Annotated in this window: 51 protein-coding genes, 4 tRNA genes and 2 pseudogenes (1 of these 57 only partly in view); 26 read left to right on the top strand and 31 right to left on the bottom strand. The window is 62.0% G+C overall.

All coding sequences use genetic code 11. The features are described 5' to 3' along the window. Positions 1-1,760: PQQ-binding-like beta-propeller repeat protein (locus tag Q4G24_RS02680; RefSeq protein ID WP_303364964.1), on the top strand; the 1,760-nt coding region annotated here is incomplete at its 5' end. Positions 1,761-2,126: 366 nt separating this feature from the next. Here the strand turns inward: Q4G24_RS02680 and Q4G24_RS02685 are convergent. Both Q4G24_RS02685 and Q4G24_RS02690 read right to left on the bottom strand, forming a co-directional pair. Next, the gene (locus tag Q4G24_RS02685; protein WP_368660920.1) at positions 2,127-2,789 is read right to left on the bottom strand and encodes a GntR family transcriptional regulator; all 663 of its coding nucleotides are present in this window, start codon (positions 2,787-2,789) and stop codon (positions 2,127-2,129) included. A gap of 246 nt (positions 2,790-3,035) precedes the next feature. Beyond that, positions 3,036-3,602, bottom strand: a pseudogene (locus Q4G24_RS02690) (type IV secretory system conjugative DNA transfer family protein); the annotation flags it as partial. A 248-nt stretch (positions 3,603-3,850) separates the two neighbouring features. Between Q4G24_RS02690 and Q4G24_RS02695 the strand changes: the two are divergent. Beyond that, positions 3,851-5,023: a Fic family protein gene (locus Q4G24_RS02695; RefSeq protein ID WP_303364965.1), complete on the top strand. Its 1,173-nt coding sequence runs from the start codon at positions 3,851-3,853 to the stop codon at positions 5,021-5,023. 14 nt (positions 5,024-5,037) lie between these two features. Here Q4G24_RS02695 and Q4G24_RS02700 read toward each other — a convergent pair whose 3' ends face one another. Next, positions 5,038-5,832: a DUF3363 domain-containing protein gene (locus Q4G24_RS02700; RefSeq protein WP_303364966.1), complete on the bottom strand. Its 795-nt coding sequence runs from the start codon at positions 5,830-5,832 to the stop codon at positions 5,038-5,040. A gap of 152 nt (positions 5,833-5,984) precedes the next feature. Between Q4G24_RS02700 and Q4G24_RS16610 the strand changes: the two are divergent. Next, positions 5,985-6,200, top strand: a pseudogene (locus Q4G24_RS16610) (cupin domain-containing protein); the annotation flags it as partial. Positions 6,201-6,382: 182 nt separating this feature from the next. Here Q4G24_RS16610 and Q4G24_RS02705 read toward each other — a convergent pair. From Q4G24_RS02705 to coaBC, 10 genes are all read right to left on the bottom strand, one after another. Continuing rightward, positions 6,383-6,459: transfer RNA gene (locus tag Q4G24_RS02705), tRNA-Arg, on the bottom strand. Positions 6,460-6,513: 54 nt separating this feature from the next. Beyond that, positions 6,514-7,722 (bottom strand): cysteine desulfurase, encoded by a 1,209-nt coding sequence (locus tag Q4G24_RS02710; protein WP_303364967.1) that lies wholly within the window; start codon positions 7,720-7,722, stop codon positions 6,514-6,516. Then, the gene (locus Q4G24_RS02715) at positions 7,722-8,318 is read right to left on the bottom strand and encodes a YIP1 family protein (protein ID WP_303364968.1); all 597 of its coding nucleotides are present in this window, start codon (positions 8,316-8,318) and stop codon (positions 7,722-7,724) included. The genes Q4G24_RS02710 and Q4G24_RS02715 overlap by 1 nt, the downstream gene beginning before the upstream one ends. Further along, positions 8,315-8,827, bottom strand: coding sequence for a hypothetical protein (locus Q4G24_RS02720; protein WP_303364969.1), 513 nt, complete (start codon positions 8,825-8,827; stop codon positions 8,315-8,317). The genes Q4G24_RS02715 and Q4G24_RS02720 overlap by 4 nt, the downstream gene beginning before the upstream one ends. Beyond that, complete coding sequence (locus Q4G24_RS02725; RefSeq protein ID WP_303364970.1) at positions 8,803-10,095, bottom strand: SufD family Fe-S cluster assembly protein; 1,293 nt, start codon at positions 10,093-10,095, stop codon at positions 8,803-8,805. The genes Q4G24_RS02720 and Q4G24_RS02725 overlap by 25 nt, the downstream gene beginning before the upstream one ends. Next, complete coding sequence (gene sufC, locus Q4G24_RS02730) at positions 10,095-10,850, bottom strand: Fe-S cluster assembly ATPase SufC (RefSeq protein WP_303364971.1); 756 nt, start codon at positions 10,848-10,850, stop codon at positions 10,095-10,097. Before sufC ends, Q4G24_RS02725 begins: the two co-directional genes overlap by 1 nt. Positions 10,851-10,859: 9 nt before the next feature. Further along, a complete protein-coding gene (locus Q4G24_RS02735; RefSeq protein WP_303364972.1) occupies positions 10,860-11,171 on the bottom strand; it encodes a heavy metal-binding domain-containing protein in 312 nt (103 codons plus the stop codon). Next, positions 11,168-12,688, bottom strand: a complete 1,521-nt coding sequence (sufB, locus tag Q4G24_RS02740) for a Fe-S cluster assembly protein SufB (protein WP_303364973.1) — start codon at positions 12,686-12,688, stop codon at positions 11,168-11,170. The genes Q4G24_RS02735 and sufB overlap by 4 nt, the downstream gene beginning before the upstream one ends. Positions 12,689-12,711: 23 nt before the next feature. Beyond that, positions 12,712-13,761: a cysteine desulfurase family protein gene (locus tag Q4G24_RS02745; RefSeq protein WP_303364974.1), complete on the bottom strand. Its 1,050-nt coding sequence runs from the start codon at positions 13,759-13,761 to the stop codon at positions 12,712-12,714. Next, positions 13,758-14,987 (bottom strand): bifunctional phosphopantothenoylcysteine decarboxylase/phosphopantothenate--cysteine ligase CoaBC, encoded by a 1,230-nt coding sequence (coaBC, locus tag Q4G24_RS02750; RefSeq protein WP_303365113.1) that lies wholly within the window; start codon positions 14,985-14,987, stop codon positions 13,758-13,760. Before coaBC ends, Q4G24_RS02745 begins: the two co-directional genes overlap by 4 nt. A gap of 124 nt (positions 14,988-15,111) precedes the next feature. On the opposite strand from coaBC, the gene Q4G24_RS02755 reads away from it, so the two are divergent. Next, entirely contained in the window at positions 15,112-16,626 is a 1,515-nt protein-coding gene (locus tag Q4G24_RS02755; RefSeq protein ID WP_303365114.1) for a YifB family Mg chelatase-like AAA ATPase, read from the top strand. Between the two features lie 152 nt (positions 16,627-16,778). On the opposite strand, the gene Q4G24_RS02760 is transcribed toward Q4G24_RS02755, so the two are convergent. Then, on the bottom strand, positions 16,779-18,176 hold the full coding sequence (locus tag Q4G24_RS02760) for a class II 3-deoxy-7-phosphoheptulonate synthase (RefSeq protein ID WP_303364975.1): 1,398 nt from the start codon (positions 18,174-18,176) through the stop codon (positions 16,779-16,781). A gap of 199 nt (positions 18,177-18,375) precedes the next feature. Here Q4G24_RS02760 and Q4G24_RS02765 point away from each other — a divergent pair, with 199 nt between their 5' ends. The 6 genes from Q4G24_RS02765 to Q4G24_RS02790 all read left to right on the top strand — a co-directional run bounded on the left by Q4G24_RS02765 (position 18,376) and on the right by Q4G24_RS02790 (position 23,964). Further along, a complete protein-coding gene (locus Q4G24_RS02765) occupies positions 18,376-19,560 on the top strand; it encodes an ABC transporter substrate-binding protein (RefSeq protein WP_303364976.1) in 1,185 nt (394 codons plus the stop codon). 103 nt (positions 19,561-19,663) lie between these two features. Further along, a complete protein-coding gene (locus tag Q4G24_RS02770; RefSeq protein WP_303364977.1) occupies positions 19,664-20,440 on the top strand; it encodes an ABC transporter ATP-binding protein in 777 nt (258 codons plus the stop codon). Beyond that, positions 20,437-21,258 (top strand): ABC transporter ATP-binding protein, encoded by an 822-nt coding sequence (locus Q4G24_RS02775; RefSeq protein WP_303364978.1) that lies wholly within the window; start codon positions 20,437-20,439, stop codon positions 21,256-21,258. The genes Q4G24_RS02770 and Q4G24_RS02775 overlap by 4 nt, the downstream gene beginning before the upstream one ends. Position 21,259: 1 nt before the next feature. Next, positions 21,260-21,613 carry a hypothetical protein gene (locus Q4G24_RS02780; RefSeq protein ID WP_303364979.1) on the top strand — a complete coding sequence of 118 codons (354 nt, stop codon included), beginning with the start codon at positions 21,260-21,262 and terminating at the stop codon, positions 21,611-21,613. Next, on the top strand, positions 21,613-22,614 hold the full coding sequence (locus Q4G24_RS02785) for a branched-chain amino acid ABC transporter permease (RefSeq protein WP_303364980.1): 1,002 nt from the start codon (positions 21,613-21,615) through the stop codon (positions 22,612-22,614). Before Q4G24_RS02780 ends, Q4G24_RS02785 begins: the two co-directional genes overlap by 1 nt. A 12-nt stretch (positions 22,615-22,626) precedes the next feature. Next, the gene (locus Q4G24_RS02790; RefSeq protein WP_303364981.1) at positions 22,627-23,964 is read left to right on the top strand and encodes a branched-chain amino acid ABC transporter permease; all 1,338 of its coding nucleotides are present in this window, start codon (positions 22,627-22,629) and stop codon (positions 23,962-23,964) included. Between the two features lie 27 nt (positions 23,965-23,991). Here Q4G24_RS02790 and purN read toward each other — a convergent pair whose 3' ends face one another. Continuing rightward, positions 23,992-24,579: a phosphoribosylglycinamide formyltransferase gene (gene purN, locus Q4G24_RS02795; protein WP_303364982.1), complete on the bottom strand. Its 588-nt coding sequence runs from the start codon at positions 24,577-24,579 to the stop codon at positions 23,992-23,994. Beyond that, a complete protein-coding gene (gene purM, locus Q4G24_RS02800) occupies positions 24,576-25,622 on the bottom strand; it encodes a phosphoribosylformylglycinamidine cyclo-ligase (RefSeq protein ID WP_303365115.1) in 1,047 nt (348 codons plus the stop codon). The genes purN and purM overlap by 4 nt, the downstream gene beginning before the upstream one ends. A gap of 101 nt (positions 25,623-25,723) precedes the next feature. Here purM and Q4G24_RS02805 point away from each other — a divergent pair. Further along, a tRNA-Ile gene (locus tag Q4G24_RS02805) sits at positions 25,724-25,799 on the top strand. Between the two features lie 172 nt (positions 25,800-25,971). Beyond that, positions 25,972-26,061: transfer RNA gene (locus Q4G24_RS02810), tRNA-Ser, on the top strand. 65 nt (positions 26,062-26,126) lie between these two features. On the opposite strand, the gene Q4G24_RS02815 is transcribed toward Q4G24_RS02810, so the two are convergent. Then, complete coding sequence (locus Q4G24_RS02815; protein WP_303364983.1) at positions 26,127-27,998, bottom strand: Hint domain-containing protein; 1,872 nt, start codon at positions 27,996-27,998, stop codon at positions 26,127-26,129. A 679-nt stretch (positions 27,999-28,677) separates the two neighbouring features. Here Q4G24_RS02815 and Q4G24_RS02820 point away from each other — a divergent pair. The 4 genes from Q4G24_RS02820 (at position 28,678) to Q4G24_RS02835 (ending at position 32,726) form a co-directional block, all read left to right on the top strand. Continuing rightward, positions 28,678-29,796: a Hint domain-containing protein gene (locus Q4G24_RS02820; RefSeq protein WP_303364984.1), complete on the top strand. Its 1,119-nt coding sequence runs from the start codon at positions 28,678-28,680 to the stop codon at positions 29,794-29,796. Between the two features lie 126 nt (positions 29,797-29,922). After that, positions 29,923-30,657 (top strand): hypothetical protein, encoded by a 735-nt coding sequence (locus tag Q4G24_RS02825; protein ID WP_303364985.1) that lies wholly within the window; start codon positions 29,923-29,925, stop codon positions 30,655-30,657. A 95-nt stretch (positions 30,658-30,752) separates the two neighbouring features. Further along, positions 30,753-31,772 carry a zinc-dependent alcohol dehydrogenase family protein gene (locus Q4G24_RS02830; RefSeq protein WP_303364986.1) on the top strand — a complete coding sequence of 340 codons (1,020 nt, stop codon included), beginning with the start codon at positions 30,753-30,755 and terminating at the stop codon, positions 31,770-31,772. A 207-nt stretch (positions 31,773-31,979) separates the two neighbouring features. Beyond that, positions 31,980-32,726 (top strand): Stf0 family sulfotransferase, encoded by a 747-nt coding sequence (locus Q4G24_RS02835; protein ID WP_303364987.1) that lies wholly within the window; start codon positions 31,980-31,982, stop codon positions 32,724-32,726. Positions 32,727-32,755: 29 nt separating this feature from the next. On the opposite strand, the gene Q4G24_RS02840 is transcribed toward Q4G24_RS02835, so the two are convergent. The 5 genes from Q4G24_RS02840 to Q4G24_RS02860 are packed head-to-tail and all read right to left on the bottom strand — an operon-like array spanning position 32,756 to position 35,913. Further along, complete coding sequence (locus tag Q4G24_RS02840) at positions 32,756-32,962, bottom strand: molybdopterin-binding protein (protein WP_303364988.1); 207 nt, start codon at positions 32,960-32,962, stop codon at positions 32,756-32,758. After that, positions 32,913-34,046 (bottom strand): molybdenum ABC transporter ATP-binding protein, encoded by a 1,134-nt coding sequence (modC, locus tag Q4G24_RS02845; RefSeq protein WP_303364989.1) that lies wholly within the window; start codon positions 34,044-34,046, stop codon positions 32,913-32,915. Before modC ends, Q4G24_RS02840 begins: the two co-directional genes overlap by 50 nt. Beyond that, positions 34,043-34,738: a molybdate ABC transporter permease subunit gene (modB, locus tag Q4G24_RS02850; protein WP_303364990.1), complete on the bottom strand. Its 696-nt coding sequence runs from the start codon at positions 34,736-34,738 to the stop codon at positions 34,043-34,045. Before modB ends, modC begins: the two co-directional genes overlap by 4 nt. After that, a complete protein-coding gene (gene modA / locus Q4G24_RS02855) occupies positions 34,735-35,490 on the bottom strand; it encodes a molybdate ABC transporter substrate-binding protein (RefSeq protein WP_303364991.1) in 756 nt (251 codons plus the stop codon). Before modA ends, modB begins: the two co-directional genes overlap by 4 nt. Positions 35,491-35,547: 57 nt before the next feature. Next, a complete protein-coding gene (locus Q4G24_RS02860) occupies positions 35,548-35,913 on the bottom strand; it encodes a winged helix-turn-helix domain-containing protein (protein ID WP_303364992.1) in 366 nt (121 codons plus the stop codon). A gap of 81 nt (positions 35,914-35,994) precedes the next feature. Between Q4G24_RS02860 and Q4G24_RS02865 the strand changes: the two genes are divergently transcribed. Beyond that, positions 35,995-36,324, top strand: coding sequence for a helix-turn-helix transcriptional regulator (locus Q4G24_RS02865; RefSeq protein ID WP_303364993.1), 330 nt, complete (start codon positions 35,995-35,997; stop codon positions 36,322-36,324). Further along, complete coding sequence (arsB, locus tag Q4G24_RS02870; protein ID WP_303364994.1) at positions 36,321-37,331, top strand: ACR3 family arsenite efflux transporter; 1,011 nt, start codon at positions 36,321-36,323, stop codon at positions 37,329-37,331. Before Q4G24_RS02865 ends, arsB begins: the two co-directional genes overlap by 4 nt. Here the strand turns inward: arsB and Q4G24_RS02875 are convergent, their stop codons facing one another. From Q4G24_RS02875 to Q4G24_RS02885, 3 genes are all read right to left on the bottom strand, one after another. Beyond that, positions 37,332-37,679 (bottom strand): hypothetical protein, encoded by a 348-nt coding sequence (locus Q4G24_RS02875; protein ID WP_303364995.1) that lies wholly within the window; start codon positions 37,677-37,679, stop codon positions 37,332-37,334. Between the two features lie 69 nt (positions 37,680-37,748). After that, positions 37,749-38,285, bottom strand: coding sequence for a cysteine hydrolase family protein (locus tag Q4G24_RS02880; protein WP_303364996.1), 537 nt, complete (start codon positions 38,283-38,285; stop codon positions 37,749-37,751). Positions 38,286-38,300: 15 nt separating this feature from the next. Next, positions 38,301-39,158, bottom strand: a complete 858-nt coding sequence (locus tag Q4G24_RS02885) for an MBL fold metallo-hydrolase (protein ID WP_303364997.1) — start codon at positions 39,156-39,158, stop codon at positions 38,301-38,303. Positions 39,159-39,258: 100 nt separating this feature from the next. On the opposite strand from Q4G24_RS02885, the gene Q4G24_RS02890 reads away from it, so the two are divergent. Further along, complete coding sequence (locus Q4G24_RS02890; protein WP_303364998.1) at positions 39,259-40,185, top strand: GlxA family transcriptional regulator; 927 nt, start codon at positions 39,259-39,261, stop codon at positions 40,183-40,185. A 103-nt stretch (positions 40,186-40,288) separates the two neighbouring features. On the opposite strand, the gene Q4G24_RS02895 is transcribed toward Q4G24_RS02890, so the two are convergent. The 5 genes from Q4G24_RS02895 to Q4G24_RS02915 all read right to left on the bottom strand — a co-directional run bounded on the left by Q4G24_RS02895 (position 40,289) and on the right by Q4G24_RS02915 (position 47,502). Then, on the bottom strand, positions 40,289-43,912 hold the full coding sequence (locus Q4G24_RS02895) for a vitamin B12-dependent ribonucleotide reductase (RefSeq protein WP_303364999.1): 3,624 nt from the start codon (positions 43,910-43,912) through the stop codon (positions 40,289-40,291). A gap of 357 nt (positions 43,913-44,269) precedes the next feature. Further along, a complete protein-coding gene (locus tag Q4G24_RS02900; RefSeq protein ID WP_303365000.1) occupies positions 44,270-44,812 on the bottom strand; it encodes a 5-formyltetrahydrofolate cyclo-ligase in 543 nt (180 codons plus the stop codon). Then, entirely contained in the window at positions 44,809-46,194 is a 1,386-nt protein-coding gene (mgtE, locus tag Q4G24_RS02905) for a magnesium transporter (RefSeq protein ID WP_303365001.1), read from the bottom strand. Before mgtE ends, Q4G24_RS02900 begins: the two co-directional genes overlap by 4 nt. Before the next feature lie 66 nt (positions 46,195-46,260). After that, positions 46,261-47,061 (bottom strand): histidinol-phosphatase, encoded by an 801-nt coding sequence (gene hisN, locus Q4G24_RS02910; RefSeq protein ID WP_303365002.1) that lies wholly within the window; start codon positions 47,059-47,061, stop codon positions 46,261-46,263. Between the two features lie 78 nt (positions 47,062-47,139). Next, positions 47,140-47,502: a helix-turn-helix domain-containing protein gene (locus Q4G24_RS02915; protein ID WP_303365003.1), complete on the bottom strand. Its 363-nt coding sequence runs from the start codon at positions 47,500-47,502 to the stop codon at positions 47,140-47,142. A 202-nt stretch (positions 47,503-47,704) separates the two neighbouring features. Here Q4G24_RS02915 and Q4G24_RS02920 point away from each other — a divergent pair, with 202 nt between their 5' ends. From Q4G24_RS02920 to Q4G24_RS02935, 4 genes are all read left to right on the top strand, one after another. Beyond that, entirely contained in the window at positions 47,705-48,697 is a 993-nt protein-coding gene (locus Q4G24_RS02920) for an NADPH:quinone oxidoreductase family protein (RefSeq protein WP_303365004.1), read from the top strand. A gap of 103 nt (positions 48,698-48,800) precedes the next feature. After that, complete coding sequence (locus Q4G24_RS02925; RefSeq protein WP_303365005.1) at positions 48,801-49,577, top strand: Bax inhibitor-1/YccA family protein; 777 nt, start codon at positions 48,801-48,803, stop codon at positions 49,575-49,577. Positions 49,578-49,668: 91 nt separating this feature from the next. Next, entirely contained in the window at positions 49,669-50,832 is a 1,164-nt protein-coding gene (locus Q4G24_RS02930) for an amidohydrolase (RefSeq protein ID WP_303365006.1), read from the top strand. A 10-nt stretch (positions 50,833-50,842) separates the two neighbouring features. Further along, entirely contained in the window at positions 50,843-51,910 is a 1,068-nt protein-coding gene (locus Q4G24_RS02935; protein WP_303365007.1) for an Mrp/NBP35 family ATP-binding protein, read from the top strand. 117 nt (positions 51,911-52,027) lie between these two features. Here the strand turns inward: Q4G24_RS02935 and Q4G24_RS02940 are convergent, their stop codons facing one another. After that, positions 52,028-54,298: an adenosylcobalamin-dependent ribonucleoside-diphosphate reductase gene (locus tag Q4G24_RS02940; protein WP_303365008.1), complete on the bottom strand. Its 2,271-nt coding sequence runs from the start codon at positions 54,296-54,298 to the stop codon at positions 52,028-52,030. A gap of 155 nt (positions 54,299-54,453) precedes the next feature. Between Q4G24_RS02940 and Q4G24_RS02945 the strand changes: the two genes are divergently transcribed. The 3 genes from Q4G24_RS02945 to Q4G24_RS02955 all read left to right on the top strand — a co-directional run. Next, positions 54,454-54,876, top strand: coding sequence for a DUF1489 family protein (locus tag Q4G24_RS02945; protein ID WP_303365009.1), 423 nt, complete (start codon positions 54,454-54,456; stop codon positions 54,874-54,876). A gap of 45 nt (positions 54,877-54,921) precedes the next feature. Then, positions 54,922-54,995, top strand: a tRNA-Gly gene (locus Q4G24_RS02950). 257 nt (positions 54,996-55,252) lie between these two features. Further along, positions 55,253-55,644: the 5' portion of a DUF411 domain-containing protein gene (locus Q4G24_RS02955; RefSeq protein ID WP_303365116.1), read on the top strand. The gene runs 31 nt beyond the window's last position; the window shows 392 of its 423 coding nt (coding positions 1-392); its start codon is at positions 55,253-55,255; the stop codon falls past the right edge of the window.

Genomic DNA, 55,644 nt, shown 5'->3' on the forward strand with positions numbered 1-55,644 from the left:
CCGAAAATGCGGGGCGCCTCACCAAAGTATGGGAATATTATACCGGAGATGTATCGGATGGGTCGGGGGATATTCCCGCAACCGTTTGGTCCGCGACACCGCTTTACGTCAATGAAACATTGTATATCGGCACTCCTTTTTATCGCATTATAGCTCTTGATCCAGAGACCGGAACCGAAAAATGGACATTTGATTCAGGCTCCGAACTGAAACCCCTAACCCAACCTGACTTGAAAAACCGGGGGGTGACATATTGGCAGGCTGAACACATTATTGAAGGGCAGCCCTGTCAGAAGCGGGTCTATATCGGCACGATGGATTCGCACCTTTACTCTGTCGATGCAGACACTGGAAAACTTTGCACCGACTTTGCGAAAGACGGCGTTCTTTACGTCAACGAATGGAACAATCTGAATGCCGAATGGCCGCTATCGCTTTTGCAGCCGCCAACCGCCTACAAGGATATGCTTTTCGTCGGCTGGGCGGGCAAGGACTGGGCCTATGAGGTCGAATCCCCCGGCACCGTTTTCGCCATTGATGCGCGGACGGGTGAAAAGAGATGGGAGGTTGAATTTATTCCACCCGAGATCCGCGCCCGCACGGGAACCTCGAATGTTTGGGCTTCGATGTCAGTGGATGAGGAACGGGGCATTCTTTATCTTCCGGTGTCCTCGCCAAGCCCAAATTTCTGGGGTGGAAACCGGACCGATCCGATTCCTCTGGCCACTTCGGTTACGGCAGTCAATGCTGATACCGGCGAGATTATCTGGTCGCGTCAACTGGTGCACCATGATCTTTGGGATTTTGACACCAATTCACCGCCGACACTTGTTGATATTGTGAGGGATGGGCAAACGATTCCCGCATTGGTGCAGACCGGAAAACAGGGGATGTTGTATGTCCTGAATCGCGAAACGGGTGAACCGATCTTTGGCATCGAAGATCGTCCGGTTGCCAAATCAACCGCGCAGGGTGAGGTATCATCCCCGACCCAACCTTTTGCAATGATTCCTCCGCCAGTGCTTGATCTGGAAAACTGGCCCGGCGTCTGGCCTCTGGCTGATCTTATATCCTTTGGGGAATGCAGCCGGATGATAAAGGGCGCGCGTTACGATGGTGTTTTCACACCCCCATCCGAGGAAGGATCCATTCTTTATCCGGGCACGGTTGGCGGCGTCGAATGGGGCGGTGGCGCATTGGATCCGGCGACCAATATGTTTTACGTCAATGTGTCGCATGTCGTGCAGATTGTAACACTGATCCCACGAGAGGAATACACGCAGGATATTCAGCACATGCCGGGCCGCAGCGGGTTTTACCCGATGCAGGGCGCACCTTATGGGGTAAGCATCCAGTTGTTCTCCAACTCTCTTGGAATCCCATGTTGGAAACCGCCCTATGGCACCTTGCAGGCATATAACCTGAATACCGGGGAAAAACTATGGGAGCATCCCTTCGGCCTTTCGCAGCAATGGGGGTTTTATGGCCCGAAGTCCTGGGGCTCGCCCACGATCGGTGGCCCGGTTGCAACGGCGGGCGGGGTCTTGTTCATTGGTGCGACAATGGATGCAATGGTCCGCGCCATAGATATGAAGACCGGAAATGAGCTTTGGTCAGATATCGTCGCGGCACCCGCCGTCGCCATTCCCGCAGTTTATACGCATAAGGGACGGCAATATGTGGCATTCGTGGCCGGAGGAAACTCGATCCTGAAGCCGCAGGTCGGGGATCAGGTCGCGGTTTACGCATTGCCTAAATAACCATTGATGGGGCTTTCGGGCTCCATCAAGACACCGCAATCAGAACCGCGCATTATTGTCTGCCACGCTACATCATTTATTTATTGATACCATGATGGGCTGACTGAGGTTCCCAATCCCGGACAGGGTGCGGCCCTGAATCGCATAGTGGCACTTTATATCCTCCTGCGCGGGCGTCTCGATACGCCCGCGACGGGCAACCCGCGCAGCCAGCCAATCGGCCAGCTTTTGTGTCCGCCTTTCGCGCCTCAGCCCGTCTGGGAACCGTCGAGCAGGAAATCCCGCCCCTGCTCGCGTTTCAGCGAGACATGATATTCATATAGATCAGCACGATAGAGGATCTCGGCTGCATAGAAAGGGACCAGTTCAGCGTTCAAAAACAGCCGGTTGACCCCGCATCAGCGGCGCGTCGACCGGCACCTTCAAAAGCTGGGCTGCGCGGTCGTCGGCCAGCGTCGCGGTAAGAACCTGCTCCGCCTGTTCGACCACAACCCTTTCGCGTTGGACCAGGTCGATCATCGCGGTCGAGGCCAGGTCCTGACGCCGCAGCCCAGCACCGACCTCGGGCAGCAGATAGGCCATCGAAAGCGAATAGGGCCGCCGCCCCAGCGCCCGTATCCGAACCGAACGAACCAGTTCCGCCGTCGGTGAGACGCCCATCTGGGCGCAGATCCGCGGCGGGGCCTCGCCGCGATCAAGGCTGATAACCTTCAACCTGGTGCTTTGGTCAACGGTGTTGAGATAGCTGAACAGGCCGTTGATATTGGCGACAACGGCCCTGTTGAGCCGGGACTTTTCGGCGCGGTCGGTGACGAATGTGCCCTTGCCCCGGGTCCGGGTGACAAGCCCCTCGGTGGCCAGCATCTCCATGGCTTTTCTGGCGGTGATGCGGCTGACGGCAAAGCTCTCGGACAGTTCGGCCTCGGTCGGGACAGGCTGGTCCAGAGGGTAATAGCCATTGATGATCCGCTCGCGCATGACCGCATATATCCTGTGATAGAGCGGCGTCGGCGGGTTCATTTCGGTCATGTCGGCAGCCACCTCAGGAGGTCGAGAACATCTTCACTCGCCTCAAGAAATGGCAACGCATCGCCACCCGCACGACAGGTGCGGCGAGTTTTTCCTTTCCGCATCGGTATCGTGATAGCCGTCATGTTCTAGCATAGATACTGACGCGCATTGCGAAACGTCGGACTTAGCTTACGCTACGTCTATGCGCCGACAGAGTTGACTCCGTTATCCCACCCCACCCACATCCTTCGGCAGTTCTTCCAGAAACCCGGCTGTCAGTTGCCAGTTCTCGCCCTTGATGTCATGGACGATGGCCGAGCCGGGCCAGGTCAGCAGCGTCGGCACCACCAGCCCCACCCCCTTGCCCGAACGGGTCGGCGCGAAGCACAGCACATGTTCCGGCCCGTCATGGCGCAGATAATCGCGATCATAGCGGCCCAGAACCACGCCATCCTCGCCCAGAAGGCCGGCCTTGGCGATCTCGCCGCGTTCGGCCCAGCGGGCCGAGCCATAGGTCTCGACATTGCCCGCCTCACGCGCGCGCCAGACCGACATGCCGATGGCAACCGCGATGGCGACAAACCCGCCCGAGGCGGCGATGGCACCGCCGCGCATGAAGACCGCGGGCGCATAGGCCTCGAAGAAATACCACCACCAGAAGATCGCCGGCGGGTAATAGACCGGCCAGCCTTGCAGATGGAACCAGGCCTGACCAAGCTGCGGCTGAAAACCCAGCGCCCAGGCCACATATTGCGTCGCCGCCCATGTGGTGATGAGCACGATCAGAAAGACGGTGACGATCTGGCCCCAGAGGATCTTGGTGGCGGTCATGGCTGTTGCCCCTTTCGGCTGCGATTGAGCCGAGAGAGGGCGCGACGGCACCCTCTGGCAAGGACGATCCGGCACGCATCGCAAAGGAGCGTGGGAAAACAGGGGATGGCGTAGGGTGTTCAGCCGGGCGCAGCCTCGATACGAGATGTCCGGCCAACACCGCCAACCTTGAATTCACCGAGCTGGTTATTAAAGTATAACGATGTATCCCTTAATAACGGGTGGCGCTAATTAAAGGATCGTCCAAGATGGTGCAGGACAATCACAGGCTCGGAACGCTGGTCGAGACAAGTGCCGGTGGCGAGCGCGTACGCGCCTATGTTCCGGCGCCTCTCCCGCCCGACCCGCCGCTTGAGTTGGGGCCACTTATGGGGATTTACGAACGTGCCATCGCCGCTGTCGGCCGTCTGGACGGAGTTGCGACGATTCTGCCATCAACGCCACTGTTTCTCTATATGTATGTCCGCAAGGAAGCCCTGCTGTCATCACAGATCGAGGGCACGCAGTCCTCTCTGTCAGACCTGCTCCTGTTCGAAAATGACGAAGCGCCAACAGTCGGCATCGACGACGTGACCGAGGTGTCGAACTATGTCGCTGCAATCGAACATGGTGTCCGGCGGATGAAAGAGGGCTTTCCGCTGTCCCTGCGGCTGATCCGCGAGATGCACGCGATCCTGCTCAAATCCGGACGGGGCGCAACCAGGCAACCGGGTGCGTTCCGCCGCTCACAAAACTGGATCGGTGGCACACGTCCGGGCAATGCCCTGTTCGTGCCTCCTCCGCCCAACCACCTCGACGGCTGCCTCGACGCGCTGGAGCGGTTTTTGCACAGTGAGAGCCCGTCGCTGCCGCCCCTGATCCGGGCAGGTCTTGCCCATGTCCAGTTCGAGACGATCCACCCCTTTCTCGACGGCAACGGACGTTTGGGGCGGCTGCTGATCACATTGATCCTGTGCGAGGCGGGCATTCTGCGCGAGCCGATCCTGTATCTCAGCCTGTTCCTGAAGGCACGGCGCGACGAATATTACCGGCTCCTGCAGGAGGTGCGGCAGGAAGGGACCTGGGAAACCTGGCTGGAGTTCTTTCTGACAGGCGTTGCCGAGACCGCCGAACAGGCAACCGCGACAGCACGCGATCTCATCGCATTGTTTGAGACCCATCGCGGGACGATCAGCGGGCTTGGCCGCGCGGCGGCAACGGCATTGCGTGTCCATGATCTGATGCAGGCTCGCCCGATCGTGACCATTCAGACCGTCTCCGACAACCTTGGCATTTCCTTCCCCACAGCCAGCACGGCCCTCGAAAATCTCACCACGGTCGGCGTGCTGAGGGAAACGACCGGCCGGCAGCGCGGCAGGATCTATGCCTATTCCGATTACCTGTCCCTGCTGGACAAAGGCACCGATCCATTGCCGGGGTGATCCTGCGCCCCAGCTCACAACCCCAGCCCGCGCTTGCGGCCAAGGCTCCATTCGATCCCGCCGCTTTCGCGTATGGTCCCGCTGACGGTCTGCCCCAGCCGTTTCTCGATCTCGCGCGACCATGGCACGAGGCGGAAGCCGAGGCCGCCATCCGGCCCGGTGCCTTCGATCATTGCATAGCGCCCCGAGGCGAGGTTCAGGCGGCGGCGACAGAGGCCTTTGACCTGCTCACCCGCCCCGGCGCGCGGCAGGGCGGCCTGTCCGGTCTCGGCCGCAAGCCTCGCGCTGACCTTGCCGGGCCGGATGCGGAATTCATGTTCGTGATCGCTCATCTGCCCGTTTTTCCTCTTTTGAGCGCCCTGTACCAGAAACACCTTTGAGATCATGGATGAAACTTCAGATCGCGGCACGCGATCCGACCGTCCGGCCCGCAAAAAGCCGTTGCGCAGCAAGGGGATGCCGGGCGCGCGTGCCGCGCCTTTTATCTCGCCCTCCCCTTCCGCACGCGCGCCACCCCAGATCCCGCTGCAATCTAAGACCATCCGCGCCATCAGAACCTGCCCGCCGAAGACCAAGCTGCGCAGCCGCATCGCCTCACCGCCGCGCTCGTCCGCCGCAGGCTGGACGACGCGCGGGTGGCGCGTGCAACCTCTCACCCGCGCGCAGATCGCGCCCGAATTGCGCGGCGACAGCCGTCGCAAGAGGCGTGTGGGGCGCAGCGGCACGGCAGCGCGATAGCAGCCGAAACGAAAAAGGGCCGCAACCGCCTTCAGGCTCAAGAGCATAAAGCCGCTCGCCGATGTTAGCATATGGCTCCGCTATGACGTCGTTGGGCCGATCCCCAAGGCTGGTGGCTGACATGACGGGTTCGCCCATCGTGCTGACCCGGGCCGACTAGGCGAATGCACCGGATATCTGGAGCGGCACGGTGTCGGGCAAAGACCTCGGCGCTGATATTTCAGTGGCGCTCTATACTACCGATCAACTCGGTGTCGGTCCCGGTCTGCACACGCATCCCTATGACGAGATCTTTGTCATTCGGGAAGGTCGTGCGCTGTTTACCATCGACGGACGGGAGATCGTGGCGACGAAAGGCCACGTTCTGCGCGCACCTGCCGGAGTCTGGCATAAATTCCACAATCTTGGTCCGAGCGTCCTTGAGACGATGGACATACACCTGGCCCCGGAAATTACCGTGACCTGGGCAGAAACGGAACCGGATGAAACGGCGGGCACCAAGCCCTACCCTCAGCATAACCCAATCCCGACTGTGACGGCCATTGCGGCGATCTCATCGGGTGCTACCGCACGTCATCGGCCCGATTTTGACGGCGGAGCCATTCAATTTCTATTGAGAGATGGCGCACCCGAGAGGATTCGAACCTCTGGCCTCTGCCTTCGGAGGGCAGCGCTCTATCCAGCTGAGCTACGGGTGCCTGTTGGGGCTTTTACGCGGGGTTGGCGTGGGGTGCAAGGGTTGGTCGGCAGGGTCAGGCGAAAAGTTCGTGGCAGAATTGCAGGGCGTCGATCAGCGCGTCCACCTCGGCACGGGTGTTGTAAAGTCCAAAGGACGCCCGCGCGGTTGCGGTCAGGCCATAGAACTGCATCAGCGGCATGGCGCAATGGCTGCCCGCCCGCACGGCAATGCCGCGCTTGTCCAGAATCGTGGCAATGTCATGGGCATGAGCGCCCTGCATCGTCATCGAGAAAATTGCACCCTTATCCGGCGCATCGCCCTGAATCTGCAACCAATTCAGGCTGCGCAACCGCGCACGGGCATAGTCGCGCAGGTCACGCTCATGCGCGGCGATATTGCCCATGCCAAGGCCCATCATATAGTCCAGCGCCGCGCCAAGGCCGATCTGGTTCACGATCCCCGGCGTGCCGGCCTCGAACCGCAAGGGCGGGTCGGCATAGGTGACGGTATCACGAGAGACCTCTCGGATCATGTCGCCACCGCCCATGAAGGGGCGCATTTCCTCTTGCCGGGCGCGGCTGATCCAGATTGCGCCGGACCCCGAGGGGCCATAGAGCTTATGCCCGGTAATCGCATAGAAATCGCAGCCAATCGCCGCCACATCCACCGGCATATGCACAGCCGCCTGACTGCCATCGACCAACAGCGGCACGTCGGTGCCTCGCGCCACCGCGGCCACATCAACCACGGTTCCGGTGACGTTCGACATGTGGGTTAGCGTAATAAGCCGGGTGCGGGGCGTTACCGCCGCCAGAACCTTTTCCGGCGGCAGGCTGCCATCGGGTTCAGGTTCGACCCATTTCAGCACCACGCCCTGACGCTCGCGCAGGAAATGCCACGGCACGATATTGGCGTGATGTTCCAGCACCGACAGGACGATCTCATCGCCGGGCTGCAAGTGCGGCGCGGCCCAGGCATAGCTGACCAGATTAAGCCCCTCGGTCGCGCCGGAGGTCATCACGACTTCCTCGGCATCCGGGGCGTTCAGGAACCGGGCAATGATCCCCCGGACCGATTCATAACGCTCGGTCGCAAGGTTGGACAGAAAGTGCAAGCCACGGTGAACATTAGCATATTCCTGCTCATAGGCTTGGGTGATTGCGTCGATCACCACACGGGGCTTTTGCGCACTGGCGCCATTATCCAGATAGACCAGAGGCCGACCGTTCACCTGCCGCGACAGGATCGGAAAATCGGTGCGGACAGCATCAAGATCATACATCAGACAGCCCCCTGCGGCATTGGCAACAGCCCAAAGCTGGCGGCCAGCATCGACAGCGCCATGCCGACCAGCATCAGCGTGGCGAACATGCATAGCATGGTCAGGAACACGCTGCGGAACCCATGCAAGGCGCGGGTGAACTGCACCGCCAGATAGATAAAGCCGATCATCGCCGCGACCCCCAGCAGCGTCGCAATAGCCGGGAACAGCAGCATCAGCACCACCTGAACCGCCTGCACACCCGTCAGCAGCAGTTCGACCCAGGCCACAATCAGCAGCGCATCGGCAAAGCTGCCACGGCCGCCAAAAAGCTGGCCGACCCGCGCCATCAGAAAGGCGCTGCCCGCCATTCCGACAAGCTGGATCGCCGCCAGCCGCAGGGGTTGCGCGGTCATGCGGGCGATCAGCGTGTCCACCTCGACCGGGAACAACCGCGAGGCCGCCCATGACAGGATCGAGGACAGCGCCACGGTCAGGAACAGCCCCATCCAGCGGGTTTCCATCGGCAGGTTCAACGCCTGAAGCCGACGCAGCGCCATGGCCGGGTTACGGACTGTCAGCACCGCCAGATCACGCAGATTCTCAGCCAAAGTCATCGTTTCTCTGACAGAGCCAGCAGCCCCGCCCCCCAGATTACAAGAAATCCGATTGCTGCCACCCCCCGTGCCAGCACGGTCGCGGTGCTTTCGCCCACGATCCCCGAGGCCAGCCCCGCAAACAACAGCGCCGGGCTGGCCGCCAGCAGCGCCCAAAACAGCGCCAGCCGGGCGTGACGCAGCGCCAGAGGACGGCCAAACAGCCGCATCACCACGCCCGACAGCCAAGCCAGAATGTAAAAGACAACCGGCGCGATAAAGAACAGCACCATCGCCACGCCCGCAAGCCGTTGCGCCGTGGTCATCGACGGGTCCAGCCCCGCCAGCCGCGCCTGACCGGGGGCCAGCGACACGAACAGCAACAGCAGCGCAATCATCAGCACTGCAAAAATCCCGCCCTCGGGCATGGCGGAAAGGCCGCGCACAACCTTTCGGGGCGCGACCCAGCTTTGCATCACACGGGGCAGCAGCCCCTGCTGCGGGCTTAGCCGCTGTGGCGTGTCAGCCATGTTTCCAGCCGATCCGAGATCTGCTCACGCAGGGTCTCATCCTCGATTTCCTCCAGCGTATCAGCAAGGAAGGACAGCACCAACAGCACAATCGCCCGATCCTTCGGCACCCCGCGCGAGCGCAGATAGAACAGCGCCCCCTCGTCAATCGCGCCTGTGGTCGAACCGTGGCTGCATTTCACGTCATCGGCATAGATTTCCAGCTCGGGCTTGCCAAGGAACTGGCTGCCTTCGTCCAGCAAAAGCGCCTGGCTGATCTGATAGCCGTCGGTTTTCTGCGCACCAGGCTTGACCAGAATCTTGCCCTGAAACACACCGACCGCGCCGTTCTTCAGCACCTTTTTGAACACCTGACGGCTTTCGCAACGCTCGGCGGCATGGGTGATGAACACGGTGTCGTCGTGGTGGAACTCGCTTTCCGCCGCATCGCCAAGCACGGCTGCCGCAACATGGGCCACCCCGTCATCGCCATTCAGCCAGACCACCGATTCGTTGCGCATCATCAGCCCGTCCGCCGTCAGCGCAAAGCTCTTGAACAGCGATTCGGCCCCCAGACGCGCAAAGATATGGGCCACCGATACGCGGTCATGTTCCGCCCGCATGGCGGTCAGGTGGTGCAGCCTGCCGGTATCTGCGATGTCAGCCTCGATCACGCTGTTGAACCGCGCGCCAGAACTGCCGGTTTCCAGAACTGTCGCCTCGGCGCCCGGCTCAACACGGATCACATGATGCCAGATTGGGTCCGCTGCCGGATCAGCACGGCGGTGGATAATATGGATCGGACGCGCAGGCTTGCCGGTCACGCGGATCAGCAGCCCATCCTGCGCCGCCGCCGTGTTCAGCGTCGCCAGCGGGCGGGCGACGGGGGCCTGCCCCTCGGCCTCCAGCGTGCCATAGAGCGCATCAGCCCATGCCGCACCCTGCGCCAGCGTGGCGATTTCAGCCCCATCCAGCACCAGCGGGTCCGAGGCCGCAGCGTCGAAACGCCCGTCCACGAACACCAGCCGCAGCCGGTTCAGCCCCTCGAACAGCACCCCATCCGCGGCGGCAGTCGCCGCGACAGGCGCAGGCTGCGCCGCGTTCAGCGCCGCCGGGTTGGTGTAAAGCCAATATTCGTCGCGCGGATGCGGCAGGCCCATCGCCGCCAGCCGGTCCCGTGCGGCAGCCTGCGCCGGACCACCTTCGGGCAGGTTCAGCGCCGCCAGCCGGGTTTTCAGCGCCTGCTGACGCTGCTCGGCCCGCGAATCGGTGCGGGAAGCGCCGTCCATCAGCCGACCTCCGCCAGAATATCGGCATAGCCGTTCTTTTCGACCTCCAGCGCCAACTCCGGGCCGCCGGATTTAATGATCCGGCCATCGGCCATAATATGCACGACGTCGGGCTTAATATGGTCCAGAAGGCGCTGATAATGGGTAATCACCAGAAAAGCCCGGTCAGGCGAACGCAGCGCATTCACGCCTTCGGACACCAGACGCATGGCATCCACATCAAGTCCTGAATCGGTTTCATCCAGAATGCACATGCGCGGTTCCAGCATCGTCATTTGCAGGATCTCATTGCGCTTTTTCTCGCCACCCGAAAAGCCGACGTTAACCGGGCGTTTCAGCATATCGGCATCAATTTGTAAATCCTTGGCCTTGGCGCGGACCAGTTTCAGGAAATCACCGGCCGAGATTTCATCTTCACCGCGCAATTTGCGCTGCGCATTCAGCGCGGTGCGCAGAAATGTCAGATTTCCAACACCGGGGATTTCAACCGGATATTGGAACGCCAGAAACAAGCCAGCGGCGGCGCGTTCTTCAGGTTCCATATCCAGCAGGTTTTCACCATTCAGCGTGGCCGAACCTTCGGTCACTTCGTAACCATCACGGCCCGACAGAACATAAGAGGTCGTCGATTTCCCCGAGCCATTCGGCCCCATGATCGCATGAACCTGACCGGCGGGAACCTCAAGCGACAGACCTTTCAGGATCTGCTTGTCCTCGTCTTCCAGTTTGACGTGCAGGTTTTCAATTTTCAGCATGATCGGCCCTTATTCGACGGTGACTGCGGTGCCGGATGCAGACACCATCAGCATGTTGTTAATGACCTCGTAATCGAGGTCGATTCCGACAATCGCGTTCCCGCCCAAAGCAGCGGCGCGGTTGGACATTTCATCAAGAGCGGTCTGCCGCGCCCCGGCCAGCACATTCTCGTAAGAGCCAGCGCGCCCGCCCACGATGTCACGGATGCCCGCAAAAATGTCGCGGAAGATATTTGCGCCCAGAATCGTCTCGCCCGTGACGATGCCATGATAGGCTTCGATGCGGCGCCCTTCGATTCCGGGGGTCGTGGTCAGGATCATCCGACGCTTCCTTCAAGGCTGATGGCAACAAGGCTTTGTGCCTCCATCGCAAATTCCATCGGCAGGGCCTGCAAAACCTCTTTGGCAAAACCATTCACGATAACAGCGACCGCCTGTTCTTCATCCATCCCACGCGACCGGCAATAGAAAAGCTGGTCATCGTCAACCTTGCTGGTCGTCGCCTCATGCTCAACGCGGCTGCTGGTGTTTTTAACCTCGATATAAGGCACGGTATGCGCGCCGCATTTATCCCCGATCAGCAGGCTGTCGCATTGGGTATAATTGCGACTGTCGGTCGCGCGCGGGTGCATTGAAACCAGCCCACGATAGGTATTCTGCGCCCGTCCCGCTGAAATCCCCTTGGACACGATACGCGAGCGCGTATTTTTACCAAGGTGGACCATTTTCGTTCCAGTATCGGCCTGCTGCGCATTATTGGCGATGGCGATGGAATAAAACTCGCCCTGCGAATCGTCGCCGCGCAAAATGCAGGACGGATATTTCCAGGTAATCGCAGAGCCGGTTTCAACCTGCGTCCACATCACCTTTGACCGTGGCCCGCGACAATCAGCACGCTTGGTCACGAAATTATAGATCCCGCCTTTGCCCTCCTCATCACCGGGGAACCAGTTCTGAACGGTCGAGTATTTCACCTCGGCATCGTCCAGAATAACAATCTCGACCACGGCTGCGTGCAATTGCGCGGTGTCGCGTTTGGGTGCCGTGCAGCCTTCAAGATAGCTGACATAGCTGCCTTTATCGGCAATAATCAGCGTGCGTTCAAATTGCCCAGTGTTTTCGGCGTTAATACGGAAATAGGTGGACAGCTCCATCGGGCAGCGCGTATTCGGCGGGATATATACAAACGACCCATCCGAGAAAACCGCACTGTTCAGCGTGGCAAAGAAATTATCCGACTGCGGAACAACGCTGCCAAGATATTTCTGCACCAGTTCGGGATAGTCGCGGATCGCCTCGGAAATCGGGCAAAAGATCACCCCCGCCTTGGCCAGTTCTTCCTTAAACGTCGTGCCGACGCTGACGGAATCGAACACCGCGTCAACGGCAACCTTGCGACCTTCGGCGGGAGCCTGATCCGCGCCCTCAACCCCGGCAAGGATCATCTGCTCCTTCAGCGGAATCCCCAGCTTTTCATAGGTTGCCAGCAGTTTCGGGTCCACCTCATCCAGCGACTTCGGCTTTTGCGCCATGCTTTTCGGGCGGGCATAATAATACTGATCCTGATAATCAATTTCAGGATAGTTCAGCATCGCCCATTTCGGTTCGGTCATCATTTGCCAACGACGAAACGCGGCCAGACGCCACTCCAGCATCCATTCCGGTTCGCCATTCTTTTCCGAGATCAGCCGGATAATATCTTCGTTAATGCCCTTGGGGGCATATTCCATCTCGATCTCGGTATCCCAGCCGTATTTATAGCTGCCCATATTGACAACGGTCTCGACCGTTTCCCGGTCAACGCCCTCGCGCACCTCAAGATCGGGAGTGCTGTTCATGTCTCGTCCTTCCTGGGGCCGGGTCAGCCCCGGCCATTCCTGTCGCGCCAGCGTGAATACGCTGATTCCCACGCATCCGCAAATCGGTTCACCTGATCGACCCCCAAAGAAGGGCTTATCGAAACCCGCATCGCCGATTGCGCCTGCTGATCGGTAAACCCCATCGCCTGCAAAGTTCCGCTGGCCCGCACCTTGCCTGATGAGCAGGCCGAACCGGCAGAGATGGCGAAACCGGCCAGATCCATCTGCATGACCTGCGTTTCGCCCTTCCAGCCTGATGTAAGGATGCAAGAGGTGTTCGGCAAGCGCGGGCTGTCCTTGCCCGCAATCATCAGGCCGGGCGCAGCATCCAGAAGTCGCGCCTCCAGCCCGTCGCGCAGGGCGGCGACCTGATCCCACAACCCATTGTTCAGGTCACGGATCGCCGCTGTCGCCGCCGCTGCGAAGCCCATGATGCCGGTCAGGTTTTCTGTCCCACCCCGGCGGCCCTGCTCCTGCCCGCCGCCCCGGATCAGCGGCGGCACCTCGGTGCCTTTGCGCAGGATCAGCGCACCAATGCCCTTTGGCCCGCCCAGCTTATGCGCGCTAACAAATCCCGCCGTGACGCCCAACCAGTTGAAAGCCATGGGGATTTTTCCAAACGCCTGCGTCAGATCGCTGGAGGCCAGCCCATCCGGCAAGGTCTGGATCACCCCGGTTTCGTTATTCGCCAGTTGCAGCGTCGTGCGTCCCGGATCAGCAACCGCGACCAGCCCGCCCGCATCCACCGGCAGGCTGACATCGCACCACGCCTTGACGGCCGAATGTTCGACCGCCGCGCAGGAAATCCCCTGCCCCGCCAACACCATCGCCGCCGCCTCGGTTGTGCCAGAGGTGAAAATCACATCCGCCCCATCCGCGCCAAGCGCCGTGGCGATCTGTTCGCGGGCGCGTTCCAGCGCCATCTTGGCGGCCCGCCCCTCGGCATGAACGGATGAAGGGTTGCCGACCATTTCCATCGCCTCGGCCATTGCGGCCTTGGCCTCGGGGCGCAACGGCGTGGTGGCGTTCCAATCAAGATAAACGCGGCTCATAGCGCCCCCGCGATGCGACTGGCCAGACGGCGGGCGACCTCATCCTTGCCCATGCGCGGCCAGTCCTCGACCCCCTCGCCCGTGACCAGATGCACGGCATTTTCCGTGCCGCCCATGATCCCGGTTTCGGGGCTGACATCATTGGCCACGATCCAGTCGCAGCCCTTGCGGCGACGCTTGGCCAGCGCGTTCGGCACCACGTCATTTGTTTCCGCCGCAAAGCCGACCACCAGACCGGGGCGGTCCTGATCCAACTGGCTGATCCAGGCCAAAATGTCCGGGTTTTCCGTCATTTCCAGCGCCGGAGGCTGGCCGCTGCCGTCCTTCTTCATCTTGCGATCGCTGGCATTTATGATCCGCCAATCAGCCACCGCCGCCGCCATCACCGCCACATCCGCAGGCAGCGCGGCCTGAACCGCATCACGCATCTGGCGGGCGGTCTGAACGCGGATCACCTCGACCCCATCCGGGGGCGGCACATCCGCCGGGCCGGTGATAAAACTGACCCGTGCGCCAAGATCCCGCAATGCCGCCGCAATCGCCGTCCCCTGCGCTCCGCTGGATCGGTTGGCGATATAGCGCACCGGGTCGATCGGTTCATGCGTGGGGCCGGAGGTCACCAGCACATGCCGCCCCGTCAGCGGCAGCGAGACCGCAGATTCCGGCGGCAGGCGCAATGGCTGCACCGGACGCAGCGCGGTGCGAATGGCCTGCATGATGGTTTCCGGCTCGGCCATGCGGCCCGGCCCGTATTCGCCGCAGGCCATGTCGCCCTCATCAGGACCGACAGTCAGGATGCCATCACCGCGCAGCGTCTCCAGATTACGTTGCGTCGCCGGGTGCTGCCACATGCGCACATTCATCGCGGGCGCAATCAGCACCGCCTTATTGCTGGCCAGCAACAGGGTCGAGGCCAGATCATCCGCCTGTCCCTGCGCCATTTTCGCCATCAGATCAGCGGTTGCGGGCGCGACCACCACCAGATCGGCATTGCGGGTCAGTTGGATATGGCCGATCTCGGCCTCTTTGGTGATGTCGAACAGATCGTCATGGACAGGTTCCCCGGCCAGCACGGAAAGCGTCATCGGCGTGACGAACTGCGCCCCCGCCCGCGTCAGCACCGGCGTGACCGCCACCCCTTCGCGGCGCAAGGCCCGGATCAGCTCGGGCACCTTAAAGGCCGCGATACCGCCACCCACGATCAACAGAATACGGCTTCCCTGCATGGCAGCCTCCACGATTGTTTCGCGCATGGATAGGCATTTGGGCAGCGCGGAGCAAGAAAACCAGCGCGCATTAACCATTTTCTAACCTTTTGAGCCTATCCCTGCCGGAAAGGACGGGGTGAATATGGTCGCAATCGGGCATACGGTTGCCTTCGACGGGATCGAGGCGCGGCTGATTGAGGTTCAGGCACAGGTTTCGGCGGGGTTGCCGGGTTTCGCCATCGTTGGCCTGCCCGACAAGGCGGTATCCGAGGCCCGCGAACGGGTGCGCGGCGCGTTTCAGGCCATGTCGGTGGCCATGCCCTCGCGCAAAGTCACGGTGAACCTGTCCCCCGCCGACATGCCGAAAGAAGGGTCGCATTTCGACCTGCCCATCGCGCTGGCGGTGCTGGCCGCGCTGGAGGTGATTCCCCCCGACACCATCGAACAGGTGGTGGCGCTAGGCGAGTTGTCGCTGGACGGGCGCATCGTCGCGGTGGCCGGCGCCCTGCCCGCAACGGTTGCGGCAGCGGAACAGGACAGAATGTTGATCTGCCCCGCCAGTTGCGGTGCCGAAGCCGCGTGGATCGAACGGGTGCCGGTCTTCGCCCCCGCCACCCTGCGCGAAGCCGTTGAACATCTGACCGGCCGCGCACATCTCAGCCGCGCCCGGCCCGGTCAGGTTCAGACCCCGCCGCGCCTGACCGACATGGCCGAGGTCAAGGGCCAGGAACGCGCCAAGCGGGCGTTGGAAATCGCCGCCGCCGGGCGTCACCACCTGCTGATGATCGGCCCGCCCGGCGCGGGAAAATCCATGCTGGCGGCACGCCTTCCCGGCCTTTTGCCACCGCTGACCCCTGCCGAGGCACTGGAAACCTCGATGATCCATTCGCTTGCCGGGCTGCTGGACGATGGCGGCATCTCTCGCACGGCACCGTTCCGCGAACCGCATCATACGGCCTCGACCCCGGCGCTGGTCGGCGGCGGGCGCGGGGCGAAACCCGGCGAAATCAGCCTTGCGCATAATGGTGTGCTGTTTCTGGATGAGTTGCCCGAGTTTCCCAAACAGGCACTGGAAACCCTGCGCCAGCCGATCGAGACCGGGGAAATTGTCATCTCACGCGCCAATGCTCACAGCCGCTATCCCTGCCGGTTCCTGCTGGTGGCGGCGGCGAACCCCTGCCGCTGCGGGCATCTGGCAGACGCAAATCGCGCCTGCAACCGGGCGCCAGCCTGCGGGGCAGATTATCTGGGGCGGCTGTCAGGGCCGCTGATGGACCGTTTCGACCTGCGCATCGAATTGCCGCCCGTGCGGGTTGCGGACCTCGATTTGCCGGCCGCGGGTGAACCATCAGCCAGCATCGCCGCACGGGTGGCACAGGCACGCGCGGTTCAGGCCAAACGCTTTCACGACCACCCGCAAATTCGCACCAATGCCGAAGCCAGCGGCCGTGTGCTGGAGGAAATCGCTACCCCCGACGCCGAAGGCCGCACCATGCTGCTGAAAGCCGCTGACCGCTTCGGCCTGACCGCACGGGGCTATCACCGCGTCCTGCGCGTCGCCCGCACCATCGCAGATCTGGACCACACGCCGGACATCCGCCCGCCGCATATCGCTGAGGCGTTAAGCTATCGGCTGGTGACGCTGCCGGGGGGATAATGAGGTGCTTATTTCGAATATCATCAATTCTTTGCGTTCGATTTTTAATGCAATATCGACAACAGAACAAACAGGACGCAAAGAAAAACAGCATGGCGACCAAGCCGCCATGCTGCCATGTCATTCATCACCGGGACGTTTGCCCGGCCCGGTCAGTCTGCCGCGCGGGTTACCGCCGGGGCGGTGCGGCGGGCGCGCAGTTCCTCGGCCACCAGGAACGCCAGCTCCAGCGACTGACTGGCGTTCAGGCGCGGATCGCAGGCGGTGTGATAGCGGTTGGACAGGTCTTCATCCGTTACCGCCCGCACGCCGCCGGTGCATTCGGTCACATCCTTGCCGGTCATCTCGAAATGCACACCGCCGGGGATGGTGCCTTCCGCCGCATGAATGGCGAAAAAGTCGCGCACCTCTTGCAGCACCTTCTCGAACGGGCGGGTTTTATAGCCCGAGGCCGATTTGATCGTATTGCCGTGCATCGGATCACAGGACCAGACGACCTGCGCCCCTTCGGACTGAACCGCGCGGATCAGGCGCGGCAGATGCTCGCCCGAGGCCCCGGCACCGAACCGCGCGATCAGCGTCAGGCGGCCCGGCTCATTTTCCGGGTTCAGCTTCCAGATCAACGCCTTGAGGTCGTCATCGCTGATCGAGGGGCCGCATTTCAAGCCGATCGGGTTCTGCACGCCACGGCAGAACTCGACATGGGCGCCATCCACCTGCCGGGTGCGATCCCCGATCCACAGCATATGCCCCGACCCTGCAACCGGCAGCCCCGTGGTCGAATCGACCCGCGCCAGCGCCTGTTCATATTCCAGCAGCAAAGCCTCATGGCTGGTGTAGAAATCCACCGTGCCAAGGTCATGCGCAGTTTCCGCCGTTACCCCGGCAGCGCGCATGAAGGCCATCGCATCGCTGATCCGGTCCGCAATATCCCGATACCGCTGCGCTTCGGGGCCTGAGGTAAAGTCCGCGATCCAGCTTTGCACCCGCTGAATATCGGCATAACCGCCGGTCGAAAACGCCCGCAGCAGGTTCAGCGAGGCCGCCGCCTGCGTATAGGCCGCCAGCATCCGCTGCGGGTCAGGCACGCGGGCATCGGCAGTAAAGTCGAACCCGTTGATGATGTCGCCACGATAAGACGGCAACTCAACCCCGCCCGCGGTTTCGGTCGGGGCGCTGCGCGGCTTGGCGAACTGCCCGGCCATACGGCCCACCTTGACCACCGGAAGCTGCGCGCCCCAGGTCAGCACCACGGCCATTTGCAGCAGCACCTTGAAGGTGTCGCGGATATTATCGGCGGAAAACTCGGCAAAACTTTCGGCGCAATCGCCGCCTTGCAGCAGAAACGCCCGACCGGCAGCGGCATCAGCCAGTTGCGCTTTCAGCCGCCGCGCCTCACCTGCGAACACCAGCGGCGGAAAACGGTTCAGTTGCGCCTCGACGGCGTTCAGCGCCTGCGCATCGGGATAATCCGGCATCTGCACGCGCGGATAAGCGCGCCAGCCGGCCTTGTCCCAGGATTGCGGCGCGGTGTGCTGGCTCTGCGTCATCGGATCATCCTTTCGATGCGTGGTTATTGTCCGGCGTTTATAGGGTTTCACGCCGCCAAGGGAAAGACTGCCGAAAAGCTTGGCAGACAGGTCAGTCAACATGACCGGAATTGTTCGCAAGACGACCAAGACGCTTTCCTTTTGCGGAAACCCGCCTAAACTGATCCGCAGGACTTCCGGTCCAACAAGGGAGAAAAACATGAAGAAACTGTTGATGGCTTCGGCGGCAAGCATTGCTCTGGCAGGCACCACGATGGCCGAGGAAATCAAGGTTGGCGTCAATCTGGCCTTTACCGGCCCGCTGGAATCCATGGCCCCGGCCATGACCGCCGCCGCTGAAACCGCCTTCAAAGAGATCAATGATTCCGGCAAGCTGCTGGACGGCGTAACCGTCGTGCCGGTGCGGGCGGATACCACCTGTATCGACGCTGCGGCCGCCGTGGCCGCCGCCGAACGCATCGTCAGCAGCGAAGGCGTCAAGGCACTGGTCGGCGGGCAATGCTCGGGCGAGACCATCGCCACGCTGGAACGGGTCGCAGTGCCGAACGGGGTGATGATGGTGTCACCTTCGGCGACCTCTCCGGCGCTTACGTCGATCAGCGATAACGGGCTGTTCTTCCGCACCTCGCCTTCGGATGCGCGTCAGGGTGAAGTGCTGGCCGATATTGCCATTGGTCAGGGGCTGACCTCGGCGGCGATCACTTATACCAACAACGACTATGGCAAGGGGCTGGCCGACAGCTTTGCGCAGGCGTTCGAGGCCAAGGGCGGCAAGGTCACGCTGTCGGCAGCCCATGACGACGGCAAGGCCGACTATTCGGCCGAGGTCGCGGCGCTGGCGGCGGCGGGTGGCGATACGCTGTTCGTGGCCGGCTATGTCGATCAGGGTGGCTCGGGCGTGACCCGCGCGGCGCTGGATACCGGGGCTTTCGACAAGTTCATCTTTGCCGATGGTATGATCGGAGAAGAACTGGTCAACCGCTTTGGCAGCGAGGTCGATGGCTCTATCGGCATCCAACCCGCCGCTGATGGCGAAGGCACGGCGCGTTTCGCGGAAATCGCGCAGGCCGCCGGGTTCAACCCGACTTCGGCCTATGCGGGCGAAACCTATGACGCCGCCGCGCTGCTGCTTTTGTCGATTCAGGCCGCTGGTTCCTATGACCCGGCACTGATGAAGGAAAAGGTGATGGAAATTGCCAACGGCCCCGGCGAGCCGATCCTGCCGGGCGAGCTTGGCAAGGCACTGGAGCTGCTGAAAGAGGGCAAGCCCATCGACTATGTGGGGGCGACCTCGGTCAACCTGATCGAGCCGGGTGAAAGCGCGGGCAGCTTCCGCGAAAGCACCATCAAGGACGGCAAACTGGAAGTCGTGACCTATCACTGACAACGACTTTTACGGCCCGGCTCCGGTCGGGCCGCTCGCCAACAAACCAAATCATAACAAAAGCCTGTCAAGCATAGCTTAGCAGGATAAGACAGGGTTGGACATGATCGAAGTCCATGACTTGCATAAACATTTCGGCGGGTTCCGCGCGGTTGATGGCGCTTCACTGCGGATCGAGACCGGCAGCATCACCGGGCTGATCGGTCCCAATGGCGCGGGCAAAACGACGCTGTTCAACGTCATTGCCGGGGTGTTGAAACCGACATCGGGCCGGGTGGTCATGGATGGCGAGGACATCACCGGCCTGCCCCCGCACAGGTTGTTTCACAAGGGGCTGCTGCGCACCTTTCAGTTAAGCCACGAGTTTGGCAGCATGACCTCGCGCGAGAATCTGATGATGGTGCCGGGCGGTCAGGCCGGGGAAAGCCTGTGGAACACATGGTTCGGCCGCAAGCGCATCGCCAATGAAGAACGCGCCCTGCGCGCCAAAGCCGATGAAGTGCTGGAGTTTCTGACCATTTCCCATGTGGCGGATGAAAAGGCCGGGAACCTCTCGGGCGGTCAGAAAAAGCTGCTGGAACTGGGCCGCACGATGATGGTGGACGCCAAGATCGTGTTTCTGGATGAGGTCGGTGCGGGCGTAAACCGCACCCTTCTGATGACCATTGCCGATGCCATCACCCGGCTGAACAAGGAACGCGGCTATACTTTCTGCGTGATCGAGCATGACATGGATTTTATTGGCAAGCTCTGCGATCCGGTAATCGTCATGGCCGCCGGAAACGTGCTGGCCGAAGGCCCCGCCGATGCGATCATGCAAAACGAAGCCGTGATCGAGGCCTATCTTGGCACCGGCCTGAAGAACAAGGAAGCGGTATGAGCGCAACATTCGATCCCCGCGGCAACAAGGACGCATCCGTTACCCGCGCCGGCCCGCCCTCGGAAATCGACCCCACCCGCCGCAGTGGCCCCGTCGGGCCGGGCCGCGAGGGCGACCCGTTCCTGATCGGAGAGGCCATGACCGGCGGTTATGGCAAGGCCGATATTCTGAACAATTGCACGATTTCGGTTGATAAAGGCCAGATCGGGGTGATCGTCGGTCCCAATGGCGCGGGCAAATCCACCGCGATGAAGGCGATTTTCGGGATGCTGAACCTGCGTCAGGGCAGCGTGCGTCTTGGCGGGCGTGACATCTCGGCGCTGAACCCGCAGGATCGGGTCAAGGCGGGCATGGGGTTCGTGCCGCAGACCCATAATATTTTCCCGACCATGACGGTCGAGGAAAACCTTGAAATGGGGGCATTTATCCGCAACGATGATTATCGCCAGACCATCGAACAGGTCTATGAGCTGTTCCCCGCCGTGGCCGAAAAGCGCCGCCAGAACGCGGGCGAGTTGTCCGGCGGTCAGCGCCAGCAGGTCGCCGTGGGGCGGGCGCTGATGACGCGGCCCAGCCTGTTGATGCTGGACGAACCGACCGCAGGCGTCAGCCCCATCGTCATGGACGAGCTGTTCGACCGCATTATCGAGGTCGCCCGCACCGGCATCTGCATCCTGATGGTGGAACAGAACGCCAAACAGGCGCTGAACATCGCAGACATCGGCTATGTGCTGGTGCAGGGCGCCAATGCTTATACCGGCACCGGCGCAGAACTGATGGCCGATCCCGAAGTCCGCCGCACTTTCCTGGGGGGCTGAGATGCGATTTCTGTTTCTGACCACCAGCCTGCTGTTGCCCCTGCCCGCTCTGGCGGGCGAATGGGCCTGCCATTTCCAGACCGAATGTCAGGATCTGGAATGTGAAGGCACCGCCTATGACGCGGAAATCAGCGTTAGCAGCGATAACAGCCCGGCCATCGCAACCCTGACCGATCCGGTTGAAACCGTTGAGATGACCTCTGAGACCGCCGATCTGGACCGATTGCGCGGCACCTATGCCGCTGCGGATCGCCTGCTGACCGTCGATGCCGGGGGCGAGGCCCGCTATACGGTGCATTTTGCCACTCAGGCCATGGCCATCACCTATCTGGGCCGCTGCGAGGAGATCCGCTGATGGATATTCTGAACGCTCTTGTGGCGATAACCAATTACATCATCATCCCGGCCAGCGCCTATGGCGCGCAGCTTGCGCTGGGAGCGCTTGGGGTGACGCTGATCTATGGCATCCTGCGGTTTTCCAATTTTGCCCATGGCGACACCATGGCCTTTGGCACCGGGGTCGTGATCCTGATAACCGCGTGGCTGAAATCCATGGGGATCAGCCTTGGCCCGCTGCCAACCGCACTGCTGGCGCTGCCTTTTGCAATTGTTATCACCGCCCTGCTGGTGCTGCTGACGGATCGGGCGGTCTATCGCTATTACCGCCGGGTCAAGGCCGCGCCGATTGTGCTGGTCATGGCCTCGGTCGGGGTGATGTTCCTGATGAACGGGCTGACCCGCATCGTGATCGGCGTGGATGAACACCGCTTTGCCGATGGCGCGCGTTTTGTGATCGACGTGCGCTCGTTCCGGGCATGGAGCGGCCTCTCCGAAGGGCTGGCGCTGCGCACGACGCAGGTCATCACGCTGGTGGTGGCGGCGCTGACCGTATGGGCGCTGTTCTGGTTCCTGAACCGCACCAAATCCGGCAAATCCATGCGGGCCTATTCTGACAACGAAGATCTGGCCCTGCTGTCGGGGATCGAGCCTGAACGGGTGGTACGCCTGACATGGATCATCGCCGCCGCGCTGATGGTCATTGCCGGGTCGCTTTACGGGCTGGATAAATCCTTCAAAGCCTTCAACTATTTCCAACTTCTGCTGCCGATCTTTGCGGCTGCGGTCGTGGGCGGGCTAGGCAACCCGCTGGGCGCGATTGCGGGCGGCTTTGTCGTTGCCTTTTCCGAGGTCGCGCTGACCTATCCGTGGAAGCTGGTTGCCGGTTATCTGGGTTACAACTCTGATGGGATGCTGCAACTGCTTGGAACAGAATACAAGTTTGCGGTCAGCTTTGTAATCCTGATCGTGGTGCTGCTGTTCCGGCCGACCGGCCTGTTCCGCGGCAAGTCGGTATAAGGGGGGCGTATCATGGCATCCACTCGTCAGACGATGGCCGCAAGCCCGTGGCGCGCGCCGGTGTTGTTTCTGGTCCTTGCGGCGCTGTTCGTGCTGGAAGGAACCACCCGGAACGGCATGTTCTCGGGGTCGTGGAACAGCGCCCTGACCATCCTGAACATGGGGCTGATCTCGGCCATCATGGCTTTGGGCGTGAACATGCAATGGGGCTATGCGGGGCTGTTCAACGTCGGCGTCGTAGGCTTTCTGGCGCTTGGCGGGCTGGCCCCGGTGCTGATCTCGCTGCCGCCGGTCGATGGCGCATGGTCCGCAGGCGGGTTGCGCATGATCGCGGCGCTGGCAACCGGCATCGGCACGCTGGCGCTGGCGGCAGTTGCGTGGCAGCGACTGACAGCATGGCGCGGGCTGGCGACGGCGGCAGTGCTGCTGCTCGGCTTTGTGCTGTATCGCCAGCTTTTTGACCCCGCCGTAACGGCAATTGAGGCGAATAATTCCGCCAGTGCCGGCAATATCGGCGGGCTTGGCCTGCCGGTGCTGCTGTCATGGCCGGTCGGTGCGCTGTTTGCCGCCGCTGCCGCCTGGGCCGTGGGTAAGGTGGCGCTTGGGCTGCGCTCGGACTATCTGGCAATTGCCACGCTGGGCATTGGCGAAATCATCGTCGCCGTCATGCGCAACGAGGAATGGCTGACCCGAGGCGTCAAGAACGTCACCGGCATCCCCCGCCCCGTCCCCTATGAGATCGACCTGCAAAACGACCCTGCCTTTATCGAGCGGGCGCAGTCATGGGGCATGTCGGTGGCGGATGCGTCAGGCATTTGGGTCAAGCTGGGCTATACAGGGCTGTTCGTCTCGGTCCTGCTGCTGCTGATCCTGCTGTCGGAACTGGCGCTGAAATCGCCCTGGGGCCGGATGATGCGCGCCATCCGCGACAACGAAACCGCAGCCGAGGCGATGGGCAAGAACGTCACCGGGCGGCATTTGCAGATCTTCGTTATCGGCTCGGCGGTGATCGGGCTGGCGGGGGCGATGATGATTACCCACGACGGGCTGCTGGTGCCAAACAGCTATAACCCGCTGCGCTATACGTTCCTGATTTGGGTGATGGTGATTGTCGGCGGCTCGGGGAACAACTGGGGCGCGGTGCTTGGTGGCATCCTGATCTGGTTCCTGTGGGTCAAGGCCGAGATGTGGGGGCCGAACCTTGTCGGGCTGCTGACCGCGCCCCTGCCCGAAGGCAGCCTCAAGGCGCAGCTTCTGGCCAGCGCGGCGCATTTCCGCTTTATCGCCATGGGGCTGGTTCTGCTGCTGGTCCTGCGATTTGCCCCGCGCGGGCTGGTGCCGGAACGCTAAAGGAAAGGGCCGCGAAAGCGGCCCGTTTCATATCATCAGCGAGGTTTCATCGCCGCTGGCAAAGCGGCGCAACACCGCCGGATACAGACGATGTTCCTGCTCCAGAACCCGCGCCGCCAGCGCCTCGGCCGTATCCCCCGGCAGCACCGGCACCCGCGCCTGCCCAAGAATCGGTCCGGCGTCCAGCTCGGGTGTGACCAGATGCACAGTCGCCCCGGCCTCGGCATCACCGGCATCCAGCGCCCGCTGATGAGTATGCAGTCCGGGGTATTTCGGCAATAACGACGGGTGAATATTCAGCATCCGCCCCTGAAAATGCTGCACGAAACCCGGCGTCAGGATGCGCATAAAACCGGCAAGGCACAAAATGTCAGGTTCCGCCGCCAGCAGCGGTTTCAGCAATTCGGCCTCGAAAGCGGCACGGTCGCCGGGAAAGGCACGGTGATCGGTCGCAAAGACCGGCACCCCAAGCGCCCGCGCCTTGTCCAGCCCCGCCGCTGCCGGATCATTCGAGCCAACAATGACCGCCCGCGCCGGATGATCGCCGGTCATGCTTCCAACCAGCTTGACCATATTCGACCCGCCGCCCGAAATCAGGATGGCGACTCGTTTCACGCAAGCGCCCCGGTATAGGTCACGCCCTGGCCTTCGGTCACATGACCAAGGCGGTGGACGGTCTCGCCCTGCCCGGTCAGCAGATCGGCCAGCGCATCGGCGCGATCCGCCGCAACCGACAGGATCATGCCGATGCCGCTGTTAAAGGTTTTCAGCATCTCGGCCTCGGCAATCCCGCCCGCGTCGCGCAGCCATGCAAACACCGGCGGCAATGTCCATGCCGTCAGGTCGATCTGCGCACCAAGCTCCTTGGGCAGCACGCGCGGCAGGTTCTCGGTGATCCCGCCGCCAGTGATATGGGCCGCCGCATGAACACCCCCCGCCCGGATCGCCGCCAGCAGCGGCCGCACATACAGCCGCGTCGGCACCAGCAGCGCCTGTCCCAGCGTGCCATCCGCAAAAGGTGCAAGCGATTCCCACGTCAGCCCGGCATGTTCCGCCACCCGGCGCACCAGCGAAAACCCGTTGGAATGAACCCCATCCGAGGCCAGCCCCAACAACACATCCCCCGCCGCCACATCGCGCGGCAGTCCGGTGCCACGCTCCATCGCGCCGACGGCAAAGCCCGCAAGGTCGAAATCACCCTTGGCATACATGCCCGGCATTTCGGCGGTTTCGCCCCCGATCAGCGCACAACCCGAATCCCGGCAGCCCCGCGCGATGGATTCGACGACCCGCGCGCCCTCATCCACGGACAGCTTGCCGGTTGCAAAATAGTCAAGGAAGAACAAAGGCTCAGCGCCTTGACAGACCAGATCATTCACACACATGGCGACCAGATCGACGCCCACCCCATCCAGATGGCCGGTGTCGATTGCAATGCGCAGCTTGGTCCCCACCCCATCGGTCGCCGCCACCAGAACCGGGTCAGCAAAGCCCGCCGCGCGCGGATCGAACAGCGCGCCAAAGCCGCCAAGCCCGTCCACCACGCCCGAACGCGCGGTCGAGGCTGCCGCCGGTTTGATCCGGTCCACCAGCGCGTTGCCCGCGTCAATATCGACCCCCGCCTGCGCGTAAGTCAGCCCGTTTTCCTGCGCCATGATCGCCCCCTGTGCCAGTCATTTCCCCGATAGCCCAAGGCGCGGGCGGGGGCAATCACCACCCGGCTTGACCCCCCGCCCGTTGACGCCTAGTCAGGGCGCAGGGGCGCGTAGCTCAATGGTCAGAGCAGGGCGCTCATAACGCCTTGGTTGGGGGTTCAAGTCCCTCCGCGCCTACCATCCCCCAGCGTCAGACAAGAGCGGCGTCAAACAAGAGCGCAGCGCATCCGCAGCATGGTGGAACCCGTCGCCGCCCAAATGCCTGCCGTCAGACCGGCGGATGTCGAAAATCTGCGGTGCATTGCTGACCACCCTTGCGAGCGCCCGGCGAAGCCGTTAATCGCAACCAACCGGAAGTGTGGCCGAGTGGTTTAAGGCTCTGGTCTTGAAAACCAGCGTGGGGGAAACCCTACCGTGGGTTCGAATCCCACCGCTTCCGCCAATCCCTTCATCCCAAAAGAAAACGGGACGAAAGATCGCCCCGCTTCGTTATCATCTCCGGCCGGATTACATCACCAGCGGGCGGTTGTTTTGCGCATGGCGCACCGCCAGTTTGCGCGCCATCCGGCCCGAGGTCAGCATACGCGCCGCAGGGCGTTCGGCGCCGTCGCGCAGTTCGGGGAAGATCGCGAAGATTTCCTCGACCGCGGCCTTGCCAACCGATTTCAGCGCCTCGGGGCCGGTGAACATCGACTCGGTTTCCGCACCGTTCGAGAACACGATCTGGTGGTCGTCGAACAGGAAGTGGACATAGGTCACGCCAGCCATATCGGCAGCAATATCAATGCCTTCGATCTGGCAGAGTTGCTTGGCGGCAACCAGAACCTCGTCGGTGCCAAACATCTTCTGCGCGATTTTCGAGCGCACCAGAACCCGGTGCTGCGGGCTGACCACCAGATCGGTGGCGGGCAGGCCCGCACCCAGCGCACCGGCGGCAATGCGGATCGGGCGCAGCTTTGGCGCGGCGGCCAGATCGGCGGCCGACAGCTCCTTGCGGCCAACCCAGCGCAGCGGCTGCATCCCCGCATCGCGGGTCCGCACCATGTCGCCGACAGTCAGATCACCGGCGCGAACCGGGCCACGCGCGGTCTCGATCAGGGCGTCGGCACTGAAGCACGGGACCAGTTGCCCCTGAATCCAGTCCGAATTGGTATAGGCGACACCGTTCCAGTAAAAGGTCGAGTTGGACGAGCTGAAATAGGTATCCGGGCCATAGACACTGGTGTTTTCTCGATACCCCTGCGTTTGCAACGCATTCATAAAGTCGTCGTATTCGGCCTTGGTGTATTGGATGATCAGCAGGTCATCCTGCGGAATAACGGTCCCCTGATCGACAGTGTATTGACCGCCACCCGGACTCGCCACGACCGTATCGGAACCTGGCCCGGTAAAGATGTTGTTCGGCGCAACCACACCGGAACCAATTTCAACGTAATCATTCCCCAGATAGGTATTGATCGCGTTCGAACCGCCGTTCAGCGTAACACTGTCGCCAATGATAACCGTGTCATTGCCCGTATTTGTGTTGATATAGCTGTCAACAACCGAACCATTCCCGATAGCAAGATAATCGGCATCGTTGACGGCCGTATCGGTGCCGGTTGCGATATGCCCGGTCACATGCGAACCTTCGCCAATGATCATCGAGTCCTGACCATCGCCCAGCTCGACATTGCCAATGGTCAGGTTGTCACCGGCAACAACCTGATCAGAACCGCCATACAGCTTAACATCGCCAATGGTTGCGTTATCACCAACCTGGATAAGATCGGCACCGCCCTGATCATACCAAATCCCTGTACCAATGGCCGGCAGCCAGACCGTCGAACCAGAGGTAATATTCCCAATGGTGACGTCATTACCGCCGGTCAAAACCAGCCTGTCGCCAATATCGGTGCCGGTGACGATATTGCCCACCGTGCCGCCATCTGCGATGTTAACAGTGGTCAAGCCATTGGCGTTACCACCCTGACCGCTGATATTCCCAAAGGATGCGTCCTCGGCGACATTGACGGACACGCTGTTATATTGGCTTCCGGTCAGGTTCACGTTAGGCGAATCGCCCAAAACATTTACCGACACATTCGGGTCAGTCGTCGCAGGAAGGTTCGTTGCCGCAATATTAAAGCTGTTGCTGTTTTCCAGAACGGTGACATTGATCTGAAAGCCCGTGGACTGACCAAATGACGGGTTCAGGTTGATGTTCTCGTTCACAGAACCAGAGATAACAACATTATCACCAGCCCGCAAAGACGTGCCGTTCGTGGCTTCGTAGGCCCAGTTGAACTGGCTTACAGTTTTAATCGTATACCCCTCATAGGGGGTTCCCGTCAGGTTAGGCGCAGTCGTGCCGTTCCCAATCACATAATAGTTGGCCATATCAGGCTCCATCGCACCGCCGCAGCGGTTATTACAGACAGAGGCGACCCGCCGCCGGGGGCAGGCTGTGCGTTCCGCATACACCCTGCCCGGCATCAATCCGCCGGTGATTCAATCCGACTGGGCAGTTTCCCGCCACACCAGACAGGTTAGCCCTACAGACGAAATGCGCAGGCGTCCACCTGAAAGCATCTGAAACAAAAGGCGAGTTTCTGGAAAAACAGTTCAGTTTGTGCGTCAACCGCCCAAAGAACGGGCAACGCTCGCAATGGTGGTAAACGCCACCCCCTTTCGCGTTGCACAGAGCGCAAGTGACCGTGGGCAAATATGCCTAAATTGCACAACACGCCCCACAAGCGCAGACATAACGCGCATATTCCGAGCAAAAACCGCCCTTTATGCCCTTACAAAGAAATGACGCAACGGAACAAGTCTATTTGATCGCTTCGGTTTGACTCGACCTATACAAGTTCATATTTGCCCCTGCGCCAGCGACGAATCGTTGGCGTTATCAGGCGTTGCCATGCGGGAGCGGGCCACACCGGTGGGTTGAAACCACCGCCCCCAACGCATCCCGCCGCCTTGGCGACACCGACACATAAGCAGGGCCAATCTTGACGGCCCATCGACATCCATTCTGCCGCTGTTCCCCCGGGGACAGCTCGAAAAGGAAGACAACATGGCTATCAACCAGCTTTATATCTACGACAAATCGTCGTTCACCTCGAATTTTGAGGGGCTGTTCGATTACTCAATCACGCGTGAAACCGGCGTCGGCGCTACGGGGCAAACCTTCTCGACCGGAAACAAGCTATCCGGTGTTACGGCAGTCATAAATGACAGCGACAATTCATTTCAGGATGACATCAGCCTTGGCACAACGCAAAAACTTCAAGATGCGCTGACCATCAACGGCACGACCTATGCCGCTGGCACCAATATCGAAATGGGCTTCGTTGCGAATACTTGGAACAGCAATGACGATCTGGTCCGGGTCTATTCGATCAAGGTTGGGAATGACATTGTTGGTCTTGCCGCAGCCAACCCTGAAACCTTCACAACCGCTGTAGGCGATTGGGGCCGCGTCGATGCCGGATTAACCCCAAACATGACCTATACGGTCAAATCGGTGAACAACGGCAATGGCGCGGGCACAACCACATCATACAACCGCTTCATGCCGCCCTGCTTCACCACCGGCACCCTGATCGACACCCCCACCGGCGCGGTCGCGGTCGAGACGCTGCGCCCCGGCGATCTGGTGCTGACCCGTGACCACGGCGCGCAGCCGGTCCGCTGGATAGGCACCCGCAAGCTGACGGCCGCCGATCTGGCTGCCGCGCCCGAGATGCACCCGATCCGCATTGCCGCTGGCGCTTTGGGCAACGGGACGCCCTCGACCGATCTGCTGGTCAGCCCGCAGCACCGGATTCTGGTGCGCTCGGCCATCGCGCAAAAGATGTTCGGCACCGACGAAGTTCTGGTCGCCGCCAAGCAGCTTTGCCAGATTGACGGCATCGACATCGCCCAAGACGCGGCGCAGGTTGAATATGTCCACATTCTGTTCGATCAGCACGAGGTCGTGATCTCGAACGGTGCGGAAACCGAGTCGCTTTACACCGGGCCAGAGGCGCTGAAATCCATTGGCAGCGCCGCGCGGGACGAAATCTTTTCCCTGTTCCCGGAACTGCGCGGCCACGATTATACCCCGACATCCGCCCGTCCGCTGCCCTCGGGGCGGCTGGGCCGCAAGCTGGCCGTGCGTCACGCCCGCAACGGCAAGCCGCTGGTGGTGTAATCGGCAAACCCCGGAGAGTGCCGCCTTCCGGGGTTTCCCATATCGGCGCGGGCGGCGAGGGAACCACCGTCGCCCCGCCCGTGTTCATGGTTACAGACGCGCCGATCTGGCGCAAAGGAACCTGACATGAACCGTTTTTCCGCCCTGCTGGTGCTGATCCTGACCGTTTGCTTTGCCCTGTCACCGCTGGCCAGCGACGGTTTCAACGGCTTTACCCGTGACCAGTTTCCCGTGGTGCAGGCGTTTTGGCCTGTGCAGCCTGCGGGTTGGGCGTTTTCGATTTGGGGGCTGATCTATCTGTGGCTGATCGCGGGCGCAGGGTTCGGCCTGTGGCAGCGGGCGCAGGCCCCCGACTGGCAGGCGATGCGCCCGGCGCTGATCGTCAGCCTGCTGATCGGCACCTTCTGGATTGCCGCCGCCAATTATTCACCACTGCTGGCCACCGCAATGATCCTTGTGATGTGGGCCGCCGCTGTTGCCGCATGGCTGCGGGCTGGGCATCAGGATGCGCTGTGGCAGCTTCGCCCGCTCGGGTTGTATGCGGGCTGGCTGACGGCGGCCAGCGGTGTCGCGGCGGGGGCGGTTCTCAGCGGTTATGGCATCCTGTCGGCACAAGCGGCAGCGCTGGTGTGCCTGTCCCTGGTGGGGCTGGCGGGTCTGATGCTGCAACAGCGCCGCCCGCAGGAATGGGCTTATCCCGCAGCAATCATATGGGCGCTGATCGGGGTGATTGCCGCCAATCTGCCGCGCGAAAACTGGCCGGTGATCGCGCTGGCGGCGCTTGGCATCGCCCTGCTGGTCTGGCGCGGGCTGGCGGCACAAAAGCCAGAAAGCCGCGCTATCTATACCGCTGGACGATAAGCGCAATCGGGATAGCCGGGCTAATCGCCCCGGCCGCCCCATGATAAGATCGACGGCAACCGCAGGCATTGGCCTGCCCCTCAAGGAGATAACCCATGTATGCCACCGTCATGCACGGCCCCGGCGATGTTCGTTTCGAACAGGTCGATGACCCGAAGATCCTGAAACCGACGGACGCGATCATTCAGCTTTCGGCCACCTGCATCTGCGGGTCGGACCTGTGGCCCTATCGCGGGCTGTCCGGCCCGCAGGAAGGCCCGGTCGCCATGGGTCACGAATATTGCGGCGTGGTGATCGAGGTCGGCGCGGATGTGAAAACCATCCGCCCCGGCCAGTTCGTCGTCGGCAGCTTCTGCCTGTCCGACAACACCTGCCCGCATTGCCAGTTCGGGTTCCAGTCCTCCTGCGTTCAGCGCGAGTTCATGCTGGGTGCGCAGGCCCCCTATGCCCGTGTGCCGCTGGCCGATGGCACGCTGGTCGCCACCGAACACATGCCCGATGCCGATATGATCCCGCATATGCTGGCGGTGTCGGATGTGCTGGGCACGGGCTGGTATGCCGCCGTGGCATCCGGCGTGCGCCCGGGCGGCACGGCGGTTGTCGTGGGCGATGGCGCGGTCGGGCTGATGGGGGTGATGGCCGCCAAACAGCTTGGCGCGGAACGCATCATCGCCATGTCGCGCCACGAATCCCGGCAAAAGCTGGCCTTGGAGTTCGGCGCAACCGACATCGTGGCCGAACGCGGCGAGGAGGGCATCAGTCGCATCATGGACCTGACCGATGGCATCGGCGCGGAATCGGTGCTGGAATGTGTGGGCATGGCGGAATCCATGGCGCAGGCGCAGGGTGTGTGCCGTCCGGGCGGCACCATCGGTTTTGTCGGCGTCCCGCATGGGGTACAGTTCGACGGCCAGCAGTTGTTCTTCAAACAACAGCGGATGCTTGGCGGTCCCGCCCCGGTGCGGCGCTTCCTGCCTGACCTGATGAACCGCGTGCTGAACCGCCAGATCCAACCCGGCAAAGTGTTCGATCTGGTCCTGCCCATCGAACAGGTGGCCGAGGGCTACAAGGCCATGGACGAACGCCGCGCAATCAAGACGATGCTGACCGTCTGAGCTTTCCCGCAGCCCCGCCCGACAGGTGGGGCTGCGACGATCCGCCGGTCACTTTGTCTTTGGCAGACAGCGATCCCGCTGGCACCCAATGCAAGAACCTGCCATATATTCAACCCATAGCGCAAAGATCATGCGGTAGGCGTCGTCACCCTACCCCGCTGACAAGGCCGTGTCAGAACCGGCCGCAGAATAACGGAAGAACAGGCGATGAGCCATCAGGAAGTCCCTCAAACCGCTTTTGTCATTGTCGCGCAACCTCGCAGCGGATCAACCTTGCTGGCCAGCGCCCTCAATGAGCATCCGAAAATCATCTGTCACGACGAAGTTTTCGCCCCTGACTGGGTGCAGGGTTATCGCAAAAGCAATGGCGAAACCGAAACGGGACAGAGCGCCATTCAGGAGCTTCTGAAACAACGCAAAGCCGACCCGGAAGGCTTTCTATTCAATCATGTATTCCTGAACAACGGAATGCAAAATGGTTTCAAGGTCGTTTACAGTGATCTGTTCAGCGCCAGCGAAACCGCACAATGGCTGCGCAGATTTATCATCAAAAACAATATCCGCATCATTCACCTGCGCCGAAGCAATATGTTGCGCTGCTTCATCTCGTTAGAGCGGATGCGGCATTTGGGTGTGCGTCACTCGAACAATTCCAGAACCAGCAATCAGAAACTGACGCTGAGCTTGGAAACTTTTACACGTTTTGTGTTGATGCAGGACGGCAATGCAGATCTTGTCAACATGCGGATGAATGTCATTGCACAACCGAGATATGAGCAGATGCCACAGGGGTATAACCTCTGCCTCGACGCCCTCGGTCTGAAACGACGGCCATTTATTCAGAATCTGAAAAAACTGGCGCCGGATTCACTTGGCGCGGCCATCACCAACCCCGAAATCTTTGCACAATTCGATATGCCGCGCAGTAGCGGTTTTATCGAATACGCAGATTAAAAACCGCATCCATCAACCCGCCATGCAGATCAATCTTTGCCGACCATTACATCGCTGGCTTTGACCACGGCGTAAACCTCATCACCAATGCTCAGCGCCAATTCATCCACCGCTTCATTGGTGATCGAGGATGTAATCACGCTGCCGCCAATGTCGATGCTGACATGGCTGGTTACGGCACCACGGCTAATCGCAATGATACTCCCCACGATCCGATTGCGTGCGCTCAATTTCATTGGTGTTTCCCTTTTCCTGTGCGGCCCGGCCAATATCGGCAGGGCTATGCGAAAGCGATTTGACGATGGCGACCAGAGGCTTACCCGGCCGCACTTCAAGCTGACGGGCAGATCGCTGCGTGATCCGTGACAGCACCGGCCCGGCGGCCGTCATCAGTCGCACCATAACGACAGGGCCGTCGTTATGCAGCGCCTCGACCACGCCGGGTAGAATATTCAGCGCCGAAATCCCCTGCGGCACGGTCTGCGCCAGCATCACATCCCGCGCGACGATGCGCAGCCGCAGGTGATCGCCGGGCCACGCCTCCAGCAGCGGCAGGAACAGCGCCTGATCGCCCGCCCGCAGTTCCGTCACCCCGTCCGGGTGATGCGCCACCACACGGGCCAGCACCACCGCGCCGGGGTCATTGCCTGCGCCCGCAGGATCGGCCAGCACCTCGGCGGCAGGGCCGATGCGTGCCACGCGGCCCTGATCCAGCATCACCACCGTTGTCGCCAGCCGCGCGACCTCGGACGCGGAATGGCTGACGTAAAGCATCGGGACGTGCCATTCATCGCGCAACCGCTCCAGATAGGGCATGATCTCGGCCTTGCGCGACTGATCCAGCGCGGACAGCGGCTCATCCGCCAGAATCAGGCGCGGCCCGGCCAGCAAGGCACGGCCAATGGCAACGCGCTGGCGCTCCCCACCCGACAGCGTTGCGGGGCGGCGGGCCAACAGCGGGGCGATGCCCAACATCTCGATCACCGCGCCCTCATCCGGGCCAGAGCGGCGCGAGAACCAGCGGCCATAGCGCAGGTTCTGCTGCACCGTCAGATGCGGAAACAACCGCCCGTCCTGAAAGATCACCCCAAGGCGGCGGCGATGCGGCGGGGTGAACACCCCTGCCCCGGTGTCGGTTAACACCGCACCATCAACCGAAATCCGTGCCCGATCCGGGCGCAACAGCCCCGCCACCGCATTCAGCACCGTGGACTTGCCCGAACCGGACGGTCCGAACAGCACCGTCACGCCGGGCGGGGCCTGAAAGTCCAGATCGGTGCTGAACCCGGCGAAATCATGGCGCATCTGGACCCGGATCATGGCGCAATCCTGCAAGCCACGCGCCGCGCCAGCCATTCCGACAGGACCAGCGCCGCCATAGCCACCGCGACAGACACCAACACCAGCCGCCCCGCCGCCACATCGCCCCCCGGCACTTGCAGAAAGGCGTAAATGGCCGAAGGCAGCGTCTGTGTCTGGCCGGGGATGTTGGACACGAAAGTAATGGTGGCGCCGAACTCTCCCATCGCCTTGGCAAAGGCCAGCACCGCCCCGGCAATCACGCCGGGCAGGATCAGCGGCAGGGTGATCGTCAGCCAGACCCATGGGCGAGAAGCCCCAAGACTGCCTGCCGCAGCCTCCAGCCGGGGATCAACGGCCTCGATCGACAGGCGGATGGCGCGGACCATCAGCGGAAAGGCCATGACGGCGGCGGCCAGCACCGCGCCGGTCCAGCGAAAGGCAAAGACGATACCGAACCACTGGTCCAGATATTGCCCGATGAACCCGCGGCGGCCAAAGGACAGCAGCAGCAGATAGCCCGTCACCACCGGCGGCAGAACCAACGGCAGATGCACCAGCCCGTTCAGCAATCCATGCCCCGGAAACCGCCAGCGCGCCAGCACATGCGCCACGAACAGCGCCAGCGGCAGACTGGCCAGCGTTGCCCAAAAGGCAACCTTCAGCGACAGGTGCAACGCCTGCCATTCCGCGGGGCCGAGCCAGTCACTCATTCGGTCAGGATCGCAAAACCTTGTTCACGGAAAACGGCGGAAGCCTCGGGGCTGCGCAGCGCCTCGAAAAAGGCAGTGTCAGCGGCGTCCCCGGCATTGACCAGCAGCGCGGCGGGATAGGTGATCGGCGCATGGCTGTCGGCGGGAAAGGTGCCAACGATCTGCACATTCGGATCGGCCGCCGCATCGGTGGCATAGACGATGCCATAGGGGGCCTCTCCGGTGCCGACCAGCGCCAGCGCGGCGCGGACGTTATCGGCCTGCGCGACCTCGGGGGACAGGCTGTCCCACAGGCCAAGATGGGTCAGCGCCTCTTTGCCATATTGCCCAGCTGGCACGGAATCGACCAGCGCCATCGCCAGCTTGCCGCCCTGAAGCAGCGCGGTCAGGTCGGTGTCGGGGGTCAGATCAACCGGCACGGCCTGCGGATCATGGGCGACCAGAACCAGCGTATTTCCCAGCAGATCGACCCGGCTGCCGTCCGCGACTTCGCCAGCTTTCTGGACCTCATCCATCCATTGCTCCGAGGCCGAGATGAAAATATCCGCCGGTGCACCTTCAAGGATCTGCCGGGCCAGCGCGTTCGATCCGGCATAGCTGATCGTGACCGTATTCCCGGTCGCCTGCTGGAACTGTTCCGCAATCGGGTCCAGCGCGGTTTTCATCGAGGCGGCAGCAAAGACCACCACATCTTCGGCAGCAACCGGAGTGGCAAAAGCGGCGCAAAGGGCAAGGGTGGCAAGGCGGGACATCAGGAACCTCCGGTTATGTCCCCCGAAACATAACCAACCGGATACAGGCTGCAAGCGTTATTTCTGTTTGGGCATATCGGTTAGCAGATCATGCAGCGCGGCGATGCGGTCTGCATTGACAGCCTGCGATTCCGCCTCAATCTGGCGATAGAGCGACAACACCTGCTGTCCGGTGTCGGTCAGGCTGGCCCCGCCCCCGCCCGAGCCGCCCCGTGCGCTGGCGACAAGCGGTTCACGGAACATAGCGTTCATCGCCTCGACCAGCGACCAGGCACGCTTATAGCTCATGCCCATTTCCCGGCCCGCCGCCGAGATCGAGCCGGTCCGCGCAATGCCCTCCAGCAACGCCGCCTTGCCGGGGCCAAGCATGGCGGTTTCGGTCAGGTAAAGGCGCAGAAAAAAGGGCGGGTGCAGATTGGGCATAAGGTATCTTTGCGTCAGGTTGCGGGGGTTGCAAGCTGGAATGCAATCGCTTATCGACGATAAACGATGAAAGGGCAGCCCATGAATGACGATCAGCTTGCCGAGATTGCCAAGGCGCTGGCCCATCCGGCCCGCATCCACATCCTGCGCCTGCTGTATCAGGCCCCCGGCTGTATCGGCGGCGAGATCGTGGGCGCGGTCGGGCTGGCACAATCCACCGTGTCCGAGCATCTGCGCATCCTGAAAGCTGCGGGACTCATTGCGGGGGAAACCTCGGGTTCGCGCATCTGCTATACGCTGGCCCCCGCCGCCGCGCAGCCGCTGGCGGATTTCATAGCCGCGCTGATCCCGCCCGAGGGCGGCTGCTGCGCCCCATCAGATCTTATCCCATCGGAAAAGGTGCAGGAATGAGCCTGTTTGAACGCTGGCTGACCCTGTGGGTCGGGCTGTCCATCCTTGCCGGGCTGGTGCTTGGCAATCTGGTCCCGGATCTGTTCGCGGCACTGGCGGGGCTGGAATATGCCTCAGTCAATCTGGTGGTGGCGGTGCTGATTTGGGCGATGGTCTGGCCCATGATGATCGCCATTGATTTTGGCGCCATCCGCGACGTGGGGCGCCGCCCCAAGGGGCTGATCGTGACGCTGGTTATCAACTGGCTGATAAAGCCTTTTACCATGGCGGCACTTGGCATCCTGTTCTTGCAGCACATCTTTGCAGGGCTGATCGACCCTGCCAAGGCACCGGAATATATCGCCGGGCTGATCCTGCTGGGGGCGGCCCCCTGCACGGCAATGGTGTTCGTCTGGTCGCAGATGACCAAGGGCGACCCGAATTATACGCTGGTGCAGGTTTCGGTGAATGACCTGATTATGGTCGTGGCCTTTGCCCCGATCGTGGCGCTGCTGTTGGGCGTCAGCGATATTGCAGTGCCATGGGATACGCTGATCCTGTCGGTGCTGCTGTATATCGTGATTCCACTGATCGCAGGCGGGATCGCACGGCGCTGGCTGGGAACACAGGCAGCCATCGACGCCTTTACGGCGCGGATCAAACCGGCCTCGGTCATCGGGCTGCTGGCGACGGTGGTTCTGCTGTTCGGCTTTCAGGGACAGGTCATTCTGGCCCAACCGCTGCTGATTATGCTGATCGCGGTGCCGATTATCATTCAATCCTATGGGATATTTGCGCTTGGCTATGTCTGGGCATGGGCATGGCGATTGCCGCACAAGGTTGCGGCACCCTGCGCGCTGATCGGCACCTCGAACTTTTTCGAGCTGGCGGTTGCGGTGGCCATCGGACTGTTCGGGCTGCACTCGGGCGCGGCGCTGGCCACCGTGGTGGGGGTGCTGGTCGAAGTCCCGGTGATGCTGTCGCTGGTGGCCATCGCCAACCGCACACGGGACCGCTTTCCGGGTTGATTACTCGACGCCCTGCCGGCTGAGCGCACACCACACCGCGGGGTCAGCGTCCAATGCGGGGGTGCAATCATCCAGCGCAGCCAGCGCCTCGATCTGCACATCCTCACCGATGCTGATGCGGTAAGGATGCGTCGGTTCCTGCTGCGGCGCACCGTGTTGATAAGGCGCAATCGCCAAATCCGTTTCGCCGCAGCCATGCGCGACGATTTCATAGCCCGCGCCAGTCAGGATGCTGGTCACGGCCTCGGTCCGGGCGGTGCAGGCGTCCAGCGATTCCAACGCGGAAAAGCTGACATGCGGCACCCCGCCGCTGCCAATGGTCAGGATCACAAGAACGGGCTTCAGCATGACGTTTCCTTTCGCTTTGCCCGCAGGAAAAGCGCAGCAGAGCCGGATGTCAACCGGCCCCGCAGGGGATCAGCCAAGCCAATCATCCGTGCTGACAACCTGACCATAGCCAAAGGCGAAAGCCGCCATCATCGCCGCCTGCACCTGCGCAGCGGGGGTGGTGACGCCGCCGAACTCCAGATCGCGGGTGGCGCAGGCGTCGTGAATGGTCGTGGTCGAAAAGCCAAGGTCATTGGCCGCCCGCACCGCCGCATCGACGCACATATGGCTCATCGCGCCGATCACCGCGACCAGCTCGACACCATGATCGCGCAGGATCGCCTCCAGTCCCGTATCACGAAAGGAATTGACGCGGTTCTTGGTCACAACCGGCTCGCCCGCCGCCGGGGCAACGGTTTCGTGGCTCTCGACGCCGGGGGTGCCGGGAATGAAGATCGGGCCTTGCGGAAACTCATGCCGGACATGCACGACCAGATCGCCACGCGAACGGGCATCCGCGATGACGCGGGCGGCATTGGCGGCAGCGGCCTCGATCCCGACCAGAGGGTAATTGCCGCCGGGGAAATATTCTTTCTGAATATCAACAACAAGAATAGCGCGTTTCATGGGCTTTCCTTTCACTTACAGTTGGATCATCTGGCCATCACCCGGCACATACAGCCGGTCGGCAAAGCCATTCTGACGGGCAAAGCTGCGCAACTCGGCCCGCGTCAGGATACAATGGTTCACCGATTCCATATGGGTGGCAATCAGCGTTGCGTTGGGTGCGGCATCAGCCACGGCCTTCACATCCTCGGCCCCCATGATGATCGGACCGACGCCGGGCAGCATCGCATAGCCCGCGTTCAGGATCACCACCTCGGGGCGGTGGGTGTCCAGCGCATCCCGCACCTGCTGGTTCCAGATCGTATCGCCCGCCAGATAAATCACCGGCTGGCCCTCGGCGGCAAAGGCTACGCCCATGACCTGCCCCAGCAGATCACCGGCAGCGGCAATGGCCGCAGGGGTGCCATGCGTCCCTTCGGTCCGGGTCAGGGTGACACCGTTGAAATCCGCGCTGCCCGCCAGCACCCGCACATCGGTGAACCCCTGATCGTGCAGGATTTCCGCATCCGCCTGATTTTGCACGAAAACCGGCACATCCTTCGGCAAGGCATCCTGCGCGGGTTTGTCCCAGTGATCTTCGTGCAGATGGGTCAGAATGACGGCATCAACCTTAATGATCTCATCAACCGGAAAGGGCAGATAGCCCGCAGGGTTGCGCAATTCGCTGTTGGCGGTGCCGGGAAAGCCCGGAAAGGCATAGCGGTCAGCCAGCATCGGATCGACCAGAAAGCGCGTGCCGGCATAGTCGATCCACAGCGTTGCATTGCGGATTTGCGTCACCTGCGGGCGGGCGATAGCCGCCTGCACCGGGGCAGCAAGCGGCAAGGTCATGGCGGCGCCGGTCAGGGCGATAAAATTGCGGCGGGTGGTCATCGTGATCTCCTGTTCTTTGCCCTGTATGTGGGCAAAAGCGGCTTGCATCACCATTGGCGCTATCGACATAATCCGAGGTAATACCGACAAAGAGGCCGCCATGACCGATACCATCCGCATTGGCCTGCTGCATTATCCGGCAGCACAGCAAGCCGCGCTGCTGGGGCTGGCCGACCTGTTCGCCATTGCGGGCCAACAGGCTGCGACCACCCTGCCCCGGCTTGAGGTTCTGCATCTGTGCGACCTCAACGCCCCACGGCCCGAGCCGCTGCCAGATGTGATCATCCTGCCGCCCTCACTGGCCGCACCGATCAGCACCACGGCGGCTGAACCGCTGGTTCCGGGGCTGCTGGCGGCGCATGAGCGCGGAGCGGTGCTGGCCTCGGTCTGCGCGGGCGCGTTTCTGCTGGCCGAAACCGGACTTCTGAACGGCCGCCGGGCCACAACACATTGGGCCTACACCAGCGATTTTGCCGCACGTTTTCCAAAGGTTGAACTGGATGCCGACCGGCTGATCGTCGATGAAGGCAAGCTGATCACCGCAGGCGGGATGATGGCATGGACCGATTTGGGGCTGGTGCTGGTGGACCGCCTTCTTGGGACACAGGTCATGCTGGCCACGGCGCAGATACTTCTGATCGACCCGCCGGGACGCGAGCAGCGATTCTACAGCAACTTCGCCCCCCGCCTGAACCACGGCGACGCAGCCATCCTGAAGGTGCAGCACTGGTTGCAGGACACCGACGGTCACAATGCCCGCCTGCCCGATCTGGCGGCCCGCGCCGGGTTGGAAGAACGCACCTTTTTGCGCCGGTTCCAGAAGGCCACAGGAATGACCTCGACCGAATATGCACAGCGCCTGCGGATCGACCGCGCACGTCAGATATTGCAATCCACCACACAACCCATTGACAGCATCGCATGGGCTGTCGGCTATCGTGATCCGGCTGCGTTTCGCAAACTGTTCCAGCGTATCACCGGGCTGACACCGGGGGCTTACCGGCGACGCTTTCGAGCGATGGGCTGAAATATGAAACGGGTCGCCCGTCAGGCGACCCGTTCCCGCGTCTTCTGCGCGACTGCCCGAGAGGTTCGCCACCCGGTTGCCCGGATGGCGCGGCGTTAACCTGTTAACTGCAACCGCTGGTGCCGCCGCAAGTATTGCACTTCATACAGGTGCCGTTGCGCACCAGCGTGTAGTTGCCACATTCACCGCAGGGGTCTCCCTCATAGCCCTGCATCTTGGCCTTGGCACGGGCGTCCATTGACACCGCGATGGTGCCGGTTTCAGCCACCGCCGTGCCGCTGCCGGTATCCAGCGCCACCGCAGAAGTGGTTTGCAGCATCATCAGATCCTGCGGCAGACGCTTGCGCAGATAGCCGGTCGAGCTGATCTGTTTCAGCATCTCAAGACTGCGGGATTTTTCCTCGGACACAGGTGCGATATTGCGGCCTTCGTCCTCGCCGCCGCCCATATCGTCAAACCGCGCGCCCTGCGGTTTCACATGCGCCAGATCGGTGCGGTCCAGATAGGACACAGCCAGTTCGCGGAACACATAATCCAGAATAGATGTGGCATTCTTGATGCTGTCATTGCCCTGCACCATCCCCGCCGGTTCAAAGCGGGTGAAGGTAAAGGCGTCCACGAACTCCTCCAGCGGCACACCATATTGCAGGCCAACCGACACCGCGATGGCGAAATTGTTCATCATCGCCCGGAAGCCCGCGCCTTCCTTGTGCATGTCGATGAAGATTTCGCCAAGCGCACCGTCGTCATATTCCCCGGTGCGCAGGTAAACCTTATGCCCACCGACGACGGCCTTTTGCGTATAGCCCTTGCGGCGGCTGGGCAGCTTTTCGCGGTGGCTGCGGACCATTTCCTTGACGATGATCTTTTCGACCACCTTTTCGGCAATCACCGCCGCCTTTTCCTGCGGGCTGCCGGTTTCAAGGATTTCGGCGGCGTCCTCATCATCCTCGACCAGCGCGCTGGCCAGCGGCTGCGACAGTTTCGAGCCATCCCGATACAGCGCGTTCGCCTTGATCCCCAGCGACCAGGACAGCTCATAAGCCGCCAGCGCATCGGCAATGGTGGCGTCATTGGGCATGTTGATAGTTTTGGAAATCGCGCCGCTGATGAACGACTGCGCCGCCGCCATCATGCGGATATGACTGTCAACCGACAGGTAGCGGGTGCCGCGCTTGCCGCAAATATTGGCGCAGTCAAACACCGCATAGTGTTCGGGCCGCAGGAAGGGCGCACCCTCCAGCGTCATTGTGCCGCAAACGTGGTCATTGGCAGCGTCGATCTGCGCACGGTCAAAGCCAAGGTGGCGCAGCAGATCAAACGTTGGATCGTTCAGCTTTTCCGCCGGAATACCAAGGGTTTCGCGGCAGAACGCCTCACCCAAGGTCCATTGATTGAACACGAAGCGGATATCAAAGGCCGAAGCCAGCGCGGCGTCGATCTTTTCCAGCTCACGCGGGCCGAAGCCATGGCCGACCAGCGCCGCGTGGTTGATGCCGGGACAATTGCCAAGGCTGGCATGGCCGACAGCATAGGCGATGATTTCCTCGATCTCGGCGCTGGAATAGCCAAGAACCTCCAGCGCGGCGGGAACCGAGTGGTTGATGATCTTGAAATAACCGCCGCCTGCCAGTTTCTTGAACTTGACCAGCGCAAAATCAGGCTCGATCCCGGTGGTGTCGCAGTCCATGACCAGACCGATGGTCCCGGTCGGCGCGATCACCGTGGCCTGCGCGTTGCGGAAGCCGTGCTCCTCGCCCAAGGTCAGGGCCTCGTCCCAGGCGGTGCGGGCCAGGCTGACAAGCTGTTGGTCGGGGCAGTTCACCGCATCCAGCGCCACCGGCGCGACATTCACCCCTTCATAAGCACCGCTGCCATGGGCCGCTGCACGATGGTTGCGGATCACCCGCAGCATGTGGTCGGCATTGCGCGCATAGCCGGGGAAAGCACCCAGCTCGCCCGCCATCTCGGCGCTGGTGGCATAGGACACGCCGGTCATCAGCGCGGTCAGCGCCCCGCACAGCGCGCGGCCCTGATCGCTGTCATAGCCAAGGCCCATATTCATCAGCAAGCCACCGATATTGGCATAGCCAAGCCCAAGCGTGCGGTAATCATAGGACCGCTGCGCGATTTCCTTGGACGGGAATTGCGCCATCAGCACGCTGATTTCCAGCGTCACCGTCCACAGCCGCGTCGCGTGGATATAGCCGCCCGCATCGAACTGACCGTCATGCAGGAAGGTCAGCAGGTTCATCGAGGCAAGGTTGCAGGCGGTATCGTCAAGGAACATATATTCGCTGCACGGATTCGACCCGCGGATCGCGCCATCCTCCGGGCAGGTATGCCATGCGTTCACCGTGTCGTGGAACTGGATGCCGGGGTCGGCGCAAGCCCATGCGGCATGGCCGATCTGATCCCACAATTCACGGGCATTGACGGTCTTGGCGACCTTGCCATCGGTGCGGCGCAGCAATTCCCACGGCGCATCGTCACGCACAGCTTTCAGGAACGCATCCGTCACCCGAACCGAGTTGTTCGAGTTCTGCCCCGAAACGCTGATATAGGCCTCAGAGTCCCAATCCGTATCGTAGGTCGGGAACTCAATGGAATCAAACCCCTGCCGTGCATATTGCAGAACGCGGTTGATATAGGTTTCCGGGATCATCGCACGTTTCGCGGCACGGATCGCGGTTTTCAGCCCCGCGTTCTTTGCCGGGTCGGTGGCATCATCCATGCTGCCATCCCATTCACGGATCGCGGCAAAAATCTCGTTCAGCCGCGCCTCATGCATCTTGGAACCGGCGACCAGAGAGGCGACCTTTTGTTCCTCGATCACCTTCCAGTTGATGAACTGTTCAATATCGGGGTGATCCATGTCGCAGATCACCATTTTCGCGGCCCGGCGCGTGGTGCCGCCGGATTTGATCGCACCCGCCGCGCGGTCGCCGATCTTCAGGAACCCCATCAGGCCACTGGACTTGCCGCCGCCCGACAGCTTTTCCCCCTCGCCGCGCAGGCTGGAAAAATTGGTGCCGGTGCCGGACCCGTATTTGAACAGCCGCGCCTCACGCACCCACAGATCCATGATGCCGCCTTCGTTCACCAGATCGTCGCTGACCGACTGGATAAAGCAGGCGTGCGGCTGCGGGTGTTCATAGGCGCTGTCGGATTTGACCAGCTTGCCGGTCTTGTAATCGACATAATAATGCCCCTGCGACGGACCATCGATGCCATAGGCCCAATGCAGCCCGGTGTTGAACCATTGTGGGCTGTTCGGCGCAGCCATCTGCCGGGCCAGCATGAAGCGCATCTCGTCATAATAGGCGCGGGCGTCGGATTCAGCGGTGAAATAGCCGCCCTTCCAGCCCCAATAGGCCCAGGCACCGGCCAGACGGTCGAACACCTGCCGGGCGCTGGTTTCGCCGCCGAAACGCGCGTCCTCAGGCAGACCGGCCAGCGCCTCATCATCGGGGACCGAGCGCCACAGGAACTCTGGCACGCCCTTTTCCTTGACCCGTTTCAGCGCCGCCGGGATGCCCGCTTTGCGGAAATATTTCTGCGCGATCACATCAGAGGCGACCTGAGACCAGCCCGCCGGCACCTCAACCGAGTCATTGCGGAACACGATGGTGCCGTCAGGATTGCGGATTTCGCTGGTGGTGGTGGTGAAGTCAATCTCGCCATAGGCACCCGATTTCTCGGTCGTAAAACGACGCGCGATCCGCATATCCTGTTCCTTCTGTCCCGTTACGCGCAGCCGCCCGCGACCGGCGGTTGCCATCGCAACAGCGGCCCAAAGCTCTGCATCTGTTTTCTGACGATGCCACCAGATATTGTGGGTCGGCGGCCTTGCCTGCACAACCTGACGCAATCGGATCACGCAAACAAGCGCATTGTTTGTTTGACAACACCGCAAGATATTGTTCCGCGCCCCCTGCCGCACCCTATGTTTCGTGTTTTTCCAATGCTGGCGGGGTTTTGCAGGACAAACCGCCCGAATCGGATCAGAGCGGTTTTTCGCCGCACCCCGGACGATCAGATTTCGCGCATAGGTTGTTCCCGGATTACCCCCGGCGAAAGCGGCTCAATTGCTGCGTCGCGGCAGAATCACCCCGGCATCACTCACGATCAGATCCAGCGGCTGATCGGTCGGTTCCAGTGGCAAAGCGTCCTGCTGCTGACAGGCCCATGCGAAACCGATGGCCACGACCGGCCCCGCCGCCCGCAATTGCGCCAGCGTGCGGTCGTAATAGCCGCCGCCATAGCCCAGCCGGTTGCCGCCTGCATCAAAGGCCAAAAGCGGCACGATCAGCACTTGTGGGGTGATCTGCGGGGCCTGCTCGCCGGGGTGGCTGGTTCCCATCGGCCCGGCCTCCAGCGCATCGCCCGGCTGCCAGCGGCGAAAGATCAGCGGCACCGCACGGCCCGGCACCACCGGCAGGCAGAGCGGGCCGGAATGGACGGTCATCGCTGCGCGAGGGTCGATTTCATCGCCCATCGGCCAGAACCCGGCCAGAGCCTGTCCCGCATAAGGAACCAGCGCCTGAGACAGAAAGCGGTCAGCGGCAATCTGGTCCCCCCGCGCCCGACGCGCCGCCAGCGCCGCACGGCGGGCCTGATCCTTCACAGCAGAACCAGCGTGGCCAGCCCCAGAAAGGCAAAGAACCCAATCACATCCGTCAGTGTTGTGACAAAGGTTGGCGAGGCCAGCGCCGGATCTGCCCCGGCCCGGTCCAGCGCCAGCGGCACCAGAATCCCGCCAAGCGCGGCCACCGTCAGGTTGATAATCATGGCCACGGCGATCACCATGCTTAATGCCGGATCGCGGAACCAGATAAAGGCCACGGCCGCCATCACCACGGCAAAGGTCGCGCCATTTGTCAGCCCCACAGCGGCCTCGCGGCGGATGATGCGCCACATATTCGATTCGGTCAGCGTCTTGGTTGCCAGACCGCGCACCACCACGGTCAGCGTCTGCGTCCCCGCATTGCCGCCCATTGAGGCCACAATCGGCATCAGCACCGCCAGCGCCACCAGCCGGGCGATGGAATCCTCGAACACCGAGATCACTGTCGCTGCCAGCAGCGCGGTCAGGATATTCACCCCCAGCCACGGAATCCGCTGACGCACGGTTTCCGCCACCGTATCCGAAATACTGGAATCATCACCCACACCGGCAAGGCGCAGGATGTCTTCCTCATGTTCCTCGTCCAGCACCGACATGGCGTCGTCGATGGTGATAACCCCCACCAGCCGGTCGGCGTCATCCACCACAGGCGCGGAAATCAGGTGGTATTTGTTGAAGGCAAAGGCGACATCGCCCTCATCCTGCTCAACGTGGATGGTGCGGAAACTGTCCTCGGTGATGTCGCGCAGCTTGGTATAACGCCCCGAGGACAGCACCTTGCCCAAGGTCACATAGCCCACCGGGCGGCGGCGCGGGTCCACCAGAATGACGTGATAGAACTGTTCCGGCAGCCAGTCCTCGCTGCGCAGAAAGTCGATGGTCTCGCCTACATTCCAATGCTCCGGCGCGGTCACCACCTCGGACTGCATCAGACGGCCCGCTGAATATTCAGGGTAGGTCAGCGACTGCTGAACCGCCACCCGGTCGGATTCGTCCAGCGCAGCAAGGATTTCCTGCCGTTCGCCCTCGTCCATATCTTCGATCAGGTCCACCACGTCGTCGGTGTCCATCTCGCGGACGGCCTCGGCCACGACCTCGGGGGGCAGTTGTTCCAGCACCTCGTCACGGATTGATTCGTCGATTTCCGACAGAATTTCGCCGTCGATCTCGTCGGAATAGAGATTCAGAAACTCGCGCCGGTCGCCTGCGGAAAGCTGCTCGATCACATCCGCAATGTCGGCGGCGTGCATCGGCTCAAGGATTTCATCCAGCGCGGGCTGGTTTTCCTGCTCGATTGCCTCGACGATCTGTTCGATCACCTCGGCCGAGGGGCTGTATTCGTCATCGTCATCCGCTTCGCGGCGGCGGGTATCGTCGGTCACGGCGGGCCTCCATCAAGCGGAATGGGTGGGATGTCAGGGGCGGTTTAGGCGGTCAGGCCCGCGCGATCAACCCGCCAAAAGCGCCAGCGCCTGCGCATGAAGATCAGCGGAACCGGCGGCAACCACCTGCCCACCGGGATGCGCCGGGCCGCCCTGCCAGTTGGTGACGATCCCGCCCGCCGCCTGAATGACCGCAATCGGCGCGGCGATGTCATAAGGTTGCAGGCCCGCTTCGATCACCAGATCAATCTGTCCCATCGCCAACAGCGCATAGGCATAGCAATCCAGCCCGTAACGGGTCAGCCGCACCCGGTCGCGCACCCGGTCAAAACCCGCGCGTTCCGCAGCGGTGCCAACCTCTGGAAAGGTCGTCATCAGGGTTGCATCCGCCAGCCCGCGCGCACAGGTCGCCAGCGGGCGGGTGCCATGCGGGCCAGTCAGCAGGGCATGACCAAAGCCACCCTCAAAGCGTTCCCCGATATAGGGCTGGTCGATCAGCCCATAGACCGGGCCAGACGCATCCTCGACCGCGATCAGCACCCCCCAGCTTGGTGCGCCGCTGATAAAGGCGCGGGTGCCATCCACCGGGTCCAGCACCCAGCGCAGGCCCGAGCGGCCCGGCTGTTCGCCATATTCCTCACCCAGAATCCCATCATCGGGGCGCAATTCCGCCAGCAACGCCCGCATGGCGCGTTCAGCGGCACGGTCGGCCTCTGTCACCGGGTCGAACCCGCCCGCCTGCTTGTTATCGGTGGCCAGATCATCGTTACGGAACCGCGCCAACGTCTGCACCCGCGCAGCATCAGCCAGCCGGTGCGCAGCGGCACGGATGGAAGCAACCTCGGCGGCGGGAAAGGAACGGATCATGCGGGCCTCCTGCGTCAGCAGGTCCGGCTTACCCCGTCGGGCAGGATCAGGCCAGCAGGAAAGCTGGCCCGAATCGGTTCAGGCGGCGTCCGACAGCACGCGGGCCAGTTCAAAGATCTGGCGGCGCTGGCTTTCGGGCATGGCGTAATAGGCCCGCACCAGTTGCAGCGCCTCTTTGTCGCCAAGGATGTCATGTTCGGCGGCAGGCTGTGGCACAGTGCCATCTTCCAGACCGTCAAAAAAGAAACTGACAGAAACATCCATCGCGTGCGCAATGTCCCAAAGGCGCGATGCCGACACCCGGTTCATCCCGGTTTCATATTTCTGGATTTGCTGAAACTTGATTCCGACCTTATCAGCCAATTGCTGCTGGGTCATGCCAATCAGCCAGCGGCGATGGCGGATACGCTTTCCAACATGGATATCAACAGCGTGGGTCATGTTTTGTCACCCCTTACTCAATCCAAGGTTTTGTAACCCGGAATGATTCGCTTTTCGAGGGTGTGACCAAGCGAAATCTTAACGACCTGACTAAAAAGACAGGTCCGTTGCCAAACTGGCGGTTCAGTTCGGCTTTTCTTTTCTTTACAGGCGGTTCAGTTTCGCTTCTAGCACCCCTTACAAGGCGAAAAGAGGCCCATCAATGACAGAATCACCCGCCACGTCCGTTTCCGTTGCGTCACGTTCGGCGCTGATCCCTGCCACGGGCGAAGGGCCGATATTGCACGACCTGCCGCTGGGTGATCCGGGGCCGGGTCAGGTCCGGGTGCGGATGCGGGCTGCGGCGCTGAACTTTGCCGACCTGTTGATGCGCAAAGGCACCTATCAGGACACGCCCCCCACCCCTTTCACACCGGGGCTGGAGGGCGCGGGCGAGGTCGAGGCCGCAGGCCCTGGCACGGACCTGCGCCCCGGCACCCGTGTTGCGGTCTGGTTGCAGGGGTGCCTGACCCAATGCGGAAACTTTGATGCCGCCGACTGTCTGCCGCTTCCTGATGCGATGCCCTATGAGGATGCCGCCGGGTTCCAGATCGCCTATGGCACCAGCCATCTGGCCCTGACATTGCGGGCAGGGTTGCAAGCCGGCGAAACGCTGGCGGTGCTTGGGGCAGCGGGCGGGGTCGGGCTGACGGCGGTGGAAATCGGCGCAGCACTTGGGGCGCGGGTGATCGCCGTGGCGCGGGGGGCCGAAAAATGCGCCATCGCCCGCGCCGCCGGAGCGCATGAGGTTCTGGACAGCGACGAGACCCCCGACCTGCGGGCCGCGCTGCGGGCCTTTGGCGGGGTGGATGTGGTCTATGATCCGGTGGGCGACGCCGCGGGGCTGGCAGCATTTGGCGGGCTGAAACCGGGCGGACGCTTTCTGGTCATCGGTTTTGCCGGGGGCAAGACGCCTGCGCTGCCCCTCAATCACGCGCTGGTCAAGAACATCACCATCCACGGCATCCATTGGGCTGCTTACCGCGACCTTGACCACGCCGCGCTGCGAAGCAGCCTGACCGCACTCTTTGCCCTGTATGAGCAAGGTCGGCTGCACCCACATAACGGGCTGATCCTGCCGCTGGACCGGCTGGCCGAGGGTTATGACGCCCTGTCTGAGCGCCGTTCTGTCGGAAAAGTTATAATCACCCTGTAAAACTGTCGGCTGCGGCATTGAAAATCGGCCATTCTTTGCCGATATTCCGCCAGAGCGGTCCGTTCGGGCCAAACCGACGCAATCGACCACCAGGAGCAATTCGATGGCTGATTTCAATTCGATCCCGCGCACGGGCGCAACCACCCGTCAGGTCGAGATCGACGCGGGCCTGCGCGCCCATATGAACAAGGTTTACGGGCTGATGTCCGTAGGGATGCTGGTCACGGCGGCTGCCGCCTGGGCGGTGTCGGGCCTTGCCACCACCACCGATCCCGCGCTGGCGGCCGGTCAGTTGCGCAATGGCACCATGCTGACCGAGTTCGGTCGTCTGGTTTACACCTCGCCGCTGAAATGGGTGCTGATGTTTGCGCCGCTGCTGATGGTCTTTGCCTTTGGCGCCGCCGTGAACCGCCTGTCGGTGCAGGCTGCAACGCTGATGTTCTATGCTTTCGCCACGCTGATGGGCGTGTCGATCAGCTGGATCTTCATCAGCTACACCCCGTTCTCGATCATCCAAACCTTCCTGATTACTGCCATCGCCTTTGCCGGCCTGTCGCTTTACGGCTATACGACCAAGCGCGACCTGTCGGGCATGGGGACGTTCCTGATGATGGGGCTGATCGGGCTGATCGTGGCCTCGATCGTCAACATCTTCCTGAAGTCGGGCGCGATGCAATTCGCCATCTCGGCCATCGGGGTGCTGATCTTTGCAGGTCTGACCGCGTTCGACACGCAGAACATCAAGAACACCTATCTGCAACTGGCCAATTCCGACCGCGATTTCCTTGGCAAAGCCGCAATCATGGGCGCGTTGCAACTGTATCTGGACTTCCTGAACCTGTTCATGTTCCTGCTGCAATTTCTGGGCAACCGCGACTAAGCATCGCCGCATGAAACAAAGGCCGGGCCAAGCGCCCGGCCTTTTTGTTTCGCACCTTTTTATTCCGCCCTGCCCGCATTAGATCAGACCAATGACGCTGCCGAACGCCCCCTTGCTGCCCCCTGACGTGCTGGCTGATCTGACGGCCCTGCGCCATGCGCTGCACCGCGTACCGGAACTGTCAGGGCGGGAAAGCGCCACCGCCGCGACCATCGCAGAGGCGCTGCGGGCGCTGTCGCCCGACCGGCTGATAACCGGGCTTGGCGGGCATGGGGTGGCGGCACAATTCGGCTGCGGCGAACCTTCGGTCATGCTGCGGGCGGAACTGGACGCGCTGCCGATTACGGAAACCGGCACGCCCGACTGGAGATCTGTAACACCGGGCAAAGGCCACCTTTGCGGCCATGACGGACATATGGCGATGCTGATGGGCGCGGCGCACCACTTTGCCGCCAACCGCCCTGCGCAGGGCCGTGTGGTGGTGCTGTTTCAGCCCGCCGAAGAAACCGGCGCAGGTGCCGTCGCCGTTCTGGCCGACCCGGATTTTGCCGCGCTCGCCTGCGATTGGGCCTTTGCCATCCACAACATGCCCGGCATTGCACAAGGCCATGCTGCCGTGCGGGCAGCGGTGATGAACTGCGCCTCTCGCGGGTTGCGACTGCGGCTGGAGGGGCGGACCGCCCATGCCTCTGACCCGGCCAGCGGGGTATCGCCCGCCCCGGCGCTGGCGGCGCTGATTCCGGGTCTGGCGGCGCTATCGCAGGATATGCCGCGCCCTGCCCCCGGCTTCCGGCTGGTCACGATTACCCATGCCCGGCTTGGCGAGGCGGCCTTTGGCATCGCACCGGGCGAGGCCGAGTTATGGGCCACCCTGCGCAGCTATCACGACGATGACATGACCGCGCTGGCCGATCAGGCGCTGGCACTGGCGCAGGATCAGGCCGCGCGTCACGGGCTGAGATTGACCGCAGATTGGCATGATATTTTCACCCATTGCGAGAACGACGCACAAGCCGCCGCAATCATGGCTGACGCCGCCCGGACCAGCGGGCTAAGCGTGACGCCCGGCGATCTGCCGATGCGCGCCTCAGAGGATTTCGGCCGTTTCGCACAAGTTTCCAAAACCGCCATGCTGCTGCTTGGCGCGGGCGGCGGCCCCGCACTGCATAACCCTGACTATGATTTCCCTGATGCTCTGATCGAACCCGGCGCATCCATTCTGATCCGCGCGGCCAGCCACGCATTGACCACATGAGGCAAAGACCATGACCCCAAGCAAAGACCAGATCCTGACCGCGCTTTCGGCGCTGAAAACCCCTTCGGGCAGCAACCCGGTGGCCGAAAACCTGATTCGCGCGCTGGTGGTCGAGGGCGGCAACGTCCGTTTCGTTCTGGATATTGGTGAGGCCGAGCCTGCACCCTTCCGTGCGCTGGAGGATCAGGCCCGCGCCGCTGTCGCCGCCCTGCCCGGTGTCAGCGATGTGCAGATCGCCATGACCGGCAGCGCCCCGAAAAAATCGCCGCCACCGGACCTGAAAATCGGCGGCCATCCCAAGCCTTCGCCGGTGCAGCCGATCCCTGGCGTGCGCCATGTGATCGCGGTGGCCTCGGGCAAGGGCGGGGTCGGTAAATCCACGGTCAGCGCCAACCTTGCCACCGCGCTGGCCGCGCAAGGCCGCCGCGTGGGCCTGCTGGATGCCGATGTTTACGGGCCAAGCCAGCCGCGCATGATGGGGGTTTCAGGCCGCCCGGCCAGCCCCGACGGGCAGACCATCATCCCGCTGCAAAACCACGGCGTCACCATGATGAGCCTTGGCCTGCTGGTGCCAGAAAACGAAGCCCTTGTCTGGCGCGGCCCAATGCTGATGGGGGCGCTGCAACAGATGCTGTTTCAGGTGCAATGGGGCGATCTGGACGTGCTGATCGTGGACCTGCCGCCCGGCACCGGCGATGTGCAACTGACGCTGGCACAGAAAACCCCGCTGGACGGGGCCATCGTGGTCAGCACCCCGCAGGATGTGGCGCTGCTGGATGCGCGCAAGGCGATTGATATGTTCCACAAGCTGAAGGTGCCGATCCTTGGCTTGGTGGAAAATATGTCCACCCATATTTGCAGCAATTGCGGCCATGAGGAGCATATCTTTGGCCATGGCGGCGTCGCGCAGGAGGCCGCGCAGATGGGGGTGCCGCTGATGGGTGAGGTGCCTTTGCACCTGTCCGTCCGGGTCGCAGGCGACAGCGGCACGCCGGTCGTTCTGGCCGCCCCCGACAGCCCGCAGGCGCAGGTGTTTCAGAACATTGCCCGCGGGCTGATCACCGCCGGGATTGCCTGACCCGTCGGCACCGGGGGCTGTCTGCCCCCGGACCCCCGAGGATATTTTGATGAAGAAGAAAGGCCGGGGATCGCAGATCGCCCGGCCTTTTGGTTTCAGATCGGCTTCGCGTTCAGATCAGCCGCATTTCGAGTGGCCGCAGCTCGGGCAGGTCATGCAGCCCTCGATCATGCGCATCCCGAACTGGCCGCAGCTTGGGCAGGCCGGACCTTTTGGGCGGCTGTCCAGACCGACAACATTGGCTTCCAGCGCCGGATCGGATTTCAGGCCCATACCCTCGCCCGCCAGAAAGCCGGTGCTGACCATATGCTGTTCGATCACCCCGCCGATGGCCGCCAGAATCGACGGCACATAGCGGCCCTGCATCCACGCACCGCCGCGCGGGTCGAACACCGCCTTCAGTTCCTCGACCACAAAGGACACCTCGCCGCCGCGCCGGAACACCGCCGAGATCATCCGCGTCAGCGCCACCGTCCAAGCGTAATGTTCCATGTTCTTGGAGTTGATGAACACCTCGAACGGGCGACGGTGGCCGCCGTGAACGATGTCGTTGATGGTGATATAAATGGCATGTTCGCTGCCCGGCCATTTCAGCTTATAGGTCGAGCCTTCCAGCGCCGCCGGGCGGTCCAGCGGGTCGGTCAGATAGACGACTTCGGCCCCGGTGTCGGCCTCGGGTGCTTTTTCGCTGGTTTCGCTGACCGACAGGACCGAGCCGGTCACATCATTGGGGCGATAGGTGGTGCAGCCCTTGCAGCCCAAATCCCAGGCTTGCAGGTAAACATCCTTGAACGCCTCGAAGCTGATGTCCTCGGGGCAGTTGATGGTTTTGCTGATCGAGCTGTCCACCCATTCCTGCGCCGCCGCCTGCATGGCGACATGGGCCGAGGGTTCCAGCACCTGCGCATTCACGAAATGCGCGGGCAGTTCGGCGTCGCCCATCTTGTCACGCCACATCTGCACGGCGTAATCGACGACTTCCTCCTCGGTGCGCGAGCCGTCCTTTTGCAGCACTTTGCGGGTATAGGCATAGGCAAAGACCGGCTCGATCCCGCTGGACACATTGCCCGCATACAGGCTGATGGTGCCGGTGGGCGCGATGCTGGTCAGCAGGGCGTTGCGGATACCATGTTCCGCAATGGCCGCGCGCACGTCATCATCCATCCGCTGCATAAAGCCGGATTTCAGGTATTCTTTCGCATCGAACAGCGGGAAAGCACCTTTTTCCCGCGCCAGATCGACCGAGGCCAGATAGGCCGCCCGCGCGATTTGTTTCATCCATGCCCGCGTCTGCTCCACCGCATCCGGCGCGCCATAGCGCAAGCCCACCATCAGCAGCGCATCGGCCAGCCCGGTCACGCCAAGGCCGATGCGGCGCTTGTTGGCGGCCTCTTGCGCCTGCTGGTCCAGCGGAAAGCGGCTGGCATCCACCACGTTATCCATCATCCGCACGGCGGTGCGCACCAGTTCGTCCAGCGCAGCTTCATCCAGCGCAGCATTGGCGCCGAACGGATCTTTCACCAGCCGCGCAAGGTTTACCGACCCCAGCAGACAGGCCCCATAGGGCGGCAGAGGCTGCTCGCCACAGGGGTTCGTCGCCGCAATGGTTTCCGCGTAATGCAGGTTGTTGGCCTTGTTGATGCGGTCAATGAAGATCACGCCCGGTTCGGCGTAATCATAGGTCGCCCGCATGATCTTGTTCCACAGGTCACGGGCCTGAACGGTGTGATAGATCTTGCCGTTAAAGGTCAGATCCCACGAACCATCGGCGCGGACGGCCTCCATGAACGGATCGGTAATCAGCACCGACAGGTTGAACATGCGCAGCCGGGCGCTGTCCTGTTTCGCCTCGATAAAGCGTTCAATATCAGGGTGATCGCAGCGCATTGTCGCCATCATCGCGCCACGGCGGCTGCCCGCTGACATGATCGTGCGGCACATCGCGTCCCACACATCCATAAAGGACAGGGGGCCGGAGGCATCCGCCGCCACGCCCTTCACCTCGGCCCCGCGCGGACGGATGGTGCTGAAGTCATAACCGATGCCGCCGCCCTGCTGCATGGTCAGCGCGGCCTCTTTCAGCATGTCGAAAATACCGCCCATGCTGTCAGGGATGGTCCCCATGACAAAGCAGTTGAACAGGGTCACGCTGCGCCCGGTGCCGGCGCCGGCCAGAATCCGGCCTGCGGGCAGGAATTTGAAATCCTTCAGTGCTTCGTAAAAGCGCGGCTCCCATGCCTCGGGGTCGGTTTCGACACGGGCCAGATCACGGGCGACGCGGCGCCAGCTATCTTCGACCGACTGGTCGATGGCGTGACCTTCGGCATCCTTCAGCCGGTATTTCATGTCCCAGATCTGTTCAGCGATGGGGGCGGCAAAGGCGGTCATCGGATGCGTCCTGTCAGTGGCGGAAGAGTCAGGCCGGTGTCATAGCCAATCTGGACGGATTGGCAAGAACCATTCCAGCACTTGCGTTAAGATAATTCAACAACACTATATATTGTGTCATTGCCCTTTCCTCACAACAAGCCTATCAGGCAAACATGTCTGGCAAACTGAACCTGATGAAACTTTGCGTCGGCTGCGCCTCACCCGAGGAACTGGCGGCATGGCAAGCCAGTCGCTATGGCCATGGCCCCGCCGAACACACCACCCGCATGTGGCCCAAGCGCGAGGCCGAATTGCTGGATGGCGGCAGTATCTATTGGGTGTTCAAAGGGCTGATGCTGGCCCGTCAGCCGCTGGTCGGGCTGGAAGAGCGCATCGGTCAGGACGGCATCCGCCGCTGCGTGCTGAAAATCGGGCGCGAGATGATCCCCGTTGCCGCCACCCCGCGCCGCGCCTTTCAGGGCTGGCGCTATCTGGACGCTGCCGACGCGCCGCCCGATCTGTCCCCCGCCCGCGCCCATGATGATTCGCTGCCGCCCGAGATCGCCCGCGAACTGGCTGAATTCGGTTTGCGCTGACCCCTCTTGACGCGCCCGCCCGCCCGCCGTATCAGCCCCTTCGACGCGGGTGTAGCTCAATGGTAGAGCAGCAGCTTCCCAAGCTGACGACGAGGGTTCGATTCCCTTCACCCGCTCCATCATCCTGACATTCGGAACCCGGCCCCTGCCGGCGCTGCATTTTCAGCCTGCCGTGGCGTAAAAACCATCCCCCCTGCAAGATAGCGCATTTCCTGCGGCATCTCGCCACCCGGCGTCATGGCTTTATGCCTCGCCGTTGCATCCCGGCCCGGTTACGAATGGGTCAGCATTGACCAAAGGGGGCATCATGTCTGCCGCAAACCGATCCACCGCCCTGTCGCGCCGGGCGCTGCTGACCTCGGCCATCACCGGGGTGATGCTGACAGCACTGCCTGTCCGCGCAAAAACCACCTATCCGGCGTTCCATGTCGTGAAAGATCCGAATTGCGGTTGCTGCGGCGACTGGATCGCCCTTGTCGAACAGGCTGGTTTCCCGGTCACGGTCGAGGATATGCCCAACGATGCGCTGGCCCGGTTAAAGGCAAAAGCAGGCATCCCTCCCGCTATGACCTCATGTCACACTGCCCGCGTTGAAGGCTATGTGATCGAAGGTCATGTGCCACTGGCCGACATCCGACGCCTGCTGGACAGTCGCCCTGATGCCATCGGCCTGTCGGTGCCGGGTATGCCTTGGGGGTCTCCCGGCATGGGGCCGGAAGCCGAACGCGAAGCCTATGACGTTCACCTGATCCGCAAGGACGGCACGAC

The sequence above is a fragment of the Paracoccus sp. (in: a-proteobacteria) genome (assembly GCF_030538695.1).
Lineage (GTDB): Bacteria > Pseudomonadota > Alphaproteobacteria > Rhodobacterales > Rhodobacteraceae > Paracoccus.

What these genes read in the sequence shown, in the direction of transcription:
- Q4G24_RS02685 (WP_368660920.1), bottom strand. Translation starts at nt 2,789, where the DNA reads ATGACCGAAATGAACCCGCCGACGCCGCTCTATCACAGGATATATGCG.
- Q4G24_RS02695 (WP_303364965.1), top strand. Translation starts at nt 3,851, where the DNA reads ATGGTGCAGGACAATCACAGGCTCGGAACGCTGGTCGAGACAAGTGCC.
- Q4G24_RS02700 (WP_303364966.1), bottom strand. Translation starts at nt 5,832, where the DNA reads ATGCTAACATCGGCGAGCGGCTTTATGCTCTTGAGCCTGAAGGCGGTT.
- Q4G24_RS02710 (WP_303364967.1), bottom strand. Translation starts at nt 7,722, where the DNA reads ATGTATGATCTTGATGCTGTCCGCACCGATTTTCCGATCCTGTCGCGG.
- Q4G24_RS02715 (WP_303364968.1), bottom strand. Translation starts at nt 8,318, where the DNA reads ATGACTTTGGCTGAGAATCTGCGTGATCTGGCGGTGCTGACAGTCCGT.
- Q4G24_RS02720 (WP_303364969.1), bottom strand. Translation starts at nt 8,827, where the DNA reads ATGGCTGACACGCCACAGCGGCTAAGCCCGCAGCAGGGGCTGCTGCCC.
- Q4G24_RS02725 (WP_303364970.1), bottom strand. Translation starts at nt 10,095, where the DNA reads ATGGACGGCGCTTCCCGCACCGATTCGCGGGCCGAGCAGCGTCAGCAG.
- sufC (WP_303364971.1), bottom strand. Translation starts at nt 10,850, where the DNA reads ATGCTGAAAATTGAAAACCTGCACGTCAAACTGGAAGACGAGGACAAG.
- Q4G24_RS02735 (WP_303364972.1), bottom strand. Translation starts at nt 11,171, where the DNA reads ATGATCCTGACCACGACCCCCGGAATCGAAGGGCGCCGCATCGAAGCC.
- sufB (WP_303364973.1), bottom strand. Translation starts at nt 12,688, where the DNA reads ATGAACAGCACTCCCGATCTTGAGGTGCGCGAGGGCGTTGACCGGGAA.
- Q4G24_RS02745 (WP_303364974.1), bottom strand. Translation starts at nt 13,761, where the DNA reads ATGAGCCGCGTTTATCTTGATTGGAACGCCACCACGCCGTTGCGCCCC.
- coaBC (WP_303365113.1), bottom strand. Translation starts at nt 14,987, where the DNA reads ATGCAGGGAAGCCGTATTCTGTTGATCGTGGGTGGCGGTATCGCGGCC.
- Q4G24_RS02755 (WP_303365114.1), top strand. Translation starts at nt 15,112, where the DNA reads ATGGTCGCAATCGGGCATACGGTTGCCTTCGACGGGATCGAGGCGCGG.
- Q4G24_RS02760 (WP_303364975.1), bottom strand. Translation starts at nt 18,176, where the DNA reads ATGACGCAGAGCCAGCACACCGCGCCGCAATCCTGGGACAAGGCCGGC.
- Q4G24_RS02765 (WP_303364976.1), top strand. Translation starts at nt 18,376, where the DNA reads ATGAAGAAACTGTTGATGGCTTCGGCGGCAAGCATTGCTCTGGCAGGC.
- Q4G24_RS02770 (WP_303364977.1), top strand. Translation starts at nt 19,664, where the DNA reads ATGATCGAAGTCCATGACTTGCATAAACATTTCGGCGGGTTCCGCGCG.
- Q4G24_RS02775 (WP_303364978.1), top strand. Translation starts at nt 20,437, where the DNA reads ATGAGCGCAACATTCGATCCCCGCGGCAACAAGGACGCATCCGTTACC.
- Q4G24_RS02780 (WP_303364979.1), top strand. Translation starts at nt 21,260, where the DNA reads ATGCGATTTCTGTTTCTGACCACCAGCCTGCTGTTGCCCCTGCCCGCT.
- Q4G24_RS02785 (WP_303364980.1), top strand. Translation starts at nt 21,613, where the DNA reads ATGGATATTCTGAACGCTCTTGTGGCGATAACCAATTACATCATCATC.
- Q4G24_RS02790 (WP_303364981.1), top strand. Translation starts at nt 22,627, where the DNA reads ATGGCATCCACTCGTCAGACGATGGCCGCAAGCCCGTGGCGCGCGCCG.
- Q4G24_RS02815 (WP_303364983.1), bottom strand. Translation starts at nt 27,998, where the DNA reads ATGGCCAACTATTATGTGATTGGGAACGGCACGACTGCGCCTAACCTG.
- Q4G24_RS02820 (WP_303364984.1), top strand. Translation starts at nt 28,678, where the DNA reads ATGGCTATCAACCAGCTTTATATCTACGACAAATCGTCGTTCACCTCG.
- Q4G24_RS02825 (WP_303364985.1), top strand. Translation starts at nt 29,923, where the DNA reads ATGAACCGTTTTTCCGCCCTGCTGGTGCTGATCCTGACCGTTTGCTTT.
- Q4G24_RS02830 (WP_303364986.1), top strand. Translation starts at nt 30,753, where the DNA reads ATGTATGCCACCGTCATGCACGGCCCCGGCGATGTTCGTTTCGAACAG.
- Q4G24_RS02835 (WP_303364987.1), top strand. Translation starts at nt 31,980, where the DNA reads ATGAGCCATCAGGAAGTCCCTCAAACCGCTTTTGTCATTGTCGCGCAA.
- Q4G24_RS02840 (WP_303364988.1), bottom strand. Translation starts at nt 32,962, where the DNA reads ATGAAATTGAGCGCACGCAATCGGATCGTGGGGAGTATCATTGCGATT.
- modC (WP_303364989.1), bottom strand. Translation starts at nt 34,046, where the DNA reads ATGATCCGGGTCCAGATGCGCCATGATTTCGCCGGGTTCAGCACCGAT.
- modB (WP_303364990.1), bottom strand. Translation starts at nt 34,738, where the DNA reads ATGAGTGACTGGCTCGGCCCCGCGGAATGGCAGGCGTTGCACCTGTCG.
- modA (WP_303364991.1), bottom strand. Translation starts at nt 35,490, where the DNA reads ATGTCCCGCCTTGCCACCCTTGCCCTTTGCGCCGCTTTTGCCACTCCG.
- Q4G24_RS02860 (WP_303364992.1), bottom strand. Translation starts at nt 35,913, where the DNA reads ATGCCCAATCTGCACCCGCCCTTTTTTCTGCGCCTTTACCTGACCGAA.
- Q4G24_RS02865 (WP_303364993.1), top strand. Translation starts at nt 35,995, where the DNA reads ATGAATGACGATCAGCTTGCCGAGATTGCCAAGGCGCTGGCCCATCCG.
- arsB (WP_303364994.1), top strand. Translation starts at nt 36,321, where the DNA reads ATGAGCCTGTTTGAACGCTGGCTGACCCTGTGGGTCGGGCTGTCCATC.
- Q4G24_RS02875 (WP_303364995.1), bottom strand. Translation starts at nt 37,679, where the DNA reads ATGCTGAAGCCCGTTCTTGTGATCCTGACCATTGGCAGCGGCGGGGTG.
- Q4G24_RS02880 (WP_303364996.1), bottom strand. Translation starts at nt 38,285, where the DNA reads ATGAAACGCGCTATTCTTGTTGTTGATATTCAGAAAGAATATTTCCCC.
- Q4G24_RS02885 (WP_303364997.1), bottom strand. Translation starts at nt 39,158, where the DNA reads ATGACCACCCGCCGCAATTTTATCGCCCTGACCGGCGCCGCCATGACC.
- Q4G24_RS02890 (WP_303364998.1), top strand. Translation starts at nt 39,259, where the DNA reads ATGACCGATACCATCCGCATTGGCCTGCTGCATTATCCGGCAGCACAG.
- Q4G24_RS02895 (WP_303364999.1), bottom strand. Translation starts at nt 43,912, where the DNA reads ATGCGGATCGCGCGTCGTTTTACGACCGAGAAATCGGGTGCCTATGGC.
- hisN (WP_303365002.1), bottom strand. Translation starts at nt 47,061, where the DNA reads ATGATCCGTTCCTTTCCCGCCGCCGAGGTTGCTTCCATCCGTGCCGCT.
- Q4G24_RS02915 (WP_303365003.1), bottom strand. Translation starts at nt 47,502, where the DNA reads ATGACCCACGCTGTTGATATCCATGTTGGAAAGCGTATCCGCCATCGC.
- Q4G24_RS02920 (WP_303365004.1), top strand. Translation starts at nt 47,705, where the DNA reads ATGACAGAATCACCCGCCACGTCCGTTTCCGTTGCGTCACGTTCGGCG.
- Q4G24_RS02925 (WP_303365005.1), top strand. Translation starts at nt 48,801, where the DNA reads ATGGCTGATTTCAATTCGATCCCGCGCACGGGCGCAACCACCCGTCAG.
- Q4G24_RS02930 (WP_303365006.1), top strand. Translation starts at nt 49,669, where the DNA reads ATGACGCTGCCGAACGCCCCCTTGCTGCCCCCTGACGTGCTGGCTGAT.
- Q4G24_RS02935 (WP_303365007.1), top strand. Translation starts at nt 50,843, where the DNA reads ATGACCCCAAGCAAAGACCAGATCCTGACCGCGCTTTCGGCGCTGAAA.
- Q4G24_RS02940 (WP_303365008.1), bottom strand. Translation starts at nt 54,298, where the DNA reads ATGACCGCCTTTGCCGCCCCCATCGCTGAACAGATCTGGGACATGAAA.
- Q4G24_RS02945 (WP_303365009.1), top strand. Translation starts at nt 54,454, where the DNA reads ATGTCTGGCAAACTGAACCTGATGAAACTTTGCGTCGGCTGCGCCTCA.